The sequence below is a fragment of the Parasedimentitalea maritima genome (genome assembly GCF_005771405.1).
Lineage (GTDB): Bacteria > Pseudomonadota > Alphaproteobacteria > Rhodobacterales > Rhodobacteraceae > Parasedimentitalea > Parasedimentitalea maritima.
In genome coordinates this window covers 78,922-136,592 of sequence record NZ_VAUA01000006.1, presented here as the reverse complement: position 1 = coordinate 136,592, position 57,671 = coordinate 78,922, and the positions used below count along the sequence as shown (strand labels likewise).

The window sequence follows — 57,671 nt, the reverse complement described above, 5'->3', positions numbered from 1 at the left end:
CCATCAACGCTGCGCCCCGGGATCGAGCCAGATTGGCAATCCCAGCGGTTAGACCATGTTCGCGAAACGTGCCGTCTGGAGATTGGATCAGCAGGTTATTGGGATCGTTCATAGCCGCGCCGGGCATCTGTTCGACATTGCCTTTGGCCACAAAGATATCATCCAACCCATCGTTATTCACATCGCCAAATGCAGCGTGCCACCCAGTGGAGGGGCGGCCATCGCCGCCAGTGTAGGGGCGGTGCGCAGTTGTTCCGCGCTCATAGGTGGCATCTCGGTACGAAGGCCCACCCCTGTCCGGGTCGAAATACTGGAACTTTTGATCCCCCATCGAGGTCAGATAGACATCGGCAAAGCCATCGCCGGTTAGATCGCGAGAGGCGATGCCCATGCCCCAGAGAAAATAAGGCCGCCAGCCTTGGTCTTCTGCATACAGGCGTGGATTGCCTTCCATCGCCCACATCTGCTCTTGGCCGCCGCGCACATAATAATGCCGGTCATTGCTGACCCTCAGATCCGCACGACCCGTCCGGGACCAATCTGTAAACAGCATGGATAAGGCGCAAAAGCCGGGTTCCAGATGCTCGGCTGCCCCGTAAGATTGACCGTTGGGGCGGTATAGCAATGTCGCATCACATGTCTCAAACGGACCCTCGGGATGGCTACGGTCGACATAGGTGCCAAAGGCCAGTGTTGGCAGCGTATTCCCCGCCTCCCATGTTGCGGAAAACGCTGTGGTCCAATGGTCGCCGCTTTCGAAACCCAAATCAGAAAAGGGCGCAAATTGACAATTTCCCAAACCTTGCAACAGCATATCCGAACCGTTGCGAAGCACTGCCAAATCCAGGATCGCATCCCCATTGATATCCAGCGGATAGGCTCCGATGACACCAGTTATCGAAAGTGCATCGGGGGTACTTGCATTGAAGGACAGATCTTGACCCGCACCTGTTGTGGTGTTGAGCATGAGCTGCGCTGGGTTTTCACCGCCAGCAGCATAGAGTTCAGGAAACTGATCTCCGTTGCAATCAAAAGCCGCCACGCCACCGCCGACGAAATGCTCCCACCCACCTGAATAGATGTGATCGGGCAGGGGGTGTTGAGTATAGCTCACCTCAGCGGAAACCTGTGGTGCGATCAATGCGAGGGTTAGCGCCAGCTCACTTTTCACTGCTTGCCAACTCCCGAATGGCCAAGGCGGAAACTTCTTCAATTGCGTAGGCTGCCGCGCCTTTTGCCCACATCAAATCCCCCCAACTGTGCACGAGAACTTCGGGTGGCGGGGCATCGACCTGCACGACCCAACGCTGCATTTCCTGGATCACCTGCTCCGAATAGAGATAATCAAAGGATAGTCGTGCGCCGGACAATATGATCAGTTTTGGATCGAAAACATTCACAACGTTGGCCAGCCCCATCGCAAACATGCGACCGGCCCGATCAAAGATAGAACAGGCCATCTGGTCACCGGACTGCGCCGCCTCTACCAGTTGTCCCAAATCCCGATGCCCCACACCGCCATTGGTGATGTTTGCTTCGCGCAGTAGCGCATAGTCACCGACATAAGCCTCGAGGCAGCCGCGCTGCCCGCATTGGCACAACGCGCCTTCCAACTGGACTTTGGTGTGGCCAAACTCAGCGCCACATCCGCGCGAGCCACGATAGATCTCGTTATTGATGACGATACCCATGCCAACGCCATGCTCAATTGTGATAACGACAAAATCGCTGACATTTTGCCCTTTGCCAAAAAGATGTTCAGCCTTTGCAACCAAGTTGGCATCATTGTCTATAAAAATAGGGCAGGGGGTGTGTTGGGCGAGGTGGGCGCCAAAATCGACATTCCGTTCGTCCAGAGACGAGGACCAGTAGACAAAATTTCTTTTTGCATCCACCAGACCAGCAAGGCCGACGCCAATTCCGGAGATCGTGCTGATATCAAACCCGCCCTTGCTGCAGGCTTGCGCAAGCGCATCCATGATCGATGTGCACAGTTGTGAAACAGGCATGCATGCCTGTTGAAGTGGCATCTCGTGGTCGACGATGTCGTTGCCCTCAAAATCAAGAAGCACGACTGAAATCACCCGATGAGACACTTTGATCCCGGCAATTCTGTGCGCATCACCACGGATTTTGAGGGCAACCCGTGGGCGACCACGTTTGGCTTCCTGCCGGGGGACGTCCGGAATTATCTCTTCGATCAGCCCGACGTCTATCAGTTCAGCGGTAATTGCCGTCACCGTGGCCGGGCTGACCCGTGTTGCTGTTGAAATATCAATACGCGCAATACTGCCGGCCGCTCGAATCGTATCGATGACCTGTTGCTTGCCACTTTCGCGCTGTTCGCCCGAATGCGAGAGACGGTTTTCTTTCACCAAATTTTTCACCCCCTGCGAGACCAATAAACCATCGTTGCGGTCTTGGTAATAGGTACCTCCAAGGGCAGGGTACATGATTTAATTTGAATTTCAAAAAAAATGGTGCTAAGCCGGTTTTGTACGGAGAGCCCGGTTTTACGGGCCCTTTCAGAACGGGGAGGAATACAATGAAATTTTTGAGTGGAATCTCTCTGGCCGCAGCTGTGGCCATGACCGGTTCGGCAGCTTTTGCCGCTGATTTGACTGTTGGCGTAAGCTGGTCGAACTTTCAGGAAGAGCGCTGGAAAACTGACGAAGCCGCTATCAAGGACGCCTTGGAAGCCGGGGGCGCAGACTACATTTCAGCTGATGCGCAATCGTCGTCGTCCAAGCAGCTGTCAGATATCGAAAGCCTGATTGCTCAGGGCGTAGATGCACTGATCGTTCTAGCACAGGATACACAGGCCATTGGCCCGGCCATTCAGGCTGCGGCCGACGAAGGCATTCCGGTTATTGCCTATGACCGTTTGATCGAAGACAGCCGCGCGTTTTATCTGACCTTTGACAATGTCGAAGTTGGCCGCATGCAGGCCCGCGCAGTTCTGGAGGCTTTGCCTGCCGGTAACTACGTCATGATTAAGGGCTCTCCAACTGATCCCAACGCAGATTTCCTGCGCGGTGGACAGCAGGAAGTCATTCAGGCAGCGGTTGACAGTGGCAAAATCAAAATTGTTGCCGAAGCCTATACCGATGGTTGGCTGCCTGCGAATGCACAGCGCAACATGGAGCAGATCTTGACCGCCAACGACAACAAAGTTGACGCTGTAATTGCGTCCAACGATGGCACCGCTGGTGGTGTTGTTGCAGCTTTGACAGCTCAGGGCATGGAAGGACTTCCCGTGTCAGGCCAGGATGGTGATCACGCTGCGCTGAACCGCGTTGCACTGGGCACTCAGACTGTTTCTGTTTGGAAAGATGCCCGAGATCTGGGTAAGAATGCCGGTGAAATCGCTGTGGCACTGGCCGGCGGGGCTGCTTTGTCAGACGTAGCAGGATCTGCGGCTTGGACGTCGCCAGGTGGTACAGCCATGACATCCATGTTCCTGGCTCCGGTTCCTGTGACTGCTGGCAATCTAAGCGTCGTTGTCGACGCCGGTTGGATCAGTAAGGACAAATTGTGTCAGGGTGTGACCAACGGTCCTGCACCTTGTAACTAAACTCTAATCTTGAACATTGGCACGCCCCAATCTGATTGGGGCGTGCTGTTGAAAACCACCGCTGTATCTGGAGTTCGGACATGACCGAAACCACATCTCAGCCGATCCCGTCCCAGTCAAAACGCAACATGTTCCAGCAGCTGGAACTGGACGTACGGCTGTTGGGTATGATCGGTGCCTTTGTCATCCTGTGTATCGGATTCAACATTTTGACGGATGGCCGCTTCCTCAGCCCGCGTAACCTGTTCAACCTGACGATCCAGACAGTGTCGGTCGCGATCATGGCGACGGGAATGGTGTTTGTTATTGTGATGCGCCACATTGATCTGTCTGTTGGCGGAGTACTAGCTGTGAGTTCAGCCGTCATGGCGCTGGTACAAACAAAATTCCTGCCAACATATCTGGGCCTTGGGTTCGACCACCCACTGACCTGGATAATTGCCATCGCAATAGGTCTAAGCATCGGCACATTGATCGGTGCCTTTCAAGGATGGCTGGTCGGGTATCAAAGCGTTCCGGCCTTTATCGTGACACTTGGCGGGTTTCTGGTCTGGAGGAACTACGGCTGGTTGTTCACCTCCGGGCAGACAATTGGGCCGTTGGACAAGAACTTTTTGGTTCTGGGGGGCGTCAGTGGCACCATGGGAGAAGCAATGAGCTGGACCATTGGGGTGGTTGCGGTCGCAATTTCACTTTGGGCAATGGTCTCTTCCCGTCGTGGACGAATTCAACATGGATTTCCGGCGAAACCCGCTTGGGCCGAAGGTATTGTCATGGGCATCGTGACCTGTGCCATTCTGGGTTTTGTCTGGATCCTGAACTCTTATGATATTCCAAGTCGAAAACTGCAGCGCATGTTCGAGGCCAAAGGCGAGGTAATGCCAGAGGGGCTGGAAGTTGGTTATGGTCTGCCAATTTCCGTTTTAATCCTGATTGCTACCGCCATCGTCATGACAGTTGTCGCCCGCCGTACACGACTGGGGCGATACATTTTTGCAACCGGCGGAAACCCGGACGCGGCTGATCTATCGGGCATCAACACTCGTCTGCTGACCGTCAAAGTCTTTGCTATCATGGGGTTTCTCTGCGCCTTATCTGCTGTTGTGGCTTCGGCACGTTTACAAAACCACACCAACGACATCGGAACCCTTGATGAATTGCGTGTGATTGCTGCTGCGGTCATCGGTGGTACAGCCTTGGCTGGCGGTGCCGGGACGATTTATGGCGCCATCCTTGGGGCGCTTGTTATGCAAAGCCTGCAGTCCGGAATGGCGATGGTTGGCGTTGATGCACCGCTACAGAACATTGTTGTTGGATCGGTGCTGGTTTTTGCAGTTTGGCTCGATATTCAGTACCGCAAACGGTTGGGAGCAAAAATATGATGGCTTCAGAAATTAAAACAGCTCAGCAACGGCGTATCGATGGGGATACGCCACTGGTCGAGTTGAAAGACATTTGCGTATCATTTGGCGGCATTCACGCCGTCGACCATGTCAGTGTTGATCTGCATCCGGGCGAAGTTGTGGGCCTGCTGGGTCACAACGGTGCAGGCAAATCGACCCTGATCAAAGTATTGTCCGGCGCCTATCAGATGGACAGCGGCGAAATCCGCATCAATGGCAACAAAGCTGAAATTCACAATCCACGCGACGCGCGCAGTTACAATGTTGAGACCATCTACCAGACGCTTGCACTGGCTGATAATCTGGACGCTGCATCTAACCTGTTCCTGGGACGTGAGTTGATCACGCCGGTTGGTCTTGTCGATGACGCCGCAATGGAAGCAGAGTGCCGCAAGATCATGGGTGGACTGAACCCGAACTTTAGTAAATTCGCAGAGCCTGTTAGCGCCTTGTCAGGTGGTCAGCGTCAGTCAGTCGCCATCGCACGGGCGGTCTATTTCAACGCCAAAATTCTGATCATGGATGAACCGACCGCAGCACTGGGGCCGCAAGAAACTCAGATGGTGGCTGAGCTGATCCAAAAGCTGAAGGCGCAGGGTATTGGGATATTCCTGATTGACCACGATGTTCACGCCGTGATGGAACTTTGCGACAGGGCGAGTGTGATGAAAAACGGCCAGCTTGTTGGAACCGTGAATATTGATGAGGTCACCGATGATGATCTTTTGTCGATGATCATTCTGGGTAAGGTGCCGAACCAAGCCGTTGCATGATCATGTAAACTGATCTCCCTATTTCCCAGTAAGACAGAGGAGTAGTCATAACCCAATTTAGAACGTACCGGGTATAAACGGTTTCCATTCCGATTCCTCTTGTTAGATAAACTACTGTTCTCTAACAAGAGTCGCACTTGAGGGTAGCGCGACCGATCACGTCCAAATTCCCGATAAGGTTTGTTATGTTATATAATTTGAACTGAAACCTTTGTGCTTTGATATCGAACACAGCTTTCTCTATGCGATCGATGTCTTCCTCCTACATTTCAAACCCGTTTTCCCAGGGAGCACCGCCCATCATCCAGCGTTCATGACCGGGCACAACTCACCTGCCTATTGCGGCACAACCAAATGGCAACCCTCGATGCGTATACATTAGAAAGGCTATGTTCTTGTCGATGAACACTTTATCGGAGACTCCGTTGCTTTCGCAGTAGCATAACATCGGTCACCTGCTCTTTGAGAGCATATTGGTTCGGCCAGGTTGAAACAAGGTGCGGAAGATCACAGCGTGGCAACCAACTGACGTAGGGATGCCACGTTCATGCGTCTATATGCATTCTTGCGGTGTGTTATGATCGTTGTTTCTGCAAGGTTCAGTAAATCCGCCGTTTCAGCCGCAGTTCTGCCTTTAATTGCCATAGCTGCGACCTCCCGCTCGCGCGTCGTTAAGTCGGGATAAGTCAATGCCAACCGCGTTTGGATATCTTGCCCCTGCCAGACTGGCCCTTTCATAGAAAATGCGACGTGCCGTTCAGTGGCAGCTAACAGATACCCCAGAACGGCCTTTACATCCGAGTATGAGTGCTCGGGGAAAGGACCTGTTTCTAAGCTCGAATATAGACTTACAGATAGTCCATATGCTGGCGTGCGCCGCACCAATGAAACCCGACCACTTATCCCCGGCAGATCATAACAGTCGCGTCGATAGGTAAATAGCGGAATATTGTCGGCCTCTTGCACGGTCAAAAAATCACCAACCCCACGTGCGCTTTGCAACAATTGGGCGTTTCGGTCCTGTTCAACATGGCGAACATAGCCCTTGGCGGCACGGTCAGCCCGATTTTGCCCCAACCGGCAGGCCGTTCCCATCAAAAGCGGTTTGTCCCGATCCCCAAGACAGAAAACAGAAACAAAATCGGCACCTGCAGTTTCATAGGCAAAACGCATTGTCGTTTGCACAAAGGCGGTGGTGCCGATGCTCCGGGTAAGCTCTGCCGCTAGCGACATCGGCATCACTATTTCAGGCGCTGGCCACTCGAACTTGTGTTCCAAAGTCATGAATGCTTACTCGCGAAGCACGTTACTCCGCAAAAGCCTTTTCGATCACAAACTCCCCAGGCTTAGAGTTCGACCCCTCCTTAAACCCCAGTGCTTCACAGCAATCCTTGAGTGTTTTCAACATCGCCATGGATCCGCAGATCATTACTCGATCGGTCTGGGGCGTCAAAGTACCGCCTGCGAACTCTGCCAACCGCCCATCTTCGATCCAGGTGTTAATCCGCCCCATATGATCAGAGTTTTCGCGCGTAGTGGTCGGTAGGTGGAGTAGCTTGCCATCGGCAAGTTCACCCAAATATTCGTGCGTGAGAACGGACTGCACCAAGTCGCGCCCATAGGCCAGTTCACTCACCTCACGGCAGGTGTGCAGTAGATAAATTTCATCAAACTTTTCATATACTTCTGGATCCCGTATGACGCTGGCAAACGGTGCAACGCCAGTACCGGTGGAAAGCAAGAACAGCCGTTTTCCCGGTAGAAGCGCGTCAAACACCAGTGTTCCCACAGGTTTGGGCCGGATTAGAATATGATCTCCGACGCCTATGTTTTGCAGACGCGACGTCAACGGCCCGTCCGGCACCTTGATCGAATAAAACTCCAGATGTTCCTCCCAATTTGGCGAAGCAATGGAATAGGCCCGCACCAAGGGCTTGCCGTCCACTGGCAGCCCAATCATTGCAAACTCACCCGAGCGGAAACGGAATCCAGCGGGGCGCTCGGTTTTGAAAGCAAAAAGCCGATCACTATAGTGTTTGACGTCACTCACCCGTAACGCGGCAAAGCCTTTGGGAGCTGTGATTTCTCTTGCGATCTGATTCATCTCATGGGTCCTGTTTGTTTCGCGCAGCCCCAAACAAAAACATCGACCTCATTTCAACAATCCTCATCACTGAGGAATGCATCGCAAACCTTCGATGGCGTAAAATTTTCAAAATCGAGGAGAAAACCTATGTCCGATCCACTTTTTCAGGATGTCATACGCAAACGGCGGAGCGTGCGAAAATTCGAACCCGGTCGGTCTGTTGACCGGAAGGTGCTAGAGCGTATCGTTGATTGCGGACGGTGGGCACCTTCGGGCGCCAACGTGCAGTGCTTTGATTTCATCGTCGTTGATGACCCCATACTGCGTGACAAGGTCATGGAGGTGTTTTTACGGCAAGCCCAACGTCTGGTCGACCACGCCAAAGGGTTTCCGGCGGTCAAGAAAACTTATCTTGCAAACACTGTGGCAATTGTCATCGTTCTTGGTGATCCACGCTGGAAAGTCTGTTTCCCGCAGCCAACAACTGAAGGTTGGGAAAAAGAATACCTCGAAAACAACGAAGTCATTTATCAAAACTCAATTGGCGCTGCGATCCAGAATATCCAGTTGGGTGTCGCTGCTGAGAACCTCACCAGCGCCTGGTTGTCTGGCGGCGGCGAGGACATCACCAATAAGGAACTGTCAGATCTGTTAGGCTATCCCGACTGGATGAAAGCCTATGGCACCATTCCAATTGGATATCCGGCCGCGACCCAAAATAGGCGCTATCGCCGCCCTCTGGAACAGGCCCTACACTGGAACGGATTCCAACCCACGCAATATCGCACCCATGAACAAGTGGATTTCTATGAAAGCTCCTTGCGCCCATTTGCGATGTACCGGGACGAGGAAACCATGGAAACTTGGAGCGACCGTCAAGAGAAACTGGGGGACTGGGAAACTGCGTTTACAACAGGCACGCCTAATCCCAATGGCCAGTTAGAAAACAGCGCTGACTTCTCTGCTCCGCGTACCACTGGTCGGGCCACAAAACGACGTCTCAAAGACTAAGGGTGTTTCCCAAGTTGTTTGCCCGAGCACAGGTTGAGCCCGCGTTCTGTTTCGTCTGGTCCTAGAAAACCAGAGGGCGAAAGACTGCTCTTCTCCGAATAGCTGGCTTTCCAGGCTTGCCAATCACAACCCCACAGCGGGGTTCTGTCCGCTGTTTTAATAAGGAAGTAGCATGACTTATGTCGTGACTGAAAATTGTATTGCTTGCAAATACACCGATTGCGTCGAGGTCTGCCCAGTGGATTGCTTCTATGAGGGCGAAAATACACTGGTCATCCATCCGGACGAATGCATTGACTGCGGGGTATGTGAGCCGGAATGCCCTGCTGACGCCATCCGACCAGATACCGAAGCAGACAGTGATGCTTGGGTCGCCTTCAACCGAAAATATGCAGAACTTTGGCCGGTCATGGTCCAGCGCAAAGATCCCGCTCCAGAAGCAGAATCCCACGATGGGAAGTCAGGGAAATTGGCCGCGTTTTTTCCCGAAGATGCAAAAGCATTTTAACCCGTTACTGGGTGCACGCTGCCGGAAATGGAGACTTACTGTTCGGTGGGTATGACTACGATATGCGCCTCTGCCGCATTCCAGCGTGACTGTCGCAGGTCACGGTATTCTTCGGACTCATACCAGGCCATCGCACGTGTCCGGTCGGGAAACTCAACCACCACCATCCGATCATAATCGGCCACGCCTTCCAGAACTTCAATTTGCGGTGTGCGCGCTAGATAATTGCCGCCGTAGGCGGCCACCGTTTCCGGCGCCGCCTCCATATAAGACGCCATGGCTTCGGCATCTTTGATAGATACACGTGAGACAATCAAGACAGGCATTGCAGCTTACTCCTTGCGATTTTGCATGGGTAGGTTGAGGCCGTGTTCGGCCGCACATTCAATTGCACTTTCATAGCCAGCATCGGCATGGCGGATGACACCACTTGCGGGATCGTTCCACAGGGTCCGGGCGATCATCTCATCGGCCTCGTCACTGCCATCGGCCAACAGAGCAATGCCGGAATGCTGGGAATAGCCCATCCCCATGCCACCGCCATGGTGGAAAGACACCCAGGTGGCTCCGTTTGCTGAGTTCAATAATGCGTTCAGGATTGGCCAGTCGGAAATCGCGTCCGAACCATCCTTCATGCCTTCGGTTTCCCGATTGGGACTGGCGACCGAACCGCTATCCATGTGATCGCGGCCAATCACAACAGGCGCACTTAATTCACCGGTGCGCACCATTTCGTTAAAGGCGCGGCCCAACCGGTCACGATCCCCAAGACCAACCCAGCAAATCCGTGAAGGCAATCCCTGAAATTTGATGTGCTCACGCGCCTTATCAAGCCAGCGATGCAGGAACGTATCATCCGGCATCAACTCACGTACTTTGGCGTCGGTCTTGTAGATATCTTCGGGATCACCAGACAGCGCCACCCAGCGGAATGGACCTTTGCCCTGACAAAACAGCGGCCGCACGTAAGCCTCGACAAAACCTGGAAAACCAAAGGCATTCTCAGCACCTGCCTCTTCCGCCATGGCGCGCAGGTTATTGCCATACTCCATGACAACAGAGCCCTTGCCCTGAAAATCCAGCATCAATTTTACATGCTCGGCCATGCTCTTCTTGGCCTCTGCCGACACCAGAGTGGGATCAGCAACCTGATTGGTCTGCCACTGCGTTAGGGTCCAATTGCGTGGCAGATAGCCATAAACCGGGTCATGCGCCGAGGTTTGATCGGTCAAGACATCCGGAACAATGCCCTGGATTTGCATCTCTTCTAGAACATCAATGACATTCCCCAAAAGACCAACAGACAGCGGCATCCCTTTCGCATTTGCGTCAGCGATCATCGTGAGAGCTTCGTCGAGAGAAATGGCCTTTGCGTCGAGATAGCCCGAGCGGATACGGAAATCGATTTTGCTTGGCTGGCACTCAACTACGATGGCATTGAACCCGGCCATAGTCGCCGCCAGAGGCTGTGCCCCGCCCATACCACCAAGACCGCCGGTCACCACCAGACGTCCAGCAGGATCACCATCAAAATGGCGGCGACCAATTTCCGAAAAGGTTTCAAACGTGCCCTGCACAATGCCCTGACTGCCGATGTACAGCCAAGAGCCTGCGGTCATCTGGCCATACATGGTCAGGCCCAGCTTATCCAATTCATTGAACTTTTCCCAAGTCGCCCAACGAGGCACCAAATTTCCGTTAGCAATCAAAACTCTGGGGGCTTTGGAATGCGTTTTGAGCACGCCAACGGGTTTGCCAGATTGCACCAGCAAGGTCTCATCGGTTTCCAGTTCTTTGAGCTGACTAACGATTTCGTCAAAACATTCCCAGTTCCGCGCAGCGCGGCCAATGCCGCCATAAACCACCAGATCTTCGGGGCGCTCTGCTACGTCCGGATCAAGGTTGTTCATTAGCAGCCGCAGTGGTGCTTCGGTCTGCCAGCTTTTTGCGTTCAGCTCGTTGCCGGTTGGCGCGCGAATGACGCGGGTGTTTTTGGTGTCAGTGTTCATATCCATGTCCGTCAAATAACCTTGTTGGCGCGCAACGCGCCTATTTCAGTCTGATCAAGGTCGAGTAACTCACCCAAAACCTCATCTGTGTGTTCGCCAAGAGTGGGCACAAAGGCCTCACCCACATGCGCCGCGCCGTTGAACTTCACCGGCTGCGGGACAAGGGGGACCTTGCCAAATTTCTGGTGTGCGCCTTCTGTCACAAGACCGCGCTCCGCCACGTGATCCGACTGCGTAAGATCCTGCAGTGTCCAAACCGGACCAGCGGGAATTCCAGCGTTCTGAAGTGTCTCAACCAATGCATCCTGCGTTTGGGTTGCCGCCCAATTTGCTATGATTGCGCGCAGAGCATCCTCGTTCGTATTGCGGTTGTCGTTGCTTTTAAAGCGCGCGTCATCAGCAAGATCAGGCTGCCCCATCACCCCGCAAAGCGCGCGGAACGCCCCTTGTGAAAAGCAAACCATAACAATGTCACCGTCTTGAGTGGCGAAGCTGTCGACAGGGTAAGTAACTGGATGCCGGTTGCCGACGGGTTTGGGTGTGTCACCTGCGTAGAGTTGGCGCGATAACCCGGTTAACTGCATCGCCATGATCGAATCCAGCATGGCGACATCCACCGAATGACCCTTACCGCTGCGCTCGCGGTCAAACAGCGCTGAAACGATACCAAAGGCACCAAACATTCCGGTACAAACATCGGCCATCGACTCGCCCACGGCCGTTGCTGGACCACCCTTGGGACCGGTCAGGCTCATCAGGCCTCCCATGGCCTGAATAACAAGGTCAAATGCGGGCCAGTTTTTGAGCGGACTGTCCTGACCAAAGCCTGAGATGCTGGCGTAAATGATGGTTGGGTTCAGCGCGCGCACTGCATCCTCGCCCAATCCTAACCGTTGCATCACACCCGGTCGAAAATTCTCAACTATGACGTCGCACTGCGGAACCAGCGCTTTGACAATATCGCGCCCCTGCTGTTCCTTTATGTTCACCGTTACGCTCTTTTTGCGCCGGTTCAGCATCATGAAATAGGTACTTTCATCTTCCTGGTATGGGCCGAAATGGCGCGCCTCGTCGCCAAAGCCTGGCATTTCGATCTTGATGATTTCGGCCCCTAGATCGGCCAGCATCGAGGTGCAAAACGGCCCCGACATAACCCGGGTCAGGTCCAGCACGCGTATTCCCTTAAGCAGTCCAGAGTTGTTCATAACCATCCTATTCTCCACCGCCGACGGTGAGAACGACTTTACCCACTGTACCGCGGTTCCTGAGATCCTTCAGCGCCTTAGGCAAGTCAGAGAGAGTATAATTGTCGCTCACAACCGGATTGATCTGTCCAGCGTTGAGCAATTTGCCCAGTCTGTCCGTCATATGTGTCACTATCTCTGCGTCCTGATCATGACTCCAAAGCACACCCTGCGCGCGGGCACTTTTGAGCAACAGGTAATTAGATGGCAGTTTGGCAATTTCACCTGAGGCAAATCCGACAATCAACAACGTGCCATAGCGCGCAATGCAACGCAGACTTTGCAACGCAACATCACCACCGACAGGGTCGACAATAATCGTCGCCCCCTTTCCGCCCGTCAGCTCTTTGACCTGATCTTTCCAATTGGGTTCGCCATAATCAACGGTGTGATCCGCACCGTGGTGTTCGGCCAACGCTCGCTTTTCCGCGCTGCCTGCGGTAGCAATCACCTGCGCGCCAGCTGCATGGGCGATTTCCACTGCTGCCAGCCCAACGCCTCCTGCTGCAGCATGAACCAAAACCCTGTCCTGTGGACCGACAGAAACGCAATGATGCAGTGCGACCATGCCGGTCATGTAAGCAACTGGCAGAGCAACGGCCTGCGCAAACCCCATATTGTCCGGGACCGGAATAGCCATGTCCTCTCGGACTTCGACATATTCGGCAAACCCACCCCAAAACACTTTGCTTGCTATGCGGTCTCCAACCTTCCAGCGGCAGTCTTCACCGGTTGTAACAACAACACCGGCCACCTCTTGCCCGGGGACAAACGGCCGGGGTGGGCGCACCTGATAGGTGCCGTCAATCATCAACAAATCCGAAAAATTCAGCGCTGCCGCCTTGACCTGAATGACCACAGTACCGGACTTAGCCTCCGGCACTGACCGAGTGCAGAGTTCCAGGCTTTCAGATCCAGGAACATCCCCCGAGATCCAGCAATTCATATCTTTGGAAACTCCACTCATTCCACTGCCCCAGTGAGCGTTTCAGACACACTCCGTGCTTCGGAAAGCACTTGCTGCGCGATCGTCGTCAATGCCTCGGGGGTTGCGCGATGTACTGGCAGCGCCACCGCAAGACTGCCAATGGCGGTCCCTAAAGGTCCAAAAATCGGCGCAGCGAGTCCAACGGTGCCCTCATAGGTCTCCTCTCTGGACAGCGCGTAGCCGCGTAGACGCGTTTCCTCGATGTCCTGACGCATCTCTTTCTTCGATGTCAGCGTATTGGCGGTAAATCTCTTCAGCTGGTTTTGTAGAAACTCTTCTCTCGTATCCTCATTCAAAAACGCCAGAATCGCCTTGGGCGCAGCGCCGGCATGCAGGGGAAAACTAGAGCCAACCTTTTCAAAAACGCGCAGCCCTTCTTTGCGACTTTCGACCTGATCAATGCAGACTGCGACCATCTTAAACGGGTCAAAAGCACTGAGAACAACCGTCTCATTCACTTTTGCTGATAGCTCTTCCATCGCGGCTTGGCAGTTTGCACGCAAATCGAAACCGGCGTTTGCCCGATTGCCCAACTCAATAGCCGAGAGCCCCAGTGAATACCGCCCTGAATAAGCAATCTGAACCAGATACCCACGGCCAGCGAGGAAGCGGACAAGGCGGTTCACTGTTGATCTGTTGAGGTCCGTCTTTCGGATAATTTCAGCTTGAGACCATGTTGGGCTGCTCGCTTGAAACAGATCGAGAATCTGAAACGCCTTAGCAACCAACGCAACGCCGGCCTGTGATTCCATCTTGACTTCCATTTCGATTGACCCGTTATATGTGCTTGCTGCTCACAATATGAAACACCAAAAAACAGGGGCACGTCAACCGGCTCTTCGCCCTGGGACATCAAATCCTGGAAAAAAGAGCTTAGCCGGCACCTCATGCCGGCATCCTAAGGGAGGATCCGATGAACAATTCATTCAAAACCGCGCTGGTGTCATTCGCGTTTGCCGCCGCTGCGACTACAGCCGTAGCGCAAGACAGCAAATCAATCGCTATTGCGACTATTGTCGAAGTACCGGCACTGACCGAGACCCGTGACGGTATTCTCGCCGCACTTGCAGACCGGGGCTATGTCGAAGGTGAAAACCTGACCGTCGACTACCAAAATGCCAACGGGAACATGCCAACCCAACAGCAGATTGCTAAGAAATTCGTCGGCGATGCACCGGATGTGATCATTCCGATCACCACGCCAACCTCGCAGGCGATGGCAGCAGCAACCAAAGATATTCCAATTGTCTTTGCCACTGTGACAGACCCAATCAAAGCCAGCCTGATTACTCAATACGAAAAGCCCGGTGCAAATGTTACAGGTGTGTCAGACGCTGCACCGATTGCCGCTCAGCTGGACATGTTTGAAGAAATCGTTCCAGGCCTTAGCAAGATCGGTTTCATCTACAACCCCGGCCTGGACAACGCCTTGGCAACGCTCGGTTGGATCAAGGAAGAGGGCGAAAAGCGCGGCATCACCGTGGTCGAATCCCCTGCCCCAACAACCAATGAAGTCATTCTGGCAACCAAAAAGCTAATTGGCGAAGTGGATGCGATCTATGTGCCGAACGACACAACCATCGTGGCCGCACTCGAAGCTATCGTGAAAATTGGCCAAGACGTTGATATGCCGATCTTTACAGGTGAAACCGGTGGGGTAGAGCGTGGTGCATTGGCGTCAGTCGGGCTTGATTACGTTGCGGTTGGACGTGTGGCCGGCGACATGGCTGCCGACATTCTGGAAGGCAAATCAGTCAGCGAGATCGATGCCGTGATTGCTTACAATGTGGTCGACCACTTCAAAGTTGTCGTGAACTTGGGGGCTGCTGAACGCATGGCGGTGAAAATCCCTGAATCCGTAATGTCACGCGCGACCCAAATCATCGAATAATTCCCCAACTTGTGCGTCTTCGGGCGCACATTTTTTCTGCGCCTGAGAGTTCTCAGATCCCGCAGGAGGTTCACTCAAAAGGCAATACATATGTCCCTCTATGAAATTCTGGGAACACTCGAAACCGGGTTCATCTTTGGTATCGTCGCACTCGGCGCTTATCTCACTTTTCAAATTCTCGACTTCCCCGATCTGACAGTCGAAGGCAGCTTCCCCTTAGGCGCAGCCGTGGCAGCAACTTTGATCGTTGCGGCAGGTTGGAACCCCTGGTTGGCAACACTAACCGGCGGGGTTGCTGGCTTTGCTGCCGGTTTCGCCACCGCGATGCTAAATGTACGTTTCAAGATCCTGCACATTTTGGCCGGCATTCTGTTGTCGATCTCACTTTACTCCATCAATCTGCGGATCATGAGCGGACCAAACAAACCTTTGCTCATGGTGGACACTGTGTTCACCTCGTTCGAAGGGCTCGGATTGCCCGGCTATATCATCAACCCCATCTTTCTTGGCATCATGGTGCTGGTTATCAAACTGCTACTGGATGCTTTCCTTGCCACTGGCTGGGGCATTTCCATGCGTGCAGCTGGTGCCAACCCTGCAATGGCAGAGGCCAATGGCGTAAACGTTGGCAACATGAAGCTTTACGGGGTTGGAACAGCTAATGCCCTGACAGCCATCGCAGGCGCACTGTTTGCCCAGATATTTGGCGCGGCGGATGCTTACATGGGCATCGGCGTCATTATCGTTGGCCTGGCCTCGGTTATCGTCGGGATGTCGATCCTGCCTTCACGAACAATCTTTCTGGCGACCCTCGCTTGCCTGTTCGGTGCAGTCCTCTACCGCCTGGCAGTGGCGCTCGCCTTAAACGCTGATTTCCTGGGTTTTCAGGCTTCGGATGTCCAATTGGTGACTGCACTGTTGGTAGCCATTGCACTGATCGCCCAACAAACCGGATCATTCAGAACCATCCTTCGGAAAGGAGGCCGGAAATGATCGAACTTTCCGAAGTCCACGTCACTTTCAACAAAGACACTCCATTGGAAACACGCGCCTTGCGTGGCGTTGATCTCAACGTACCAAAAGGACAGTTCTTGACCATCATCGGCTCAAACGGAGCGGGTAAATCAACCAGCTTGAATGTGATTGCCGGGCACACAAAACTCGAGGTTGGACACGTTAAAATCGACGGTCAGGACGTGACCAACTGGCCCGTCTACAAGCGTTCAAAAATGCTGTCGCGCGTTTTTCAGGATCCAAAAATGGGCACCTGTGAAGACCTGTCCATCCTGGAAAACTTTGCCCTTGCCCATGGCCGAACAAGACCGCGTGGGTTTCGTTATGCTGTTGGCGCCTCGATGCGCGACGAAGCAGCCGAGCAACTTAAAATTTTGGGACTGGGGCTTGAGGATCGTCTGAACGACAAGGTTGGGCTGCTTTCAGGCGGTCAGCGCCAGGCAGTATCGTTGCTGATGGCGGCAACCGGTGACACCAAGGTGCTACTGCTTGATGAACATACTGCAGCACTAGACCCAAAGACGGCTGATTTCGTTTTGGAACTGACCAAGAAAATTGTGGATGATCTGAAACTTACGGCTGTGATGGTGACGCACTCTATGGCCCAAGCACTGCACACCGGAGAACGGACCATTATGTTCCACCGTGGCAAGATCGTCTTTGATGCAGGCGGTGCCGAACGCGACAACATGGAAGTCGCTGACCTGCTGGAATTGTTCAAACGCGAGCAAGGGGAAGAGCTGACTGATGATGCTCTTCTCCTGGGCTAACGGAAGCAAATGGAAAATAGAAAATGACCAAGACACAATTTCAGCCTGGAGAAATCTCTCTAGGGGACTGGCGCCGTATCTTCGAGAACAAAATATCGATCGGGTTTGGCCCTGAAACCATCGAAACCGTTAAGGCCTGCCAGGCCGCTGTGATGGAGATCTTGAACAAGGGACGTCCGGTCTATGGCGTCAACACTGGTTTTGGAAAACTGGCTCACGTCAAGATCGAGAGAGACCAAATTGTCGAGTTGCAGCACCGACTGATCATGTCACATTGTGTCGGCACTGGCGCCCTACTGGACGACGATGTCGTGCGCTTAGTGATATACCTTAAGGCCAATGCCTTGAGCCAGGGCCATTCCGGTATCCGCTGGGAAGTCATCGAGATGCTGCTGGACATGGCCGAGAACGATGTGCTGCCCTGTATCCCTTCCAAGGGATCTGTCGGCGCTTCGGGCGATTTGGCACCGTTATCGCATATGGTCGCCGCAATGATGGGCGAAGGTGAAATGAGGGTGCGTGGTGAAAAGATGCCTGCGTCCCACGCACTGGCGGTGATTGGTCGCCAACCGATCGAATTGGGCCCAAAGGAAGGCGTGGCGCTGATCAATGGCACCCAAGTCTCAACCGCACTGGCTATGAAGGGACTGTTTGCCGCCGAAGACCTGCTACGTAGTGGTTTGGTAACTGGTGCTCTCAGCGTTGACGCCTGCAAAGGCTCCACCACTCCGTTTGATGCCCGCATTCATGCGGTCCGTCGGCAAAATGGTCAGCAGCAGGTTGCCGGAGCCTACCGGAGATTGCTGGATAGCAGCCAAGTGCGGCACTCCCACATCGATTGCGAAAAGGTACAGGACCCTTACTGCCTGCGCTGCCAGCCGCAGGTGATGGGCGCTTGCCTGGATCAGTTGGAGTTCGCTGCCGGTGTGATCAAAAACGAGGCCAATTCAATCAGCGATAACCCCTTGGTGTTCCCTGAGACCGGAGAAATTCTGTCGGGTGGGAACTTCCATGCTGAACCCATCGCAATGGCAGCCGACAATATTGCGCTGGCGATTGCCGAAATCGGATCAATTTCAGAACGACGTCAAGCGATGATGGTGGATGCTTCGGTTTCCGGCCTGCCTGCCTTTCTGGCACCTGAGAGCGGACTAAATTCAGGCTTCATGATGGTGCAGGTTACCTCGGCGGCGCTGGTTTCAGAGAACAAGGCACTGGCGCATCCATCATCAGTTGACAGTATCCCGACCTCGGCCAATCAAGAAGACCATGTGTCGATGGCGACCTATGCGGCGCGAAGGCTGGGTGATATGGCCGACAATTGCCGGGCGGTGCTGGCAGTAGAATGGATGGCAGCAGCTCAAGGGTTGGAGTTTCACCTGCCGCTGGAAACCTCCCCACCGCTGCAAGCCGCAGTCACCGCGTTACGAGAACAGGTTCCGTCTTTCAAGCGGGACAGATTTATGGCCCCTGATCTGGAAAAAGCCATTGAAATGTTGAAAACAAACACTCTGAGCGCGATGGTTTCTGAACCTATCGGCGCAAGCCTCAAGAACTAAGAAAGAACAAAAAATGCCCTGGATTGATACCGTTGAATACGAAGATGCCGATGGCAAACTGAAGATGTTGTACGACCGAGTCAAAGGCCCGGACAACAATGTCGACAACATCATGATGATGCATTCGTTGCGCCCCCATACGATGGAGGGGCATATGGCGATTTACAAATACGTCTTGCACCACACCGGCAACACCATCCCCAAATGGTTCCTGGAAACTCTGGGTGTTTGGGTCAGCTCGCTGAATGAATGCAACTACTGTGTTGATCATCATTTCTCGGGTTTAAAGCGGCTGCTGAAAGACGACACGAAATCAGATGCTATCCGTCTGGCCATCGAAACGCGTAACATTGCGGCTGCACCGTTGGACGCACAGCAGAAACTGGCGATGGAATACGCCCGTCAACTGACCCGCGATGCAGCGGGCATGACGGAGACAATAGTCGTTCAGCTACGCGATGCTGGGTTTACCGACGGAGAAATCCTCGAAATCAATCAGGTCTCGGCCTATTTCGGCTATGCCAACCGTACGGTGCTGGGGTTGGGCTGCTCGACCAAGGGAGATATTCTTGGTCTATCGCCCAACAAGTCTCAAAACCCGGACGACTGGAGCCATACCTGAATGAAACAGCCTGTGGCCCTGCCGATTGAGAAAATCCGGGGGATCACCTATCCCCCGCCACCCTCGATCACCGAAGAGGCCACAGGCGTGGCCGCAGATGTTCTGCGGTTAAACTTGAACGAGTCGCACCTGCCTCCCTCCCCCAACGCATTGGCCGCGGCGGCGCAGGCATTGACGCAAACCAACCGCTACCCTGATCATGGTTGCAGCACGTTGACAGCGGTGATCAGCAAGCGCACCGGGATTCCAGCCAGCCGGATTAGCTTTGGAAATGGCAGCGGCGAGATCCTGGTGGCGCTCGCGATGCTCTCGATAAACGAGGGCGACGAGGCGGTGATGCCCACGCCAACTTTTCCAACTTGCGGCAAGGGGGTGCAAATCGCGGGGGGCAAAGTGGTCAGCGTTCCGGTGCTGCCCGATGGCAGCAATGACGTTGTAACAATGCTGGCAGCGGTGACGCCGGACACACGGTTGTTCTACCTATGTACCCCCAATAACCCCACCGGAGCGATACTCACGGCGTCAGATCTGGAACTGGCAGCGCGCCAAGTGCCGGACACGGTGCTGTTGGTTGTCGACGAAGCCTATTTTGAGTTTGCCCAGGCTGAGGGCGGTCCGGATGTACTCAAGATCCTCGCGAACCGAGCAGGCCCATGGGTGGTGACACGCTCATTTTCCAAGGCCTATTGCATGGCTGGAATGCGCGTCGGATATGCACTGGCAAGCGATGAGGACATCCATAAAGCCCTGTGGCAGCTACGGCCCAACTTCAACGTCAATCGGGTGGCGATAGCAGCCGCGACTGCTGCGATGAACGATGACCGCTATTTACAGACCTGCCTGACCCATACCATTTCCGAACGCAAGCGACTGGAGATTGCGCTAACACTTCTCGGGTTTTCAGCCCTGCCAAGCTTTGCCAATTTCTTGACAGTTGTCCCACCTGTCAGCGCGGACATTATCAGCTCATCACTGGCGGCGGAGAACATTCTGGTCCAGGCAATGCCCTGGCCCGGCGGCAACGGAGCTCTGCGGATCACCATAGGGTCACAATCCAATACCGACAGATTGATCCTGGCAATCAGCAAAATCCTGGAACACTGACATGCAGGAGGCGCTGGACCAGATCATTGCAACATTGGGCCATAAGGCAGTTCTGACCGCCCCACGCGATATGGAAAAATATCTGGACGATCTGCAAGGCGTAACCGTCACGCAGCCCATGGCAATTTTGCGCCCTGCCAACACAGACCAAGTGGCCGCAGCAGTAAAGTGGTGCCGGGCCAATAACCTGAGCATTGTCCCGCAAGGTGGATTGACTGGCTTAACGGGCGCAGCAGTGCCCACTGCCCCCTCCCCTTCAGCGATCATTGCGCTGGAGCGGATGAACGCAATCCGAGAGGTGGATCTGGACAACAACAGCATGACTGTGGACGCCGGTGTTGTGTTGAGCAAGGTACAGTCTTCTGCAAAACAAGCCGGGCGGTACTTCCCGCTGCACCATGGAGGTCAGGATTCCAGCCAGATCGGCGGTAACCTTGCCACAAACGCAGGCGGTAACAACGCGCTTCGCTACGGCACCGCCCGCGATCAGGTGCTGGGACTTGAGGTTGTCTTGCCCGATGGGACTATCTGGAACGGCTTGCGAAAGCTGCGAAAAAATACCGCCGGATATGATCTGAAGCATCTGTTTATCGGTTCAGAAGGCACGTTAGGATTGATCACTGGTGCAGTACTGAAACTGGGCGCCTACCCATAAAACCGCACCACTGCTTTTGTGGCCATAGCTTCCGTCGAGGCAGCCCTGCATTTACTGCGCTTTTTGGAGGACCAGCTGGGCCAAGTCATCTCGGCATTTGAATTGATGTCGAAAGCCGCGCTGGAATTTGGCGAAGCCGTGGGAAAGAACCGACAGCCACTTGAACAGCAAAGCGATTGGTATCTTCTAATCGAAGCTGAAACCTCTGCAAAAGCCTTTGACCTGGAAGATGCGTTGATGGCTGCGCTTTTTGAAGCTAATGAAAATGGGCTGGTACAAGATGCGGCGATTGCACAGTCGGTAGGCCAGCGTCAGGGTTTTTGGATGTTACGCGAGGCTTTCGCAGCAGGTTTTGTTGATGATAAATCCGCCATCAAATGCGACACAGCAGTGCCGGTCGCCGCGCTACCAGAATACCTTCGCGCAACCGCAGATGCTCTGACCAGATACCTACCAAATGTGAGGCCTGTACCATTCGGGCATCTTGGAGATGGCAACATCCATTTCAACATTGCCCGACCAAAGGACATGGACGCAGAAACCTTCATGCAGTATCGCCTGCAGCTGTCCAAAATTGTTGATCAGGAAGCGCTGAAGCTCAATGGAACGATCAGCGCAGAGCATGGTATCGGATCTCTGAAGAAACACCGCTTTGAAAACGGGACCGACCCAATTGAGCTGAGCCTTCTGAAACGCATTCGGCGGGCCTTCGATCCTGACGGTCATATAAACCCGAATGTATCTATAAACTAAGCTTGACGACCGACTAACCCCGGAACGCGCCTGCGATTTGATGCTCCTGAATTTGCCCCTCTCGGACAACCCACGGTCATGCTGGCCAATCTGGGTACCGGTGCAACGAGCGGTAAGACCAGCGCAATAAACCGCTGAGTCCTGCACCGGCGCAAAAGCAAAAAGCGGCCAGATGGTCTGCATTGGCTCGATCCAAGCGGCTGATCTACAGCTAAATGTGGTGGGTGTTTCACCTGACGACGCGTGGTGTTTTCCCAAAATGGGCGTCTTCAGCCGCAAAAATGCCGCCAAAGACTTTGTTTGTTCTACTTACCCATCAAACCAAGCTCCAACTTGCTCCGCCAGCCTATGGGATCAGCCTGCACAGCTTATGCCTCAACTGGGGCCACGACTTCTGCAAACTTCTTAAAGAACTTTGCTGCCAGCTTTTTAGCCGTGCTCTGGATCAACCGTCCACCAAGTTGCGCCAGTTTGCCACCAATCTCTGCTTTGGCGGTGTATCTCAGCACTGTCTTTCCAGCGACCTCTTCCAGGGTCACATCTGCGCCGCCCTTGGCATGACCTGCCGCCCCGCCATTGCCCTGCCCCGTCAATGAAAACGCGCTGGGTGCACCCGAAGTGTCCAACACTACGTTGCCGCCAAAACGCGCCTTTACGGGGCCGATTTTCAAGACAACCTTGGCTTCCAACTCAGTATCGGAATGTTTGATCAATTCTTCACAGCCGGGAATGCACTGCTGAAGGATGTCTGGATCGTTCAACGCCTCGTAAACGCGGGTCATTGGGGCATCGATGATAATTTCGTCGTTCAGTTCCATGGTCTTGTCTTTCTTAACAACAGGGGAATTTGATTGTGGCAAGGGTTTCGGCCTGTTCCGGCGTCAGTTTTGCCCGGCCAAACAGGGATCGCAGGCGCATCATGATGACTTGCAGGGCGCCTGATTTTGCGAGGGGATGAGCGGCGGTTTCACTCATTCGAAGCCTCATCAGATCGATGGTTCTTGCGGCGGACCTGTGTCAACTGCGCCAGAATCGAAAGCGCAATTTCCTCTGGCGTGACCGCATCAATGGCCAATCCAGCCGGTGCCTGGACCTGAGCCAGCTTTTGCGGATCAGCTCCTGCCGCAATCAATCGCTCTGACAGGGCCGCAAACTTGCGGCGACTGCCAACAAAGGCCACAAACTCCGCGCCCGAATTCAAAGCCGTACTAAGACAGGCTGCATCATCCTTGCCTTGGCTGGCCACAACAACCATCCGCCGGGCCCCAGTTGGCAGCGGGATAGCAGGGGCAGTAGGCTCTGCATCCTGAACGGACCAACGAAACGGGATCGCCATGGCCGCCAAGGATTGCGCAACCGGCGACGCCCCAAAGATCAGTAATTCCGGCGCGGGTAATACGGGTTCAATAAAAACATCCATTGACCCCTTGGACGGGCAGCCATTGCGGGCAAAATGCACACCGTCAATATCGTCTCCTGCCTTTACACCCTTCTCAGCCAAGACATCCTGTGGATGCAGCGAGATTAATTGAGGGCCACCTTTGGCAAGGCACCGTTTGGCGGCCTTGGTCAGCGCCGAGCGCACACAGCCGCCCCCAATCCAACCCTTTTGGATGGTACCATCTGCGGTCAGCAATGCCTTGGCACCCGGTTTCGCCGCGGTTGCACCAATGGTGCGCACCACAGTTGCGATCGCAAACGGGGCCCCTTTGGCGCGCAGCTCATCAGCCAGCGCAGACATGTCACGATCTATCAATTCAGCTTGGGTCATAGGCGTGACAACTCCGGTTCTAGGGCCGCCAAGTCAGCAAGCCGGTTGGCAGCGCGAAATAAATCAAGATGGGGAAGAGCGGCGGCCATGCCCTTGGCGACAGGTTCGTATCCGTTCCAGCCTTTCAGCGGGTTCAGCCAGATGACCTTGCAACCGCGCTTTTTCAACGCCGCAAGCGCATCACCAATTCGGTGCGCAGGGCCTGTGTCATAGCCATCGGACAGGATCATCACGACACTGCGCCCATCCACAAAGCGTCGCGCATAGGTTTGGGAAAACTGAGTTAGAGAGGAGCCTATGTTAGATCCCCCGCCAAACCCATCAGCCAGCACAGACATCCGCCCAAGTGCACGCAGTGCATCCTTGTCCCGCAATGCATCTGTTATGCGTACAAGGCGCGTATGGAATAGATACGCATCTGTCGCGTCATCCGCCCGCATCAGCCCCGCCAAAAACGCTAAGAACACTTGCGCATAAAGAGCCATCGACCCGGACACGTCACAGATAGCAACGATTTTTTGCGGCCTGTCGGGGCGTTGTTTCTTGGGCAGGCAAAGTGGTTCTCCACCCGTAGATAAGCTTTGCCGGATCAGCTTGCGAAAGTGGATCTGATCACCCTTGCGTGCGGCCTTGCGGCGACGCGAACGACGATCCCGCAGCGCAGCACCCAACCGTCGCGCGATCGCTTCGGCCTCGGCAATATCTTCGGGTTGGACCAGATCACGCAGATCTTTCTTCATCAGGTTCTGCACAGAGGAGGCAATCAGCTTGCCTTCTCCATCCGCCGCAGCCTCACCATCCCCACCGTCCGGAGTGGTCGCAGTTTCGGTACCGGAGCCGATCTGATCGGTCTTTGCAGGTCGCGACGAATGCACATCATCTGTGTTGGGTGACGCCAAAACCGGCATAACTTTCTGCCGGACCCGACCACCGTTTAGCCAGAAACTATCGAACAGATCATCAAACCGCTCAACCTCTTCGCCGCATCCGCTACAAACACTTTTTAGCGCCCGGCGGGCTTCCTCAGGGTTGCCCGCTTGTATTTGGGTCAGGGCCCTCAGCGCAGTTTCGGCCTCCCCCACTCCAACACGCAATCCATGTGCGCGCAGATGCGCCATGAACCCGGCCATCCGGGCAGCAGGGCCCGGATCACGGGCAGCAAATTTAGTAACCCGGCTCATGCTGCCTGCCCCGCCAAGCGTTGGGCTATCTCAGTAGAAATGTTGCCGCGGTCCGTTTCGGTTTTCAGCAAGGTGACCAGACTGGCCTGCAACAGCACGGGATCCTGGGTCAGATCAGCAATCCCCAGCCCCATCAGCGCCGCCGAAAAATCCAGCATTTCAGCAATGCCGGGCTTTTTCTCCAAATCTTCTTTGCGCAGCGATTGCACAAATCCAATGATCTGCCCGGCCAAAGCCGCCTCGATCTCTGGGCAGCGCGCCTTCAGGATCGCCAGTTCCGTCTCACGGTCCGGATACTCCACATGCGCATAAAGACAACGCCTGCGCAGCGCGTCACTCAAATCGCGGGTCCCGTTTGCGGTCAGGATCACCATCGGGCGTGAGGTCGCTGTGAGGGTACCCAACTCGGGAATCGAAATTTGAAATTCCGACAGGACTTCCAGCAAATAGGCCTCAAACTCCTCATCCGCACGATCAATTTCGTCAATCAGCAACACCGGCGCCTTTGGCTGGCGGATTGCTTTGAGCAGTGGGCGTTCCAGCAGGAATTCTTCGGAAAAGATGCGCTGCTCAACACTGCGGCCGGTTTCCCCATCCTCAGCAGCCGCCCGGATCGTCAGCAACTGGCGCTGATAGTTCCATTCATAAATCGCCTGTGCCGCATCCAGCCCTTCATAACATTGCAACCGGATCAATTGGGTCTCACAGATCGCAGCCAGAACACGCGCAATTTCGGTTTTACCTACCCCTGCGGCCCCTTCCAGCAGCAACGGACGGCCGAGCGACAAGGCCAGATGAACAGCCATCGCCAAATCATCCGAGGCAATATATCCCTGTTCCGCCATGGCGGTTTGACGTGATGTCCACTGCATTTCAAATTCCAGATTTTGGGATGCGCTGCCCTGATTAGGGCAGCGCGTTTGTCAGTTACTCGTGCAGACCCAGATCATTGGCGGTCTGCCAGATCCGCCAGTGGTCATGTGGCATATTGGTGTGACGCAGGCCAAAGGCCCGGAACGCATCCTGCACCGCATTCGAGAAACACGGCACGCCCCCCACATGCGGGCTTTCACCAACGCCTTTGGCCCCAATCGGGTGATGCGGGCTGGGGGTAACCGTATAGTCGGTCTCATAGTTGGGGACCTCCCAGGCTGTTGGCAGGAAGAAATCCATCAGCGTGCCGGTTTTGACGTTGCCCATCTTATCGTAGGAGATCTCCTGCCCCAGTGCGACGGCCAGTGCCTCGGTCAGGCCACCATGCACCTGTCCTTCGATGATCATCGGGTTTATCCGAGTGCCACAGTCGTCCAGCGCGTAAAAGCGGCGGATTTCCGGAACACCAGTATCAACGTCAATGTCCATCACACAGACATAAGCACCAAAGGGATAGGTCATGTTGGGTGGGTCATAGTAGCTGACCGCCTCTAGCCCCGGCTCCAAACCTGGAATGGCCTGGTTGTAGGCGGCATAAGCGATGTCTTTCATCGTCTTGAACCGCTCGGGCGCACCTTTGACGGCAAATCGATCTACATCGAATTCAACGTCATCATCATGCACTTCCAACAAGTAGGCCGCGATCATCTGCGCCTTAGCACGGATTTTACGCCCCGCCATCGCCGCCGCAGCACCAGCTACTGGGGTAGACCGTGACCCATAAGTACCAAGCCCATAGGGCGCTGTATCAGTATCACCTTCTTCTATGGTGATACTGTCAGCCGACAGCCCAATTTCACTAGCGAGGATCTGTGCAAAGGTGGTCGCATGCCCCTGCCCCTGACTGATAGTCCCCAATCGAGCAACCGCTGATCCGGTTGGGTGGATGCGTATCTCGCAGCTGTCAAACATCCCCATGCCCAGGATATCACAATTCTTGACCGGGCCTGCACCGACGATTTCGGTGAAGAAGCTAAGCCCAACACCCATCAACTTGCGGGTTTCGCCGCGCTTGAACGCTTCGACCCGGTCTGCCTGTTCCTTGCGTAGACCTTCATAATCGACGGTCTTCAACGCCTTATCCCAAGCCGTGTGATAGTCGCCACTGTCGTATTCCCAGCCCAAAGCCGACTGATACGGGAACTGCTCTTTCTTGATAAAGTTGATCCGGCGCAGCTCAGCTGCATCCATGTTTAGTTCAATCGCCAGAACCTCGATCATTCGTTCGATGAAATAGACCGCCTCGGTCACCCGGAAGGAACAGCGATAGCTGACGCCACCCGGAGCCTTATTGGTGTAGACGCCATCAACACCCAGATAGGCCACTGGGATGTCATACGATCCGGTGCAGATGTTCATGAACCCAGCCGGAAACTTGGTCGGATCGGCGCAAGCATCAAAGCCGCCGTGATCCGCTGTCACATGACAATGCAACCCTGTGATCTTGCCCTCTTTGGTGGCCGCGATTTTGCCAGTCATCCAATAGTCACGGGCAAAGGCGGTGGACATCAGGTTCTCCATCCGGTCCTCGACCCATTTCACCGGTTGACCAGTGACAATCGACGCCACAATCGAACAGACATAGCCGGGATAGACACCCACCTTGTTACCAAAGCCACCGCCGATATCAGGCGAGATCACCCGGATATTGTGCTCTTCGATGCCAGACAGCAATGACGCCACCGTGCGCACCACATGCGGTGCCTGAAAGGTGCCCCAAAGCGTCAGCTTGCCATTGACCTTATCCATCGACGCAACCGATCCGCAGGTTTCCAGCGGACAGGGATGGGTGCGATGGTAATACATACTTTCTGTCGCCACGACCTCGGCACCGTCAAGCACCTGATTGGTCGCGGTTTCGTCCCCTTGCTCCCAGGTGAAGATGTGGTTGTGATGCTTGCGCGGACCATGCGGGCCTTCGGTTTGCCCGGCCAGATCCTCGCGCAGAACAACGTCAGACTTCAGTGATTCAAACGGGTCCGTGATAACTGGAAGTTCTTCGTATTCGACCTCAACCAGTTCCACTGCATCCGCAGCGACATAACGGTCGCGGGCCACAACAAAAGCAACCTCTTGGCCTTGAAACAGCACCTTACCATCGGCAAGCACCATCTGTTTGTCACCGGCAAGGGTTGGCATCCAGTGCAGGTTCAGCGGAGCCAGATCTTCAGCGGTCAGAACGGCAACAACGCCATCCAGCGCCAGTGCAGCGTCCTTGTTTACCGAAACAACCCGCGCATGGGCATAAGGCGAGCGAACAAAATCACCGTGCAGCATACCCGGCAGTTTCACGTCATCCACATAATTGCCTTTGCCCTGGGTAAACCGGGCGTCTTCAACGCGTTTGCGCGAACAGCCCAGCCCCTTAAGGCCAGCAGAACGCTCTTCGCGATCAGGAGTCAGGTCGTTCATTGTGCAGCCTCCTTTGCGGAATTCAGTTCACTTGCTACCGCAAGGATGGATTTCACAATGTTCTGATATCCGGTGCAGCGGCAAATATTGCCAGCCATGCCAAAGCGAACCTCTTCTTCGGTTGGGTTTGCGTTTTCCTCAAGCAGTTTGGTTGCGCGGGTGATCATTCCCGGCGTGCAAAACCCACATTGCAACCCGTGATGTTCACGAAAGCTTTCTTGCAGGACATGCAGGGCGTCGGGCTGGCCGATGCCTTCGATAGTGGTGATTTCTGCCCCATTGGCCTGCGCCACAAACATGGTGCAGGATTTCACCGATTTACCATCCACGGTCACAGTGCAGGCACCGCAATGAGAGGTGTCACAACCAACGTGCGGGCCAGTGATGTTCAGTTTTTCACGCAGCGCGTAAATCAACAAATCGCGGGGTTCGGCCAGGAACTCGTGGTCCTCACCGTTTACATTCAACTTGATATGCATCTTGTCAGACATTTGATGGTTTCCTTACGCGCGGTCCCAGGCGCGCGTGATCGCGCGGGTCAGGATGATACCGGCCACATGGCGTTTGAACGCCACCGGACCGCGGTTGTCTTCGGTTGGATCGATGTCGCCCAGCATCGCTGCAACGGCGGCCTTCATTGCCTCCGTGTCACAGGTCGTGCCTACCAATGCGTCACCCGCATCTTCGGACCAGACCGGCACATCGCTCAGATTGGTCATCGCAATTGAAGCTGTGGCAACTTTGCCCTCTGCCTTGGTGATTTGGACCGCCGCCGCAGCCGTGGCGTAGTCGCCAATCTTGCGCTTTTGCTTTTCATAGGAATAACCGCCGGTGGGGGCTGCAAAGCGAACTGAAATCAGAACCTCATCATCCTCGCGGTCGGTCATATAGGCCGCTTCGTAATACTCACGGGCCGCAACCTTACGAGTGCCCTCGGGCCCCAACAGTTCAATCTGTGCGTCCAGACATTGCATCAGACCCGGCATATCGTTGCCCGGATCCCCATTAGCAATATTGCCACCCACAGTCCCCATGTACCGCACCTGAGGATCAGCAATCTGCAAGGCAGCTTCACTCAGGATAGGCGCTGCGGCTGACAACCCATCGTGGTTGATCAACTCATGCTGAGTAACCATCGCCCCAATGGTGATTGTGTCACCATCAATGGCGATGCCTTTAAGGGCTGCAATGTCCTGAAGATCGATAAGATGCGGCACCTCGGCCATGCGCAGTTTCATCATCGGGATCAGGCTGTGCCCGCCCGCCATGACGCGCGCGTCATCGCCGTGTTCTTGCAAAAGGGCTATCACCCCTTCGACATCTTTTGGGCGATAATAGTCAAACGCCGCTGGTATCATTGCTGGTCCTCCCTGACGTGCAGTTGATCTGGCTAAGGGAAGACCTGCATGCTTTCGCATACGGAACCTGCTGTTTTGTATCGAAATTCGCGATCTGCTGCACGAAATGCGAATTACCCGCACGAAATGCGACGACATTCCAACGTGTCCTGTAGGCGGGTGCGCCCCAACGGCCACTAAACAAATGGCTGGGTTGCTTTACTTGCAAGCATTTCATCCGCCAACGCACCGAGCCACATGGTTAGCGATACAGGCGGAATGAATAGGGCATTAAAGAGAAGAAGGAGAACGCTTCAGGAACTGACGCCGCTCAGCGCCAAGATTGCAAATGAAACCTTAGACACCCAGTGTCGCGCGCACTTGTTTCAGCCGCGACCGGCTAACGGGCACTTTGGCCAGACCGGGAAGATCAAAGTGGCAAATACCGTTGTCTTTCAGGCGTTCGAAACTGATGACATGGGCAGGATTGATCAGATAGCTACGATGCGTTTTTAGAAAGGGATTAGGTGCAACACGTTTTTCTGCCTCGGTGATGGACCAGGCACAAAAGAACACGCCATGCGCTGTATAGATGTGGGTGTAATGCCCTTCGGCCCGGATCGCGGCCACAGAATCCAAATCCGCAAAAAGTGTCTGGCCCTTCAGCTCGTAAGGGATCTGTTTTCCGCGCGGTTCGATTTCGATTGGCCCGCTCTCGACTTCCGCTATGGCCCCCTCCCCGCCTGTTTCTGCAAAGACTGCCGGGACCACCTGCTGCGATGGCTCCAGAAATGTCACCCCTGTCAACAGGAAGGCACCGCATAGCACAAAACTGCTGATCACAACGCCCATGGCCATGATCTCTTTTCCAATCGAAGGTCCAACTTCGTTAACCGAAGAATCGGCTACAAACCCGGTTCCGGCAATTGCAATAAAGTGCACGGCAACCACCGCTACCCCAAAACAAACTGTCCCCAGCAGGATATTTCGATGACTGCGCTGACCATAGGCTATCCAGAACGCCGCAATATTCAGCAGGCAGGACGCCAACACGGCCAGAGTAATGCCCAAAGGGGTATAAAGTGCCCGGCACATTTCCAATCCAGCCATACCGATATAGTGCATGGCAATTATACCCAGCCCCACAATGGAACCCGCGCTGACTAACACCAGAGGCGTTCGTTCACGAAAGTGCAGCAACAGCAAAGCAACACCAACAACTAGTATCGCAACCAATGCGGAAGACAGGGTGACTGCCGCATCATAATAAAACAGGATCGGCAGCTGCAGGCCTAACATGGCCACGAAATGCATCGACCAGATCCCACCGCCCAAAGAAATGGCCGCCAATGCAATCGACAGCTTTTTCTGTAAGGTGCTGCGTTGCGCCAACCCCTGGGTCAAACTCAGACCAGTAAACCCCGCCATCAGCGCCACCAATAGGGAGGCGCCAATCAGTGCTGGGTTGTGGGAGTAATCCAAAAATTGCATTACGCCTTATATCGCCGCCCGCTTTTTGCTGCAATCGACTTGTCGAGATCCCTACACTTTGAAGGAGACTGTTCTCAGGTTTATAACCTTAGTGACAGGCAGGACATGCCGCCATCTAGCTTGGCACATTCAGAGTTGCTGATTTCAACAACCTGATAACCTGCCTTATCCAGCATCTCAGCCGTACGTGGGAACCCAGACGCCATCAGCACCAAATTATTGAACCGGATCGCATTGGCGGCGGCCTCTTCACCCTCGGCGACATGCAGAACGCGGTAGCCGTCAAAGCAGCCCGAAGCATCCAGACGTTTTGTTGACAGGATGGTCTCTGCATCCATCAAGGAACAGTCGGTTTTGAAGTGCAGCACGCCCGGCGGGGTAAAGACCTCACGCAGTTGGTGGCCCCATTCAGCGGCAATTTCAGCCAGTTCAGCCACACCCTTGGCATCAGTACGATCTGATCGACCCACTAAAATCTCATGCCCGGTGACTAGTATGTCACCGCCCTCGACATGGCCGGGGCCTTTGATTTCGCGCACTTCATCGTAACAGGCGCGAATGGTGGGCAACATTTCAGCCACTTCCCCCATCCGCGATGGCGCGCCGGGGCGCATCATGATTGCACCCTGAGGCAAACAGAGGGTGGTATCTTCAACAAACACCGCATCCGGGTGCGCCTCGATAGCGTTTAGTTCGATCACTTTGGCACCGGTGCTTTTTAGCGCAGCAACGTAATCCGCATGGGCCGATAGCATTTTATCCAGATCCGGGGTGCCAATATCTTCGGCGCGCAACCCGTCAACAATACTGGCAGAGGGACGCCGGGTGATGGCGCGGGTGAATTCATAGGTAGGATTGCTCATGTCAGTCTCATCAATTCAGGAGGGGGTAAATACCGGGGCCTCGATTTCAATCATGCAGGGGCCGGTAATGCCGTCACAGGCCGTCACCGCAGCAGCCACAGCTTGTGGGTCGGTCCCGCATTTCTGGTGAGGAATGCCAAAAGACAGCGCAGCTGCCTCAAAATTCGGCGGGGTCGGGTCGCAGCCCACCACAGTGACGCCAACGTCTTGCATCGACGTCGCGATCTCGCGGTAGCCGTGATTGTTCCACACTACAAAGATGATGGGCAGCTTTTCGTCCACGGCCGCCATGATCTCTGGCAGACTGAACTGTGCCCCGCCATCGCCAATAATGCAGATGACCCGCGCGCCCGGATCGGCGATGGCCGCGCCAATTGCAGCCGGGATGGCATACCCCAATGCACCGTATCCGGTGGCCGCATTGAACCAGCCCCCTGCCCTGTCATGGTCGTAATACAGATTGCCAGCATAGATCGGTTGGGTTGAATCGCCGACCATAACCGAACCAGGGGCAGCGACACGCATTGCATCAAGGATCTGGACTTGAGATTGGTATTCCTGGCCGAGCTCTTCAAAAGCCGCTGTTCGCGTCTGCGCGGCACGGTCGGCCCCAGCCCCAGTTGAGGCGTTCTTGCGACGCAGGTCAGCAATCAGAACATCAAGTACAACTCCCGCATCACCTTGCAAACCAATCTCCGCCGGATGGCGGCCAATCTGCTCGTTACAACAATCAATCCGAATAAGCCCCTGCATCCGGGCCATACTGCCGGTGGCATACATGTCATAATCTGTCGGCCCCAGTTCGGTACCTACGGCCAAAACCACATCTGCGCCTTCAATCAGGTCGCGAACGGCCCGCAAACTAGGACTGGCAGGAACACCCAGCGGGTGGTCATACATGACACCTCGGGCATTTACAGTTTGCACCACCGGGGCATCCAGACGCTCGGCCAGATCGCGAACCAAATCTGCCGCAGCAACAGACCCGCCACCAGCCAGAATGACCGGGGCTTTGGCCGCCTCTAACGCGTTCTGTGCCCGAGAAACCTGATCCGGCTCCAATTGAGTTTGACTACCAGTTTCTGTCACAACAGAGTTTTCAACGTAGTCCCCTCCGGCCACATCCAGCGGAATTTCGACATGGGTTGGGCCCGGCCTGCCACTGGAAAAAGGCAAAAAGGCTTTGGTTAGAGCCGAAGACAGATCGTCCGACTGACGCACCTGCGCAGACACAAGCGCAACGGTGGACACCATCGCGTGCTGGTTGGGCAATTCATGCAGACAGCCCAATCCTTTGCCCAATGACGACAGACGATTAACGCCAGAGACCACTAACATCGGGATACTATCCGCTCGGGCCTGCGCCATTGGGGTCAGCGTGTTGGTCAGCCCCGGTCCGGTGATGACAAAGGCTACGCCGGGCTTGCCGGATACACGGGCATAGCCATCCGCCATAAATCCAGCGCCCTGTTCGTGGCGCGGCGTTACATGACGAATACCCGAAGCCGCAAGGCCCCGGTAAAGTTCCACAGTGTGCACACCCGGAATGCCAAAGACAGTTTCAACGCCACGTTCGGCCAGTTGCGTGACCAGCGCTTCTCCGATGCTGGTCATGCAACGTCCTTTTGCAGGCTGTTGGCATGTGAAACAATACGCTCGATTGCCGTTTCGAATGACGCGTCGTCGATGGTCAGAGCCACCCTCACCCAATCGGCCATGGTGGTCCCAAAGGATGTGCCTGGCATTACCGCAACTCCGCCATTTTCCAGCAGATGTTCGGCATAGGCCTGCCCGTCCAAACCGGTACAGGCCACATTGATCATCGCAAACATGCCAGCCTGGGGCTGATGCACCGTCAAATCCGTTTCCTGCGTCAACCGGTCATAGAGTTTTGCAGCCCGCGCGGCATACCGGTTACGCATACCTTCAGCGACCGGAGAGCCTTCGCGTACGGCCATTTCAGTCATGTCGGCGATAAAGGGTTGATTGCCAAACAACATGGTTTCAGACAGCGGCAACAAGGCTTCGGTGAAGGCAGCCGGACCAACGCACCAACCACTGCGGAATCCCGGTGCCGCATGCGACTTGGAGATCGAAGACACCGCGATCACCCGGTCCGCATAGGCACTGCGCGACAAGGGCGACACAAATTCAGCCCCATCAAAGACCAACTGGTCATAGACCTCGTCCGAAATGATCCACAGATCATGTTTCAACGCCAGCTCACCAATGGCGTCGATATCTTCAACCGTCAGGATTGATCCAGTTGGATTATGCGGCGTGGTAAGCAGGATCGCACGGGTTTTGTCCGTAATTCGGGCGGCGATATCTGCTGCCTGAATGCGAAACCCATGTTCAGGCCGCAGCGGCACCGGGACCATCTCAGCGCCCGAGGCCCGCACAACCCCTTCGTAAGTGGCATACATCGGGTCTCCGATCAGCACCTCATCCCCGGCCTCGGCGACTCCCATCATCACGGCGTAAAGTGATGTTTGAGTACCGGGAAAACATAAGAACTGATTGATTTCAAAAACGCGGCCAGTGGACGCGGAATAGTGTTCGGCCAGCGCAGCCAGCAACCCGGCCTCACCCCGGCCATCGGAATAGGTCGTCCGCCCCGCCTTCATCGCCGCGATAGCCGTGTCAGCCATAATGTCCGGCGTCGGCACGTCCGGCTCTCCAATGGTCATCTCAACGATATCGGCGCCTTGCCGAACCATTTCCTTGGCGCGCAGGTGCACTTCCCATTTGGCGCCACCTAGGCCTGCAAGGCGCTGTGTAACCGCAGTCGTTTTCATGGCTGGTTTGCCCTCTGTTCCAAGTCTAATCCAATAATTGCGCCGACCGATTCGACGCCAATGCCCGGCAACTCCCCCGGAGCAAAAGCATCTGGCAGCGCACCTCCCTCGAGCCAAAGCCCGTCAATCACGCCGTTGCAGGCGGTTGCCAGATGATGCAGGCGTGTATCTGAAACAGATTGTCCGGCCTCGTCCAAAGCCGCCCGGATCAAGTCCTGCAACCGGTCCCGAAAGTCGGCATATGTGCGCTCGTGAGTGGCCTTCATCTGCGCATCCTGCTGCACCTTGTTAAGGAAACTGGCCCAAAGAGCCACCGCCCGAGGATCAGCCACTGGTGGTTCCAGCGAAGTCCTGACCAAAGCGGCCAAATGGTCCCGTGCTGTCCCCTGCACCTTTGCCGCCATGGTAAAGGTCAGGTCGGTCATTTCGGTCATGTGAGTTTCATAAGCCGCCGTCACCAATTCTTCCTTGGTCGAGAAGTAATGCCGGATCAGGCCCTGGGTCACATCTGCCCGTTCGGCAATCGCCCGCACTGTTGCTCCCCGCACGCCCTTTTCAGCTACCAGGGACAAAGTGGCCTGTATTAGAGCCTCTTTTCGCTGATCCGCTGTTTCGCGTTTGAACTTGCGGCGCGCATCGCTCACGGGGCTTCCTTTCACAGACTTCGTATTTATACACTTGCATAATTACGAAGCTTGCGCCTTACTACAAGCACAAATGTGAGGAAGCCGGAAAATGCCGACAGCTGCATCTGCAGAACCATCACCCGAGCCTGACACGCTTGGCGAAGCCATTCAGGTCGAGGATCTGCACAAGTCCTTTGGTTCGCTCGAAGTCCTGAAAGGCGTGTCACTAAACGCGCGTAAGGGTGACGTGGTGGCGATCATTGGTGGCTCCGGTTCCGGCAAATCAACGATGCTGCGCTGCATCAATTTTCTAGAGACACCAACCTCGGGCAAAATCACAATCGATGGTGAGCAGATCGAAATGAATGCCGATGGCAGCCCAGCCAATCGGCGTCAGATCGAACGCATTCGCACCCGACTGGCGATGGTGTTTCAGCAATTCAACCTTTGGACACACCGGACCCTGCTGGAAAACGTGATCGAGGTGCCCGTTCATGTACTGAAAGTGTCGCGAGCTGAAGCCATCGCACAAGCTAGAGTTCTGCTGGACCGTGTGGGCTTGGGCGATAAGGCCGATACCTTCCCGGCCTACCTGTCCGGGGGTCAGCAACAACGCGCCGCAATTGCCCGCGCGCTGGCGGTGGACCCCAATGTGATGCTGTTTGATGAACCTACATCGGCGCTGGACCCGGAACTGGTAGGTGAGGTGCTGACGGTCATCCGCGATCTGGCCGCCGAAGGCCGCACCATGTTGTTGGTCACCCATGAAATGAAGTTCGCACGCGAGGTGGCCAACCACGTCGTTTACCTGTTCGAAGGCCGTATCGAAGAGCAGGGCCCACCTGCCGAGGTCTTTGGAAACCCACAGTCGGCCCGACTGAAACAGTTTCTCAGTTCGGTCGCCTAACCACCAAAACAGACTCTAAATATGACAACTCAGGGAGAAACGTCATGAAAGTGAAAACCATTCTTGCCGCCACAGTTGCTGCAATCACCCTTGCTGCAGGTGCTGCCAGTGCTGAACAGGTCAAAATAGGCATCGCCGCCGAAGCCTATCCTCCGTTTGCGTCGGTTGATTCATCCGGCACATGGGTTGGCTGGGAAATCGAAGTCATCGACGCAGTCTGCGCTGCTGCCGAACTGGACTGCGTGATCACCCCAGTTGCATGGGACGGCATCATTCCCTCGCTGACCGGCCAGCAGATCGACGCCATCATGGCCTCGATGTCGATCACAGAAGAGCGGTCCAAAACCATCGACTTTTCGAACGCCTACTATAATACACCTGCCGTGATCGTGGCTGACAAATCGATGGACATCGAGCCAACACCGGAATCACTTGCAGGCAAGATCATCGGTATTCAGGCCTCGACCATCCACCAGGCCTATGCGCAGGCCTATTTCAAAGACTCCGAAATCCGCGTGTATCAAACACAGGACGAAGCCAACCAGGATCTGTTCGCTGGCCGCATCGATGCGACCCAGGCCGACAGCATCGCCATGGCTGATTTCGTTGGCTCCGACGCTGGTGGGTGCTGCGAAATCAAAGGCCCGGTTGCAAATGACGAAGCCATCCTCGGCAAAGGCGTAGGTGCAGGCACCCGCAAAGGCGACGACGCGCTGCAAACGGCCTTGAACGCCGGCATCGCGGCTATCTTGGCCGATGGCACGCATGAAAAGATCACCGCGCGCTACTTCAACGCCAGCATCTACAGCGAATAAGATCTCGCTTTGGAACTGATCCTCGAAACGCTTGGTCTGGCCGAGAGCGCACAGCTGCTGTCGCTCTCGCCGCCGGGCTGGGGCGCCAATCTGCTGCGCGGCTTGGTGAACTCGCTGAAAATTGCGTTCGGAGCCTTTGGCTTTGGGTTGCTGATCGGGCTTTTCGGGGCCTATGGAAAACTGTATGGCGGGCCGGTCCTGCGCGATCTGCTTGCCATATATACCACTGTGATCAGGGCGGTGCCGGAATTGGTGCTGATCCTGATCCTCTATTACGTCGGCACAGACTTGATCAACAAAGCGTCCTCAGCCCTAGGTTACGGCCGGATTGAGATCAGCGGTGTTGTGGCCGGCATCTGGGTTTTGGGCATTGTTCAGGGCGCCTATTCGATCGAGGTCCTGCGCGGTGCGATCCAAGCTGTGCCCCCCGGCCAAATCGAAGCCGCCCGCGCCTTTGGTATGCCACCGATCATGACCATGTGGCGCGTCACCATTCCCGCGATGATGTCGTTTGCCACGCCCGGGTTGGCCAATCTATGGCTGATCGCCACCAAGGACACCGCCTTATTGGCAATCGTTGGCTTTTCAGAACTCACCTTGGAAACCCGTCAGGCCGCGAGCAGCACACGTGCTTACTTCACCTTTTTCCTTGCCGCCGGCGCGTTGTATCTGATCGTGACCTTATGTTCCGGCGTGGTCTTTGCCTGGATTGAAAAATGGGCCCGTCGTGGTCAGCCATCCCTGCGCGAGGACCGGACATGACCACTCTAAAATCTCTGATGGTGCCGCATCGTATCGTAATGATGCTGCTTTTCGCAGCGCTGGTCCTGTGGTGTGCACTATCGCTGCGCTGGGATTGGATCCCGAAATATGCACCGCTTGCACTGGAAGGGTTGTGGACCACCATCTGGATTCTGGCCCTCACCACGGTTCTGGGTTTCTTGCTGGCGGTGCCTCTGGGCCTGGCACAGGCGATTGGACCTTGGTACCTGTCAATCCCCGCCCGCACCTTCTGCACTATCATTCGCGGCACGCCGCTACTGCTACAAATATGGCTGCTCTACTACGGTTTGGGATCGCTTTTTCCGCAATTCCCGTGGATTCGCAGCAGCGAGCTGTGGCCCTACCTGCGCCAAGCCTGGCCCTATGCGGTACTGGCCCTGACGCTGTCATATGCCGGATATGAAGGTGAAGTGATGCGCGGTGCCTTTTCGGGTGTGGCCAAAGGCCAACTAGAGGCCGCCAAGAGCTTTGGTATGCGCCGTTTTACCATGTTCCGCCGCATCTGGTTGCCACAAGCGGTCCGCAACGTGCTACCTACTTTGGGGGGGGAAACCATCCTGCAGCTGAAAGCCACACCGCTAGTGGCGACGATTACTGTGATAGATATCTACGCGGTGTCGTCGCGGGTGCGGTCAGACACCTTCATCGTCTACGAACCGCTGCTGCTGCTAGCCTTGGTCTATATGGTGATCGCGGGGCTGATCACACTTGCCTTCAAACGGTTCGAAAACCAAGTCGCCAGATAAGCTGAAGTGGCCCTATATCTACTATATCAATGTTCGGATGTGAGGGTCGCGTCTGACCTTGGGGAGGTGCAAAGCGCCTTCCCGGGGGGAAGGTCAGGCGCGACCCGGCGTTGCCGGGTCAAATGAGCTCTAACTCAGCAATTTAGATTACTTTCCGGACCAAACAGGATCGCGTTTTTCGGCAAAGGCGCGCGCGCCTTCCAATTGATCGTCTGAGCGATACAGCACATCCACCGAGGCCAACTGGCTTTTGGTGATCCGGTTCATCGCATCCTGAAACTTGCTGTCTTCGGCGTCTCGAACGATTTCCTTGATCGCGGCATAGACAAGCGGCGGGCCACTGGCCAATAGGCGCGCCAGCTCCCATGCGCGGTCCATCAACTGATCCCCCGCAACAATCTCGTTCACCAATCCCCAGCGATGCGCCTCCTCCGCATCAAACCAACGCCCGGTCAGCAGCAGCTCCATGGCGATGTGATAGGGGATGCGCTTGGGCAGTTTAATGCTGGCCGCATCTGCCACGGTGCCCGAGCGGATTTCCGGCAGCGCAAAGGACGCGTGATCCGCAGCCAAGATCATATCTGCCGACAGCGCCAGTTCTAGCCCGCCACCGCAGGCAATACCATTCACCGCGGCGATCACCGGCTTGTTCATGTCGCGCAACTCCTGCAGCCCGCCAAAGCCGCCAACGCCATAGTCACCGTCGACGGCATCACCGTCAGCCGCAGCTTTCAGATCCCAGCCGGGGCAAAAGAACTTCTCCCCGCCACCCGTTATGATGGCCACCCGCAGTTCGGGATCATCGCGAAAGTCGCGGAACACTTCGCCCATGACATGGCTGGTGGCCAGATCAATGGCGTTGGCCTTGGGCCGGTCCAGCGTGACCTCAAGAATGGCACCGTCGCGTTTGGTTTTAATAGGAGACATCAGAGTCAGGCCTTTCGGATGAGTGCATCAACTGCAACAGCCCGGTCAGGCGTGCAGAGCAAGGGGTTAATTTCAACTTCGCTGAGTGTTTCAGCGTTGGCAAGAACGTAAGCCTGCACCGCTAATACGGCCTCAACAATCGAAGCGGTATTGGCAGCAGGCTTACCGCGATAACCCGACAGTAACGGGGCGCAGTTCAGTGTGGTCAGGGCAGTTTCAATGTCTGCGGTCTGAACTGGCAGCAGCATGGAAACCGTATCACGCAGGATTTCGGTCAACACGCCCCCTGCCCCCAGTGTCAGAACAAACCCGTGAGCGGGGTCTCGCATGACACCAACCAGCAGCTCGGCCACTGTGTCGGTGATCATCTCTTCGATCAGCACCTCTGCGGTGCCGATATTGGCAGCAACGGTTGCGGCATCCTCGGCTTGGACTTCCAACCGCACGGCGGCATGTTCTGATTTATGGGCCAGCCCCACGCCCTTGATCGCAAAGGGAGGGCGCAGCTGAACGGCAGCGGCTGCAACTGCGTCCATACCACGGGCAGTCCGGTTCTGCGGGGTGAGCACACCATGCGCCGCCAGCGCCAATTTAGACACAGCTTCACTCAAGGTGACTGTCGCTTCTGCTGTGCCCGGCAAGCAGACAGGCTGCTGTTTGGGCGGATGCAGATTTGCTGCGGCTTCAGTTGCGGCCAATGCCTCGCGCAGACCCAGAAACGGCACCACGCCCCCCGCCATCAGCTCTGTCGCAACCTCTGGTGACATCAGCTCTGGCAGGGTCGCAACAACTGCAAATCGCGCGCTGGTATCTGCGCGCACCTTCAGTGCCGCCCCGGTGGCACAGGCCCAATCCGCCGCATCAGTGGTTGGGTAATCAACAATCGAAAAGGTCATGGCGATGCTATCGCCGGTCATGCCCGACCAGGCCCGCGCCATCGCATCCTCATCGCGCCAAATATAGGTGTGGTAATCCAACGGATTGTTCAGCGCCACCATTGGCCCCAGCGCATCCCGCAGTTGTGCCTGTTGGTGATTGGACAGCGGTGGAAAACTCAGCGTGGTTTCGACTGACATATCGGCGATCAGGCTGGCCTCGCCGCCGGAACAGCTGATGGACGCGATATCACCGCTGGGCAACGGCCCATAACAATGTAGCAATTTCAGCGTTTCCAACAAGTCGGGCAAGGCAGACAGGCGCGGAATGCCCAGACGATCCAGAAAGGCCTGAGCCCCGGCATCACTACCCGCCAGCGACGCGGTATGGGAAACGGTCGCCTGTTGCGCCTGTTCAGAGGCACCAACTTTAAGCGCCACCAGCGGCACGCCCTGTTTGTAAGCCTTTGCTGCCAAAGCCTCCCAATCGCGCAGATCCGAAAAACCTTCAATATGCAGGCCCACGGCCGTCACACGCGGATCATCAATCAGCGCTGAAGCAATCTGCGCCTGCGAGGTCTGGGCCATGTTGCCACAGGTCACCACATAGGCAATCGGCAGTCCGCGCTGCTGCATGGTCAGGTTGATGGCAATGTTCGAGCTTTGCGTCAGGATCGCAACGCCACGGTCCACCCGCTGGCAACCATGCTGATCCGGCCACAACAACGCCCCGTCCAGTGCATTGACAAAGCCATAGCAATTGGGCCCAAGGATTGGCATCTCCCCCGCCGCCGCAACCAGTTGTGCTTGCAGGTCATCGCCTGTTTCATCCTCGGCAACGGCCTCGGCAAAGCCGGAAGCAAAGCAAACGGCCCCCCCTGCCCCCATTTCTGACAACCTAGCGACCAGCCCAACAGTTGCGTGGCGATTGACGCCAATGAACACCGCATCAGGCGCTGCTGGCAGGTCCGCGAGTGATGCATAGGCCTGATGCCCAGAAATTTCTGCAGCTTTGGGATGAACCGGCCAGATTTCTCCGGAAAACCCCATGCCCACGGATTGTTTAATGACCTGTTCACACCATGCCCCACCGCCAATGATGGCGATAGATTTAGGCTGAAACAGGCGGCGGAGAGATTTGGTCATCGGCAGATCCCTTAAGCGCCAAGAGGTCGCAAGAGATCACGGGATATGATGTGACGCTGAATTTCTGAGGTGCCGTCCCAAATCCGTTCCACCCGTGCATCACGCCAAAACCGTTCAATCGGGAAATCATCCATCAATCCCATGCCGCCAAATATCTGCAGCGTGGCATCAGTGACCCGCGCCAGAGCTTCAGATGCGTATAGCTTCGCCGAGGCGATCTCGCGGTTGGCTGGCAGTTGTTGATCCAGACGCCAGGCGGCTGCAAGCGTTAGCCAATCGGCGGCGTCAATCTCGGTGATCATGTCTGCGATCTGAAAACTTACACCCTGGAATTTTCCAATCGGCTGGCCAAACTGCTTACGCTCGGCAGAATAATTCAAAGCATAGTCAAAACAACGCCGTGCACGTCCGACAGAAAAGGCCGCGACGGTCAGGCGGGTAGCATAGAGCCACTCATTCATCACCGCGAATCCACCGTCCACCTCACCCAGCACCTGTGCATCCGGCAGGCGGCAGTCATCAAATGTCAGGATATAGTTCTTGTAACCCTTGTGACTGACGGAGTTGTAACCGTCGCGCACCTCAAACCCCGGCGTACCGCGATCCACCAGAAACGTGGTAATGCGGCACTTGGGGCCCTTTGGGGTTTCGTCCACACCAGTGGCAATAAAAACGATAAAGAAATCGGCGTGTTCTGCACCCGAAATGAAGTGCTTGGACCCATTCACGACCCAGTCCCCACCATCACGCACTGCCTGACATTTCATGCCGCGCACATCGGATCCCGCATCCGGTTCCGTCATCGCCAGCGCATCCATACGCTCACCACGTACGGCGGGCAGCAGATAGCGTTCGCGCTGATCGTCATTGCAGGCCATCAGGATGTTCTGTGGGCGACCAAAGAAATGCGTCAGTGCCATAGAACCGCGACCCAACTCACGTTCTACAAGGGTAAAGTCTGTGTGGCTCAACCCCGCACCGCCCACTTCCTCGGGGAAGTTACAGGCATAAAACCCCAGATCGATACATTTCTGTTTGATCGCTTGACCAAGCTCGCGTGGGACCTGCCCTGTGCGTTCGACCTCGGCCTCGTGTGGGTAGATCTCCTTTTCCACAAAACTGCGGACAGTCGAGACGATCATCTCTTGTTCTTCAGACAGGCCAAAATGCATTTTGCGGTTCCCCCAACACTGTGTTTGCAGAAATAAGATCGCGCCTTGCGTTAGAATGACGTGCAGGGTTAGGTGTTGATCATGCAGAGTTCGACAAAAAGCACAGATCAGGCCCAAAGTTTTGACATCTTGCTGTTTGATCACTTCTCAAACCACTGTCTGGCCAACACCGTCGAACCCCTGCGCGCCGCGAATACCCTGTCGCGCAAATCGCTGTACCGCTGGCAGTTTCTGACTCTGAGTGGGGACCCCGTTTTTAGCTCCAGTGGTATGCAAGTCGCCCCACATGGCGCGCTCAGGGATGGAGCAGGCACAACCCTGATGGTTATGCCCTCCTACGAATTTCGTAACCTGGATCGGTGGGAGACCACCAGAGGGCTAAGAGATGCGGCGACGCGTTACACGCGTTTGGCTGGGCTGGATACTGGCAGCTGGCTACTGGCCAGCGCGGGTTTGCTGGATGGGTATCGCGCCACCATACATTGGGAGGAACTGACTGGGTTTGCAGAACGGTTCCCGGAGGTGAACGCCGTACGCAAGCGGTTTGTGATTGATGGTGACCGGATAACCTGTTCCGGCGCGATGGCGGCCTTTGATCTGACCATGCACCTAATTGGTGAGGACAATGGGCAGTTGCTAGCGATGGACGTCGCACAGCTGTTCATGACCCAGGATTCCGCGCGGTCCCATTCATCGCGATCTCATACCAGCAAAACAGTCGACCGTGCCTCGTCAATCATGCTGGCACATCTTGAGCGCCCCTTGACCATCAGCGAAGTTGCACAGCGGGTGGGTTGCACACAAAGGACTCTGGAACACCGTATGCAGGCCGAGCTAAAAACCACCCCGCAGGCTGTCTATCGCAGATTACGTCTTAACCTGGCGCGCAAGCTGGTTAGTGACACTGATCAGCCGGTGTCTGAAATTGCCGGACGCTGCGGATATGAAAACGCTAGCGCCATGACCCGCGCGTTTAAGGCTGAATTCAACATTACTCCCCGCCAGTTGCGCAGCTAGCTTTTAAGGGCAGTCAAGGGAATCGCTGCCTCAGAGAACATCACAGCGACCACTGTCGCCAGAGGTTTCGCGGCGAAACCTCTTTATCCAATTTGACGGGCAATAAGCTGCAAAATCCGCTCGGCTGTGTCGGCATTCAGCGCCCTCCCCTTCAACTCAATCCGCACCCCATCCGGCACCACTTCTGCGCTCAACTCGCCACCCTTGGGCAATGTACGGGCGCCAATGCGGACAATCTGCCGGGGACGGCCACCGCGCGACGCATCTCGAGCTGGCGGCGTAGCGCCCGCCAGCGCCTGCTGGAGCACCCCCCACTCCCCTTTGGCATCAACGACCTCTGCACCATCCAAGGCCGCACGTAGCTGCGCCTGTGCACCACCTCGCAAAGCGTTGGCCAGGCGTAATCCAGCCTTTTCGGTCAATGCCGTGGGAAACCGGAGCAAATCACCCAATGCTTCGTGCACCGAGGCGAAGCTTCGCACCTTGGATCTCTTAGCCTTGGACGCAACTGAAAACAATTTGTCTACGGCCTCTTCGACCGACGGAAACACCCCCTGCCCCGCCGCCAGCACCGCAATTCGCCCGCGTTCATAGTGGCTGAGGTTTGCGCGAATTTCGTTTTCTTCGACCATAGAGACATAAGCCGTCTCACTCTCGGCTGCGTCGCGCACAAATGCCGGGATCTCTTCAAAATCAGGGTCCGAAGCTGAGAGCTGGCGAAAGGCCAACAATCGCCTGAACCCAGAAATCAACCCATACCCATCTTCGGTCACAGCAACTTCGATTGGGGCTTTCAATCCATTTGCCCGGATCGAGGCGACCAGTTCAAGCATCGCTTCAGGGTCTTCGTTTAACCGGTCGCGCCGAATAAAGTCCTGATCAATTGCGTCAAGAGAGAGCCTTTGAACCAATAACCCTGCTTGCTCAGCCTTGCGCCAGCGATCGGCGTCCCCTTTGTCACGGGCCAGTTCCACCCGGTCCGTCACCGCTGACATGCCTGCCAGTGCAGCCGCCTCGCCTGCGACCTGGGCTATTGGTGGTGTTGCAGATTTGGTTTCCAGCGGCCCGAGCGAAGGTTTCGCGGCGAAACCCTCTTCCAACTCCTGCAGCGTACCAGCATCCGGAGCCGTCAATCGTCTGCGTTTAGCCATCTTGCTCATCTCCCATATGGGCATCGCGCCACCAGCAGCCGATCAATAGCTCTTTGAACTCGGCATAAGTCCGGTCAAATGTTTCGCGGCCACGAACATAAGTGTCACGGTTAAAGTCTCGGTAATCAGCTTCATAGATGCCATTCACCTGCTCACCCGCTTGCCCAACCAAAGCTGTGTAGTCTTGCCGGTAGGCATTCATGAAGTCGCCAAAATACGCCTGGATAACATTGGCCATATCGGTCTGCTGGCTGGCGTCAAATCGGGTGACAATGGCCCGTACTACATCCCATTCGAACTTTATTTCGGGTAAACCGGCCGCCCGTTGCGCGGCATTTTCACCGTCTTCGATACTGGCAAATGTTGTGTACAGCATATCAAAGAAGCGACCGGTCGAGTCGAATTCGAGAAAAGAAGCGCCCAGTGGGACAAGCAGAATGTCGGCTGCGGCCAGTGCATTAATGGTTAGATAGCCCAAGGCCGGCGGAGTATCCAGGAACACCACATCATATTGATCCAGAATACCTTCATCCTGTAAAAAGTTGGTCAGCCCATCCCAGAGTGGCCAGCTGCGCAGCCCCATACGCCAGACAGGAATTTGAAACTCAGCCCAGTACAGGTTCAGCTGGGCGCCGATCAGATCGATATTGGGCCAATGGGTGTTTTGAATCACATCCTGAGGCGTGGTTTTCAACGCCTCTTGCAGGGTTTCGTCCAATGGGATTTCAGGCTGTTCCGCCGCAACGCGGACCTCATTCTCAGCAACCACAGCCTTGGCATAGTCCTTGGCCATCAAGGGGAACACTGTTTGCCACTCATCCGCGACTTTTCCGCCCAGAATGGAGGTCATCGAGCCTTGGCTGTCGAGATCAATGACCAAAACCTTATACCCATCCAAGGCCGCTGACATCGCCAGATGCGCGGCCGTGCTTGTCTTGCCAACCCCACCTTTGAAATTTGCCACTGCCACGACTTTTGCGGGTAACCCTTTTGGCCGGTAGGGCAGGTATTCTTTTGTGCTGACACCTTCACTGGCAAAATGCTGTCGTAGAACCAGGACCTCCTCAAGTGTGAACCACTTGGAACCCCCTTCTCCTTCGCCTTGGGGCAGGTCGGGGTTTGCCTTTAGCACCCGACGCAGATGGGCTGGGGCAATCGGAATGAGGTATTTGGTGATCTCCCAGGTTGAGAATTTCCGCAGACGTTTTTCACCATCTGGGGCATAGCCACGCTGGGCAAGATCTTCACGGCCTTTAGCACAGAATGCTGCGGCTTTTGCGAATCGGCTGGTGCCAATAGGGTCCGGTAAACGCTTGGCTGCTGCCTCCGGATCAAGATTCAGGTAGGGCGGAAGGGTAGGGGGGGTCGGTCTGCTCACTTGCTATGCCTAAAGTTATGTTCGCCTTTTTAGCGTATATAGGGGATCATAACGGACATTTTGTGATCAATCCAGCATCGTTCCCAATATTCCGCTGTTTTGCGTCTATTAGCGACCGGTTTCGCCACGAAACCCTATGGATAAAGTCAAATTGAGACACAACAAAGAGTTTATTATCTTTAGGAGTTTTAGATTCTTTAGGCTATAACTGCGGTTCATTTTCAATGAGTTAACTATGTTTGGGTGCCCGTATACAGGCTGAAGGGTGCCCGAGTCCGGTCCCAAGGGTACCCATCTACAGGGCCAAAGGTACCCACTTGCAGGAAGAGGAGTACCGATTCTCAGGGCGGGAAAGTAGAGTCCATTTAGGCTCTAGAAAGCGAGATTAGAGCCCTATTTCCGCAGTTGTCGCTCAAATTAGCGGCCCGGTTTGGAGATATCCACAGGTAAAAATTCAAGAAAGCCTTTATAGGTACCTGTCTACGGGATCTTTCTTTCGTGCGCTTTGGGAACCAAATTGATTTGATGTCTGGGTACCTTTTGTGGCAGAACAAAGAAAAGAGCAGATACCCCGCCATGCCGGATACCCAGATTGACATAGACCAGCTAACCGGTGCGCTTCGGCGCGAGACGGTCAAGAAGAATGTCGCCGCGATTCATATCAGTGGAAAGCTAAGTTTGCTGCAGCGCAAGTTATCGAACGTCTTGCTGCTCAACGCCTATGATGCGCTCACCACGGCCCAAACCCATTCCATTGATGCCCGAACACTGGCCGCTATAGTTGGCTATAACTCCAATGATTTTGACACTCTGCGGGCCAGCCTGCGGGCATTGGCAGAAACGGTGGCAGAGTGGGATATGCTGGATGAGCAAGGTCGCCAAGAATGGGGTGTGTCGTCACTTCTGTCCTTTGCCAAGCTAAAGAACGGGGTTTGCGAATACGCCTATTCGCCCGCGTTGGCGCAGAAACTACATGATCCCAAAATTTATGCTCTGATCAATGTGCATATTCAGCGTAATTTCAGCTCGGGTCACGGTTTGGCGCTGTATGAAAACTGCTATCGGTTTGTACGCACTGGATCGACAGGCTGGTGGAGCCTGGAAACGTTTAGAAAACTGATGGGGGTGCAAGGGTCGAGCTACTACGAGAGCTTTAAGCACCTGAATGCCAAGATCATCAAACCAGCTGTGGGGGAGGTCAACAAAAGCTCGGATATCGTCATCACACCCGAATTTCGTAAAAAGGGCAGGGCGGTTACAGATATCCGCTTTCTGATCCGCGAGAACCCCCAGATGGCAATGTTCCAAATTGACGATGGCGACGGCGCGCGCGGCATGGATGTCTACAAGGCGCTAAGAGGGCAGGGCGTTTCTGACCGCTTGGCGCGTCAATGGATTGCCGAACATGGCGAAGAGTATGTGCTGCAGAAGTTGGACTATATGATTGGGCAAGGAGAGGTTAAGTCCTCTGTTGGGTACCTGTCTGCAGCTCTGAGAGATGACTATCAGCCCAAGACAGAGCCGATAGCAAAAGAGCTAAGCCCCGAGGCCGCTGAAGCGGTGCGCTTGCAACAGACTGTACGGGATCAAGAAGACGCTGCCTATCACCAGCGCAAGGCTGAACGGGCCGAAAGGGCGCGTAAGTTAGAAATTGTGGCGGATCTGGTTTCGCGGCGAAACCCAACTCAACGCAATGCCGACAAGCAACTGTTCATTGCCAGCCTTGATGGGGATTTAGAGCGCGAGAACTTTCGCACCCATGGCTGGCATTCGGGTCTGAATGCCAGTGCCATCATTGCCTTCTGGAGCGAGTTGGAACCCACTGCCTTTGATGAATAAGATTGATGTTGCAGCAAGGCGGATAAATGCCAGAGCGCAAAGTGCCGTTCGAAGGCGTCAGGAAAATTGCAGCGATAGTTCCTTGTTCACGCTTTCCAGAAATCTTGCCGCCGCAACGGGCAGGGCGCGCCCCCGCAGGTAGCCCGAAATCAAGGCATTCGCAGAGATACCTTTTAGATCAACAGGCACCGCAACCAGATGATCCTCTGCAAGCTGTGGTCTCAGGTTGATTGCAAGGCAAAAACTCAGCGCTTCACTGTCCTGTGACATCAGGCGCAACAGATCAAGACTGTTGGATTCAACTGCGGGTTCCAGAGTAATCCCAACCTTAGAGGCTGCAGCGTCGAGTATCCGCCGGATACCTTCCGGGCGTTTTGGCAGTAGCAGTGGATACTCCGTACATTCGTAAATCTTAAGTGCCTTTTGACCGGCCAGTGGATGTTCGGAGGACATGATACAATACAGTGTTTGGGGGACCGAATTGACGATTTGAAGTTCTGCCAGTCGGATCGGTTCAAACACAATGGCAATGTCGTTGGTATTGTCGATCAGCGAGGCTTCTGCTTCGCCACGTTCATAGAGATTGACGCCAAAGGTTACTGCTGGAAATTCCATCAAATGACGCTTGATCAGGGCAGGGAGGAAAAACGGCACCACTTCGCGGGTGGTCGCGATGTTGATGTGACCCGCCCGCATCCCGGACAGATCCGCAATCCGCGATTTTACCCGATCCATGTCGGCGATCTGGTCGCGAATATGCTTTAACAGGATCTCGCCAGCAATGTTGGGACGTAGCCCGGACGGGTGGCGTTCAAAGATCTCGACGCCCAATTCTTCCTCAATCCCTAAGATCCGTCGGTTAAGCGCTGACGGTGTGATGTTCAGCTCGTCAGCTGCGCTACGCAGCGACCCGGTCCGAGCGATTTTTTCGATATATTTCAGGACCAAAAGATGGCGCATTTTGGAAACCTTTTGCGGGAATGCACGCGGTGTTGCAAGTAATGCAACGGATGTCTGAATTCTTAGCAACATACATCAACACGTTCAAGCGGTAGGCAAAAGGCGAACCCGTCTTACGCTGGTTAGGAAACTGGCAATTCGTCCGCAGCTGCGCGCCAATGGAATTTGGCCCCGCTCCCGCACAGGAGATCGCAACATGACTCAGAAACTTGTCATCATTGGCGCAGGCATGGCCTCGGGGCGGATGTTAGAGGAGCTGTTTGAACTTGCTCCTGACACTTATGACGTCACCCTGTTTGGGGCCGAACCGCGGGGAAACTATAACCGTATCATGCTGTCGCCGGTTCTGGCCGGTGAGAAATGTTATGATGACATCGTTACCCATGACGCCAAGTGGTATCGCGGCCACAACGTCAATTGTCGTTTTGGCGAGGCGGTGGTCAAAATTGACCGGGCTCGAAAACAAGTGTTCAGCGCCAACGGTGTTACGTCTTACGATAAACTGGTGATTGCGACCGGATCAGCGTCTTTCTTTATTCCGGTGGCTGGGAATGATCTGCCGGGGGTGGTGGGGTTTCGCGATCTGGACGACGTCACTGCAATGCTAACAGCGGCGCAAACACCCGCTGGAAAGGCGGTAGTGATTGGCGGTGGGCTGCTGGGTCTGGAAGCGGCAGCGGCTCTGAATGAACGGGGCATGCAGGTCACAGTGCTACATCTGATGGGTCACTTGATGGATCGTCAATTGGATCCGGCAGCTGGGTACTTACTGCAGCAGGAATTGCAAAGCCGCGGAATTCAGGTGGTCTGCAAGGCCCACACCAAAGCCATTCTGGGTACAGATCAGGTTGAGGCTGTGCTGATGGAAGATGGTACAGTGCATGGTGCAGATCTGGTGGTGATGGCGGCTGGCATCCGCCCCGAAGTTCGGTTGGCCAATGACGCTGGTTTGCATGTCGAGCGCGGCATTGTTGTGGATGACACTTTGCTGACTTCGGACCCGGATGTATTTGCGCTCGGTGAATGCGTCGAACATGATCGTACGGTTTATGGCTTGGTTGCGCCGTTGTTTGATATGGCCAAGGTGCTGGCGCAGACATTGATGGGCCGGCCTGCTGGATTTATCGCTCCGGCGGTATCGACCAAGCTTAAGGTCACTGGCGTAGATCTGTTTTCAGTTGGTGATTTTGCCGAGGGGCCAGAGCGCGAAGAAATTGTGTTCCGTGATCCGGGGCGCGGCATCTACAAACGCATTATTCTGCGCGACAATCAGATCATCGGCACAGTGATGTATGGCGACACCGCCGACAGCAGCTGGTTATTTTCCAAGTTGAAAAGCGGAGAGGACATCAGCGACATTCGCGACACGCTGATTTTTGGCCCGGCTTTTCCGGTGGGGGCGCCAACGGACCCTTTGGCAACCATCGCAGCGCTGCCTGATGACGCTGAAATCTGTGGCTGCAACGGCGTTTGCAAGGGTGCAATTGTTACGGCCATTGGAAAAGGTGCAACCGATCTCGCCGCGCTCAAGGCGACTACTAAGGCTTCTGCCTCTTGTGGCAGTTGCACCGGGTTGGTCGAGAAGGTTTTGGCCAGCACGTTGGGCGATACATTTGTCATCCCAACTGCACAGCCTATCTGCGGCTGCACCGATATGACCCATGAAGACCTGCGCCGCATGATCAAAAGCCAGAGGCTGAAAACCATGCCAGCGGTAATGCAGGAATGCGGTTGGAAGACCTCGTGTGGCTGCCATAGCTGCCGTCCGGCGCTGAATTTTTATCTGCTGGCCGAATGGCCGCTGGATTATGCCGATGACGCGCAAAGCCGCTTTGTGAATGAACGCAACCACGCCAACATCCAGAAAGATGGCACCTATTCGGTGTTGCCTAGGATGTGGGGAGGTATGACCACCCCGGATGAGCTGCGCGCAATTGCTGATGCGGCCGACAAATATGATGTTCCTGCCGTTAAAGTGACCGGCGGTCAGCGGATCGACCTGCTTGGGGTAAAAAAGGAGGACCTGCCGCATATGTGGGCAGACCTCAATGAGGCCGGGATGGTCTCTGGCCACGCGTATTCCAAGGGTCTGCGCACGGTCAAAACCTGCGTGGGCACTGATTTTTGTCGCTTTGGAACCCAGGACAGCACCGGGTTGGGGATCAAATTGGAAAAGCTGCTTTGGGGCAGCTGGACACCGCATAAGGTCAAACTGGCGGTGTCTGGCTGCCCACGCAACTGCGCCGAGGCGACGTGTAAGGATCTTGGAATCATCTGTGTCGAAAGCGGCTTTGAGATCAGTGTCGGTGGCGCCGCTGGAATGGAGCTGAAACAGACTGAGGCGCTGGCTAAGGTTGCCACCGAGCAAGAGGCAATTGAGCTGACAGCGGCCTTTATCCAGCTGTACCGCGAACATGCGCGCTATCTGGACCGGGCTTACAAATGGGTCGCCAAGGTTGGGCTCGACTGGGTCAAGGAGCGGGTGGTGGAGGATCTGGCCGAGCGCGCCGCCCTGTGTGATCGGTTCGAGCTTTCCCAGTCGGTTTATCGCAAAGACCCCTGGGCCGAACAGGCAACCCCAGCTTTTCAGCGCGACAAATGGTCGGCGCTGGCTGATCTGACTTTGGAGGCCGCAGAATGAGAACCTGGATTGATATTGCCGATTTGAGCGACATCCCCAAACGCGGGGCGCGCGTGGTCAAAACTGCCCTAGGCTGTGTTGCGATTTTCCGCACTGACGATGACCGCGTTTATGCCATCGACGATACATGTCCGCATAAACAAGGGCCGTTGTCAGAGGGCATTGTCCATGGTGCATCCGTCACTTGCCCGCTGCACAACTGGGTGTTTGACTTGGAAACGGGGATGGCACAGGGCGAGGATGTTGGCCAAGTCGCAACCTTTGACATTCAAGTTTTGAACGGGCGGATCATGCTGGATGCGAGCCGTCTGGCTGCGCGGTCGGCCGCATGAAACCTGTGTGCACCACATGTCCCTATTGCGGTGTTGGCTGCGGGTTGCTGGCGTCAGGTGACGGTAGCATAAAGGGTGATCCGGATCATCCGTCAAATTTTGGCCGCCTTTGTTCCAAGGGTGCGGCGTTGGGGGAAACGCTGGGGCTAGAAGGGCGGCTTTTGTCGCCTCAGGTGAATGGTGCTCCCACGGATTGGGACAGTGCATTGGATCTGGTGGCCGGTAAATTCAGCGCGGCCATCCGCGATCATGGGCCTGACAGTGTGGCCTTTTATGTGTCTGGGCAGCTGCTAAGCGAAGACTATTACGTTGCCAATAAGCTGATGAAGGGCTTCATCGGGTCGGCCAATATCGACACCAATTCAAGGCTTTGCATGGCGTCAACCGTCGCCGGGCATAAACGCGCCTTTGGCAACGATACGGTGCCGGGCAACTATGAAGACCTTGATCTGGCGGATGTGATTGTGCTGGTAGGATCCAACCTGGCCTGGTGTCATCCGGTATTATTCCAGCGCATTCAGGCTGCCAAGGCCGAACGCCCGGAGATGAAAATCATCACTATTGACCCGCGTCGCACCGCCACAACGGATGGTTCTGATCTGCATCTGTCCATCAGTCCCGATGGCGACGCTGCGTTGTTTAACAGCCTGTTGGCGGAAATCGCTCGGCAGGGCAGGGTGGATCAAAACTATGTCGACTTTCATGTCAATGGCTTCGAACAAACCCTAAGTGCCGCACAGGCAACAGACCCTGAGGATACAGGGCTGAGTGCAGATGAGCTGCAACTGTTCCAGGATCTGTGGATCGGTTCGGAAAAGGTGGTGACTGTCTTTTCCCAAGGGGTAAACCAATCTGTCGGGGGTACCGACAAGGTAAACGCCATTCTCAATTGTCATCTGGCAACGGGCCGTATTGGCCGCACTGGCATGGGACCGCTCTCGGTGACGGGGCAACCCAATGCGATGGGAGGGCGTGAGGTCGGAGGGTTGGCAAACATGCTGGCCTGCCATTTGGATATAGAAAATGCCGACCACCGCAAGGCCGTACAAGAGGCGTGGCGGTCACCGACGATCTGCACCAAGCCCGGTTTGAAAGCAGTGGATCTGTTTCGTGCCTGTGCCTCCGGCCAGATCAAGGCGCTCTGGATCATGGGCACAAACCCGGCGGTGTCTATGCCGGATGCGGATGCCGTTAGCCAAGCCATCAAGACCGTCGATTTCAGTGTCATATCCGAAGTTGTGGAACACACCGACACCAGCGTGATGACAGATGTTCAGTTGCCCGCCACGGCATGGGGCGAAAAGACCGGAACCGTCACCAATTCGGAACGCCGCATTAGTCAACAACGTGCATTTCTGCCCGCACCTGGAGAGACCCGGCCAGATTGGCAAATCATCTGTGGTGTGGCGCGGCGTATGGGATGGGCGGAGGCGTTTTCGTACCACTCGCCAGCCGAGATTTTCAGGGAGTACGCAGCTCTGTCGTGGCAGGCCGCTGCCTTGGGGTGTGATTTTGACATCAGCGGGCTGTCAGGGATCAGTGATGCCAACTATGCCGATTTCCAGCCCGTTCAGTGGCCGATACCCAGTGAAAGCCCGGGTGCTGATCGTTTCTTTGGGGCAGGTGGCTTTTTTCATTCGGATAAACGGGCGCGCATGGTGCCAATCAAAGCTACCCCTGACATTCTACAGCACGGCAATACCTTTCGCTTGAATACCGGACGTATCCGGGACCAGTGGCACATGATGACCCGTAGTGGGAAGTCACCACGTCTAAGCCAACATCAGAGCGAACCCTTTGCCGAAATTCATCCCAAAGACGCGGATGAACTAGGTCTGCGTTCGGATGAATTGCTCGAGATCAAGTCAGCAACAGGACGGGCAGTGGTACGGGCAAGGATCACAGATCGAACTGCACGAAATACAGTTTTTACCCCGATGCACTGGAGCGGTGCCAACTCTGCTTTTGGACGAGTAAATGTTGCTATTACGTCTGTGTTAGACCCGTTTTCTGGCCAACCAGCCCTAAAGGGAGGCCAGGTTAAGTTGCGCCGGTTTGATGCGCTTTGGTACGGGTTTGCCGTTTCAGTTGCGCAGATATTGCCTCAATCCGCTTACAGTGCCGTGGCCCGTACAGAAAGTGGCTGGAGTTGCGAGATTGCAGGGATAGATGTCCCAACCAGTTGGGAGCAACTGGCCCGTAAGGTTCTAAACCTAAAAACTGGCAGCATCAGCCAAGTGCGCGACAGTGCAAAAGGCATCATACGCGTTGCCATCCACGAGGGGGCGAGATTGACGGGCCTGTTTTTCGTCGCACGCACACCTATAACCATAGATCGCCAGCGAGCGGCTTCACAGGTCGGCAGCAATGCGCAAGCGTTGACGGCATTGGCAGGGCTGCCGCCCATAGGCCAACCCGATCCTGGGCATTTGGTCTGCGCCTGTTTCAACGTTGGCTCCAACACCATCCGTGCGGCAATTCATCAAGGGGCAGCGACCCTGGTTGACGTAGGAAATTGTACCGCTGCGGGCACAAATTGCGGCTCTTGCAAGTCGGAATTGCAGATGATGATCAACGCCGCGCCAGTTTTAGCAGCAGCAGAATAAGGGCAGAACCGATGCAACACACAGATAGCTTTGTACGCGCAGATCAGCACCGGGCTTTGGGGTTGAGCACCTTTGCCTTTACCGTGTGTTTTGCGGTTTGGACTATTTTTTCGATCATCGGCATCCAGATCAAACAGGATCTGGGCCTGACGGACACCCAATTTGGCCTACTTGTTGCAACGCCGGTTTTAACGGGGTCGATCAGCCGGATTTTTCTGGGTATTTGGACAGAACGATTTGGTGGCCGAATCGTGTTTCCGCTGCAAATGATGATCACTGCGGCAGCGGTTTGGATGATGACATTTGTCGAGACTTACGAAATGTTCCTGGTGGTTGCGCTTGGGTTAGGTCTGGCTGGCGGATCGTTTATTATTGGCGTCGCCTATGTGTCGCGCTGGTTTGAGAACAAAAACCAGGGCACCGCACTGGGGGTTTTTGGAGTTGGCAATGTGGGCGCCGCGGTCACCAATTTTGCTGCGCCGTTTTTGGTTGTAGCTTTAGGGTGGGAGGCCACTGCGGAGGTCTATGCGGTGGTCTTGGCGATCACGGCCGTGGTGTTCTATATCCTCGCCAAACCGGACCCTGAGCACCAGCGACGTCAGGCGTCGGGTGAGGTCCACGTTTCGGTCGCTGCGCAACTTGCGCCGCTGAAGAATCTGCAAGTCTGGCGGTTTTCAATCTACTATTTCTTTGTTTTTGGTGCATTTGTGGCGCTCGCGTCTTTCCTGCCGCGCTACTATGTCGGCGCTTATGGGCTGGAGCTAACCACGGCTGGGATTCTGGCCGGACTTTATTCGTTGCCCGGATCAATTTTTCGCGCTGTCGGCGGTTGGATGTCGGACAAGTGGGGCGCGCGCTTTGTCATCTACATGACCTTTATTGTGTCGCTTCTGGTGTTGTTTCTAATGTCCTATCCCGACAGTCACTACATCGTGCAGGGTATCGATGGTGTGATCGAATTTGACATCAGCGTGTCGCTCAGCTTGTTTGTCACGCTCAGCATCGTTCTGGGTTTTGTGATGAGCCTTGGCAAAGCGGCAGTTTACAAGCACATTCCGCATTATTACCCAAATCATGTTGGATCGGTTGGCGGTTTGGTGGGGATGATTGGGGGGCTTGGCGGCTTCATCCTGCCCATCGCATTTGGTATATTGCTGGACGTTACCGGGATCTGGACCGCCCCCTTTATGTTGTTGTTTGTATTGGTAGCAGTTTCCACATTGTGGATGCACTTCGCGATCCGCAATATCGAGCGCAAACAGAATCCGGATCTTACAATTGAGACCTATACCTGAGGTTATGGGACTGAACGATCATAGATGGCTAGGTTAGGGGCGGCCAATGCGCCAAGATTGGCCACCTGATCGGTACTTTCACAACGGTTTCAACGACCGAATGGGCTGAAAGATCGAAAACATCCTGTCGTCTGGTCAGTATACGGCCTCATAAGCCGCGCAGCGCTCAGCCTCATCCATATTTGCAACTACGCTCAATTCACCCTTTTTGTGGGCCACATAAACTGGCGCAAACTCCGTGGGGAACCAGCCGCAGACCGTTTCGTTGCCTTCAAAACGTTCCAGCGCCTCTTCCAACGATTGCGGCAGGCGAACGTATCCTTTGGTCGCGAGCGTACTGGCGGACAGCAGAGATAGATCCTCCTGGGTAACAGAAGGGGCGGGCAGGTTGTCTTCGATCCCTTGGCAGCCGGCATGAATAATTGCGGCAAGAGCCAGATAAGGTGAGGCTGCTGCATCTGCTGCGCGATATTCAAAGTTATACTGACGTGCAATTTTTTCCGGATCATCAGAGGTGACCGGGCAAATGCGAACCGAGGCTTCGCGATCGCGAAACCCGAGGTTGTTGTAGGCTGCGCTCCAGCGATGCGGCGTCAGGCGCAGGTAAGACACAGCTGAAGGTGCGGTTAGCGCAATGATACTGTCGAGATATTTCAAGATCCCTGCAACAAAAGAGGCTGACACCGCAGACATGCCTGACGGACCGTCGGCGTCCCATGTGGCGGGCGCACCGTTGCCATCAAGAAAGCTCATGTGAATATGTACACCGTTGCCCACACCGGCTGGATCACGGATGGGCGTGAAGGTGACGCTTTCGTTATGGTGGCGAGCGGTCATCCGGGTTACTTCGCGCAGGATGACTGCATCATCCGCAACACGCACCCCTTTAGATGGCCCGTTGGTGACTTCGTACTGGTTGGCGCCGTATTCCTTCATGAAAGTATCATTCTCCAAGCCACCCTGATCAAGACCGGACATCAGTGTCTCACCAAAGGCCCGACGTTGGGAAAACCCGTTGAGGGAATATCCTTGCGGACCGGGTGGCACATCGCCGTGGAATTGAAACTCATGTTCAAAGGCGCCAAGCAGGCTGACGCCGCCAACCTGTTGCAACCGGTCCAGTGCCGCCTTGAGCAGTGAGCGCGTACAGAGATCCCAAGGGGCGCCAGCCAGATCGGTGATGTCCCCCAGAACAAAACGCTCAACCGGCGCGTTATCGTCAAATTCCAGATCCACGGCGGTAGTGGCGTCGGGGACTAACAGCAGATCCCCTAATGAGCCAAACGGACTGGGAGCGATGTGATCGAAGCAGGTGATCATGACGTTTGTTGGGGTCCAACCAACGCCCTTTTTCATGCGGCTGTCCAGCTTGGACAGGGGAAAGGCCTTGCCTCGGGTGATGCCAGCAAGGTCAGATGTCGCAGCGAATACAAGCGGGTCAGTTTTCTTCATTGGTCTCTCCAAACTCAATTCGAGAGGCGTCCCATGCTTCGATGCGCCCCTTTGTTTGATCCCAGTTGTTTTCAGCGACCCGCGTGACAATCGCCTCCATCAACGCCAACGCACCAGTGTAACTGTCCCAGAGCGTTCCGCTATCAATGGGCACAGTCAAAACTTCGCTGGCATTTTTTGCAACTGGCGACATCCATGGGTCAGTCATCAACACGATTTGCGCATGTCGCTCACGATGGGCTTTGTTTGCAAG

General features: G+C 55.2%; 52 protein-coding genes and 1 pseudogene (2 of these 53 only partly in view). 23 read left to right on the top strand and 30 right to left on the bottom strand.

From position 1 onward, the window contains the following. Both FEE96_RS13105 and FEE96_RS13100 read right to left on the bottom strand, forming a co-directional pair. A protein-coding gene (locus tag FEE96_RS13105) for a CRTAC1 family protein (RefSeq protein WP_138163546.1) crosses the window boundary here: on the bottom strand, window positions 1-1,171 show its 5' portion. It extends 344 nt beyond the left edge of the window; only the first 1,171 of its 1,515 coding nucleotides appear in the window; it begins with the start codon at window positions 1,169-1,171; the stop codon falls past the left edge of the window. Then, entirely contained in the window at window positions 1,161-2,375 is a 1,215-nt protein-coding gene (locus FEE96_RS13100) for an ROK family protein (protein ID WP_342770969.1), read from the bottom strand. Before FEE96_RS13100 ends, FEE96_RS13105 begins: the two co-directional genes overlap by 11 nt. Window positions 2,376-2,545: 170 nt before the next feature. On the opposite strand from FEE96_RS13100, the gene xylF reads away from it, so the two are divergent. From xylF to FEE96_RS13085, 3 genes are all read left to right on the top strand, one after another. After that, window positions 2,546-3,574 (top strand): D-xylose ABC transporter substrate-binding protein, encoded by a 1,029-nt coding sequence (gene xylF, locus FEE96_RS13095; protein ID WP_138163544.1) that lies wholly within the window; start codon window positions 2,546-2,548, stop codon window positions 3,572-3,574. A gap of 80 nt (window positions 3,575-3,654) precedes the next feature. Further along, the gene (locus tag FEE96_RS13090) at window positions 3,655-4,956 is read left to right on the top strand and encodes a sugar ABC transporter permease (RefSeq protein ID WP_138163543.1); all 1,302 of its coding nucleotides are present in this window, start codon (window positions 3,655-3,657) and stop codon (window positions 4,954-4,956) included. Then, window positions 4,956-5,750, top strand: coding sequence for an ATP-binding cassette domain-containing protein (locus tag FEE96_RS13085; RefSeq protein ID WP_246079449.1), 795 nt, complete (start codon window positions 4,956-4,958; stop codon window positions 5,748-5,750). The genes FEE96_RS13090 and FEE96_RS13085 overlap by 1 nt, the downstream gene beginning before the upstream one ends. A gap of 507 nt (window positions 5,751-6,257) precedes the next feature. On the opposite strand, the gene FEE96_RS13080 is transcribed toward FEE96_RS13085, so the two are convergent. Together FEE96_RS13080 and FEE96_RS13075 are read right to left on the bottom strand one after the other, a co-directional pair. Then, the gene (locus tag FEE96_RS13080; protein ID WP_138163542.1) at window positions 6,258-7,034 is read right to left on the bottom strand and encodes a response regulator transcription factor; all 777 of its coding nucleotides are present in this window, start codon (window positions 7,032-7,034) and stop codon (window positions 6,258-6,260) included. Between the two features lie 22 nt (window positions 7,035-7,056). Beyond that, complete coding sequence (locus FEE96_RS13075; RefSeq protein ID WP_138163541.1) at window positions 7,057-7,854, bottom strand: ferredoxin--NADP reductase; 798 nt, start codon at window positions 7,852-7,854, stop codon at window positions 7,057-7,059. Between the two features lie 129 nt (window positions 7,855-7,983). Between FEE96_RS13075 and FEE96_RS13070 the strand changes: the two genes are divergently transcribed. Then, window positions 7,984-8,847 (top strand): nitroreductase family protein, encoded by an 864-nt coding sequence (locus tag FEE96_RS13070; protein ID WP_171021701.1) that lies wholly within the window; start codon window positions 7,984-7,986, stop codon window positions 8,845-8,847. Between the two features lie 172 nt (window positions 8,848-9,019). Beyond that, on the top strand, window positions 9,020-9,355 hold the full coding sequence (gene fdxA, locus FEE96_RS13065; protein WP_138163539.1) for a ferredoxin FdxA: 336 nt from the start codon (window positions 9,020-9,022) through the stop codon (window positions 9,353-9,355). Window positions 9,356-9,390: 35 nt separating this feature from the next. Here fdxA and FEE96_RS13060 read toward each other — a convergent pair whose 3' ends face one another. From FEE96_RS13060 to FEE96_RS13040, 5 genes are read right to left on the bottom strand one after another with little or no spacing between them, the layout of a single operon-like run. Then, on the bottom strand, window positions 9,391-9,681 hold the full coding sequence (locus tag FEE96_RS13060) for a DUF1330 domain-containing protein (RefSeq protein ID WP_138163538.1): 291 nt from the start codon (window positions 9,679-9,681) through the stop codon (window positions 9,391-9,393). A gap of 6 nt (window positions 9,682-9,687) precedes the next feature. Next, window positions 9,688-11,364 (bottom strand): urocanate hydratase, encoded by a 1,677-nt coding sequence (gene hutU, locus FEE96_RS13055; RefSeq protein WP_138163537.1) that lies wholly within the window; start codon window positions 11,362-11,364, stop codon window positions 9,688-9,690. Window positions 11,365-11,375: 11 nt separating this feature from the next. Beyond that, on the bottom strand, window positions 11,376-12,575 hold the full coding sequence (locus tag FEE96_RS13050) for a CaiB/BaiF CoA transferase family protein (RefSeq protein ID WP_138163536.1): 1,200 nt from the start codon (window positions 12,573-12,575) through the stop codon (window positions 11,376-11,378). A gap of 1 nt (window position 12,576) precedes the next feature. Next, window positions 12,577-13,575, bottom strand: a complete 999-nt coding sequence (locus FEE96_RS13045) for an NADPH:quinone oxidoreductase family protein (protein WP_138163535.1) — start codon at window positions 13,573-13,575, stop codon at window positions 12,577-12,579. Continuing rightward, a complete protein-coding gene (locus FEE96_RS13040; RefSeq protein WP_171021700.1) occupies window positions 13,572-14,348 on the bottom strand; it encodes an IclR family transcriptional regulator in 777 nt (258 codons plus the stop codon). The genes FEE96_RS13045 and FEE96_RS13040 overlap by 4 nt, the downstream gene beginning before the upstream one ends. A 161-nt stretch (window positions 14,349-14,509) precedes the next feature. On the opposite strand from FEE96_RS13040, the gene FEE96_RS13035 reads away from it, so the two are divergent. From FEE96_RS13035 to FEE96_RS13000, 8 genes and pseudogenes are all read left to right on the top strand, one after another. Beyond that, window positions 14,510-15,487, top strand: coding sequence for an ABC transporter substrate-binding protein (locus FEE96_RS13035; protein WP_138163533.1), 978 nt, complete (start codon window positions 14,510-14,512; stop codon window positions 15,485-15,487). Between the two features lie 90 nt (window positions 15,488-15,577). After that, window positions 15,578-16,480, top strand: coding sequence for an ABC transporter permease (locus tag FEE96_RS13030; protein WP_138163532.1), 903 nt, complete (start codon window positions 15,578-15,580; stop codon window positions 16,478-16,480). Further along, window positions 16,477-17,271, top strand: a complete 795-nt coding sequence (locus FEE96_RS13025) for an ABC transporter ATP-binding protein (RefSeq protein WP_138163531.1) — start codon at window positions 16,477-16,479, stop codon at window positions 17,269-17,271. Before FEE96_RS13030 ends, FEE96_RS13025 begins: the two co-directional genes overlap by 4 nt. A 23-nt stretch (window positions 17,272-17,294) precedes the next feature. Beyond that, window positions 17,295-18,830, top strand: a complete 1,536-nt coding sequence (gene hutH / locus FEE96_RS13020; RefSeq protein ID WP_138163530.1) for a histidine ammonia-lyase — start codon at window positions 17,295-17,297, stop codon at window positions 18,828-18,830. A 13-nt stretch (window positions 18,831-18,843) separates the two neighbouring features. Then, window positions 18,844-19,452 (top strand): carboxymuconolactone decarboxylase family protein, encoded by a 609-nt coding sequence (locus FEE96_RS13015; RefSeq protein WP_138163529.1) that lies wholly within the window; start codon window positions 18,844-18,846, stop codon window positions 19,450-19,452. Continuing rightward, window positions 19,453-20,556, top strand: a complete 1,104-nt coding sequence (locus tag FEE96_RS13010) for a pyridoxal phosphate-dependent aminotransferase (RefSeq protein WP_138163528.1) — start codon at window positions 19,453-19,455, stop codon at window positions 20,554-20,556. Window position 20,557: 1 nt separating this feature from the next. After that, the gene (locus FEE96_RS13005) at window positions 20,558-21,211 is read left to right on the top strand and encodes an FAD-binding oxidoreductase (protein ID WP_138163527.1); all 654 of its coding nucleotides are present in this window, start codon (window positions 20,558-20,560) and stop codon (window positions 21,209-21,211) included. Between the two features lie 15 nt (window positions 21,212-21,226). Further along, window positions 21,227-21,964 (top strand): annotated as a pseudogene (locus tag FEE96_RS13000) (FAD-binding oxidoreductase); the annotation flags it as partial. Between the two features lie 368 nt (window positions 21,965-22,332). Here the strand turns inward: FEE96_RS13000 and FEE96_RS12995 are convergent. The 13 genes from FEE96_RS12995 to FEE96_RS12940 all read right to left on the bottom strand — a co-directional run bounded on the left by FEE96_RS12995 (window position 22,333) and on the right by FEE96_RS12940 (window position 35,394). Continuing rightward, entirely contained in the window at window positions 22,333-22,782 is a 450-nt protein-coding gene (locus FEE96_RS12995; protein ID WP_138163525.1) for an SRPBCC family protein, read from the bottom strand. Between the two features lie 13 nt (window positions 22,783-22,795). After that, window positions 22,796-22,939 carry a hypothetical protein gene (locus FEE96_RS23495; protein ID WP_158979884.1) on the bottom strand — a complete coding sequence of 48 codons (144 nt, stop codon included), beginning with the start codon at window positions 22,937-22,939 and terminating at the stop codon, window positions 22,796-22,798. Beyond that, the gene (locus FEE96_RS12990; RefSeq protein ID WP_138163524.1) at window positions 22,932-23,735 is read right to left on the bottom strand and encodes an XdhC family protein; all 804 of its coding nucleotides are present in this window, start codon (window positions 23,733-23,735) and stop codon (window positions 22,932-22,934) included. The genes FEE96_RS23495 and FEE96_RS12990 overlap by 8 nt, the downstream gene beginning before the upstream one ends. After that, window positions 23,732-24,916 carry a vWA domain-containing protein gene (locus FEE96_RS12985; RefSeq protein WP_138163523.1) on the bottom strand — a complete coding sequence of 395 codons (1,185 nt, stop codon included), beginning with the start codon at window positions 24,914-24,916 and terminating at the stop codon, window positions 23,732-23,734. Before FEE96_RS12985 ends, FEE96_RS12990 begins: the two co-directional genes overlap by 4 nt. After that, window positions 24,913-25,788: an AAA family ATPase gene (locus FEE96_RS12980; RefSeq protein ID WP_138163522.1), complete on the bottom strand. Its 876-nt coding sequence runs from the start codon at window positions 25,786-25,788 to the stop codon at window positions 24,913-24,915. The genes FEE96_RS12985 and FEE96_RS12980 overlap by 4 nt, the downstream gene beginning before the upstream one ends. 55 nt (window positions 25,789-25,843) lie before the next feature. Beyond that, complete coding sequence (locus FEE96_RS12975; RefSeq protein ID WP_138163521.1) at window positions 25,844-28,261, bottom strand: aerobic carbon-monoxide dehydrogenase large subunit; 2,418 nt, start codon at window positions 28,259-28,261, stop codon at window positions 25,844-25,846. Further along, the gene (locus FEE96_RS12970) at window positions 28,258-28,752 is read right to left on the bottom strand and encodes a (2Fe-2S)-binding protein (RefSeq protein ID WP_138163520.1); all 495 of its coding nucleotides are present in this window, start codon (window positions 28,750-28,752) and stop codon (window positions 28,258-28,260) included. The genes FEE96_RS12975 and FEE96_RS12970 overlap by 4 nt, the downstream gene beginning before the upstream one ends. Window positions 28,753-28,764: 12 nt before the next feature. Then, window positions 28,765-29,619 (bottom strand): FAD binding domain-containing protein, encoded by an 855-nt coding sequence (locus FEE96_RS12965; protein WP_138163519.1) that lies wholly within the window; start codon window positions 29,617-29,619, stop codon window positions 28,765-28,767. Window positions 29,620-29,955: 336 nt separating this feature from the next. Continuing rightward, window positions 29,956-31,089: an MHYT domain-containing protein gene (locus FEE96_RS12960; protein ID WP_138163518.1), complete on the bottom strand. Its 1,134-nt coding sequence runs from the start codon at window positions 31,087-31,089 to the stop codon at window positions 29,956-29,958. Window positions 31,090-31,169: 80 nt separating this feature from the next. Continuing rightward, a complete protein-coding gene (locus tag FEE96_RS12955; RefSeq protein ID WP_138163517.1) occupies window positions 31,170-31,952 on the bottom strand; it encodes an arginine deiminase family protein in 783 nt (260 codons plus the stop codon). A gap of 15 nt (window positions 31,953-31,967) precedes the next feature. Next, window positions 31,968-33,566 carry a 5-guanidino-2-oxopentanoate decarboxylase gene (locus FEE96_RS12950; RefSeq protein ID WP_138163516.1) on the bottom strand — a complete coding sequence of 533 codons (1,599 nt, stop codon included), beginning with the start codon at window positions 33,564-33,566 and terminating at the stop codon, window positions 31,968-31,970. Continuing rightward, a complete protein-coding gene (locus FEE96_RS12945) occupies window positions 33,563-34,750 on the bottom strand; it encodes a pyridoxal phosphate-dependent aminotransferase (protein ID WP_138163515.1) in 1,188 nt (395 codons plus the stop codon). Before FEE96_RS12945 ends, FEE96_RS12950 begins: the two co-directional genes overlap by 4 nt. Then, on the bottom strand, window positions 34,747-35,394 hold the full coding sequence (locus FEE96_RS12940) for a TetR/AcrR family transcriptional regulator (protein ID WP_138163514.1): 648 nt from the start codon (window positions 35,392-35,394) through the stop codon (window positions 34,747-34,749). The genes FEE96_RS12945 and FEE96_RS12940 overlap by 4 nt, the downstream gene beginning before the upstream one ends. Window positions 35,395-35,485: 91 nt before the next feature. On the opposite strand from FEE96_RS12940, the gene FEE96_RS12935 reads away from it, so the two are divergent. The 4 genes from FEE96_RS12935 to FEE96_RS12920 are packed head-to-tail and all read left to right on the top strand — an operon-like array spanning window position 35,486 to window position 38,627. After that, complete coding sequence (locus tag FEE96_RS12935) at window positions 35,486-36,283, top strand: ABC transporter ATP-binding protein (RefSeq protein ID WP_138163513.1); 798 nt, start codon at window positions 35,486-35,488, stop codon at window positions 36,281-36,283. A 44-nt stretch (window positions 36,284-36,327) separates the two neighbouring features. Next, window positions 36,328-37,098 carry a transporter substrate-binding domain-containing protein gene (locus tag FEE96_RS12930; protein ID WP_138163512.1) on the top strand — a complete coding sequence of 257 codons (771 nt, stop codon included), beginning with the start codon at window positions 36,328-36,330 and terminating at the stop codon, window positions 37,096-37,098. Between the two features lie 9 nt (window positions 37,099-37,107). Then, window positions 37,108-37,860, top strand: a complete 753-nt coding sequence (locus FEE96_RS12925) for an ABC transporter permease (protein WP_138163511.1) — start codon at window positions 37,108-37,110, stop codon at window positions 37,858-37,860. Continuing rightward, the gene (locus FEE96_RS12920) at window positions 37,857-38,627 is read left to right on the top strand and encodes an ABC transporter permease (RefSeq protein WP_138163510.1); all 771 of its coding nucleotides are present in this window, start codon (window positions 37,857-37,859) and stop codon (window positions 38,625-38,627) included. The genes FEE96_RS12925 and FEE96_RS12920 overlap by 4 nt, the downstream gene beginning before the upstream one ends. A 147-nt stretch (window positions 38,628-38,774) precedes the next feature. Here the strand turns inward: FEE96_RS12920 and FEE96_RS12915 are convergent, their stop codons facing one another. From FEE96_RS12915 to FEE96_RS12905, 3 genes are read right to left on the bottom strand one after another with little or no spacing between them, the layout of a single operon-like run. Then, window positions 38,775-39,554 (bottom strand): carnitinyl-CoA dehydratase, encoded by a 780-nt coding sequence (locus tag FEE96_RS12915; protein WP_138163509.1) that lies wholly within the window; start codon window positions 39,552-39,554, stop codon window positions 38,775-38,777. 5 nt (window positions 39,555-39,559) lie between these two features. Then, complete coding sequence (locus FEE96_RS12910; RefSeq protein WP_138163508.1) at window positions 39,560-41,575, bottom strand: acetate--CoA ligase family protein; 2,016 nt, start codon at window positions 41,573-41,575, stop codon at window positions 39,560-39,562. Window positions 41,576-41,586: 11 nt separating this feature from the next. Continuing rightward, entirely contained in the window at window positions 41,587-42,747 is a 1,161-nt protein-coding gene (locus tag FEE96_RS12905; RefSeq protein ID WP_138163507.1) for an acyl-CoA dehydrogenase family protein, read from the bottom strand. A gap of 81 nt (window positions 42,748-42,828) precedes the next feature. Between FEE96_RS12905 and FEE96_RS12900 the strand changes: the two genes are divergently transcribed. Further along, window positions 42,829-43,764, top strand: coding sequence for a GlxA family transcriptional regulator (locus FEE96_RS12900; protein ID WP_138163506.1), 936 nt, complete (start codon window positions 42,829-42,831; stop codon window positions 43,762-43,764). A gap of 83 nt (window positions 43,765-43,847) precedes the next feature. Here the strand turns inward: FEE96_RS12900 and FEE96_RS12895 are convergent, their stop codons facing one another. After that, on the bottom strand, window positions 43,848-44,915 hold the full coding sequence (locus tag FEE96_RS12895) for a ParB/RepB/Spo0J family partition protein (RefSeq protein WP_138163505.1): 1,068 nt from the start codon (window positions 44,913-44,915) through the stop codon (window positions 43,848-43,850). Continuing rightward, window positions 44,908-46,293, bottom strand: a complete 1,386-nt coding sequence (locus FEE96_RS12890; RefSeq protein ID WP_138163504.1) for an AAA family ATPase — start codon at window positions 46,291-46,293, stop codon at window positions 44,908-44,910. Before FEE96_RS12890 ends, FEE96_RS12895 begins: the two co-directional genes overlap by 8 nt. 576 nt (window positions 46,294-46,869) lie before the next feature. Between FEE96_RS12890 and FEE96_RS12885 the strand changes: the two genes are divergently transcribed. Beyond that, the gene (locus FEE96_RS12885) at window positions 46,870-48,132 is read left to right on the top strand and encodes a replication initiation protein (RefSeq protein ID WP_138163503.1); all 1,263 of its coding nucleotides are present in this window, start codon (window positions 46,870-46,872) and stop codon (window positions 48,130-48,132) included. Window positions 48,133-48,189: 57 nt separating this feature from the next. Here the strand turns inward: FEE96_RS12885 and FEE96_RS12880 are convergent, their stop codons facing one another. After that, window positions 48,190-49,092, bottom strand: coding sequence for a LysR family transcriptional regulator (locus tag FEE96_RS12880; RefSeq protein ID WP_171021699.1), 903 nt, complete (start codon window positions 49,090-49,092; stop codon window positions 48,190-48,192). A 196-nt stretch (window positions 49,093-49,288) separates the two neighbouring features. On the opposite strand from FEE96_RS12880, the gene nirB reads away from it, so the two are divergent. Genes nirB through FEE96_RS12860 form a run of 4 tightly spaced genes read left to right on the top strand, consistent with a single transcriptional unit; the run spans window position 49,289 to window position 55,966 of the window. Next, complete coding sequence (gene nirB, locus FEE96_RS12875; RefSeq protein ID WP_138163501.1) at window positions 49,289-51,733, top strand: nitrite reductase large subunit NirB; 2,445 nt, start codon at window positions 49,289-49,291, stop codon at window positions 51,731-51,733. Next, window positions 51,730-52,065: a nitrite reductase small subunit NirD gene (nirD, locus tag FEE96_RS12870; RefSeq protein WP_138163500.1), complete on the top strand. Its 336-nt coding sequence runs from the start codon at window positions 51,730-51,732 to the stop codon at window positions 52,063-52,065. Before nirB ends, nirD begins: the two co-directional genes overlap by 4 nt. Continuing rightward, on the top strand, window positions 52,062-54,671 hold the full coding sequence (locus FEE96_RS12865; protein WP_138163499.1) for a nitrate reductase: 2,610 nt from the start codon (window positions 52,062-52,064) through the stop codon (window positions 54,669-54,671). The genes nirD and FEE96_RS12865 overlap by 4 nt, the downstream gene beginning before the upstream one ends. 11 nt (window positions 54,672-54,682) lie before the next feature. Next, window positions 54,683-55,966: an MFS transporter gene (locus FEE96_RS12860; RefSeq protein WP_138163498.1), complete on the top strand. Its 1,284-nt coding sequence runs from the start codon at window positions 54,683-54,685 to the stop codon at window positions 55,964-55,966. 135 nt (window positions 55,967-56,101) lie between these two features. Here FEE96_RS12860 and FEE96_RS12855 read toward each other — a convergent pair whose 3' ends face one another. Continuing rightward, entirely contained in the window at window positions 56,102-57,418 is a 1,317-nt protein-coding gene (locus FEE96_RS12855) for a type I glutamate--ammonia ligase (RefSeq protein ID WP_138163497.1), read from the bottom strand. Beyond that, window positions 57,405-57,671, bottom strand: partial view of a MurR/RpiR family transcriptional regulator gene (locus tag FEE96_RS12850; RefSeq protein WP_138163496.1) — the end only. The gene runs 588 nt beyond the window's last position; only the last 267 of its 855 coding nucleotides appear in the window; its start codon lies off the right edge, out of view; its stop codon occupies window positions 57,405-57,407. Before FEE96_RS12850 ends, FEE96_RS12855 begins: the two co-directional genes overlap by 14 nt.

Coding starts and splice junctions, on each gene's coding strand:
- xylF (WP_138163544.1), top strand. CDS start 2,546: ATGAAATTTTTGAGTGGAATCTCTCTGGCCGCAGCTGTGGCCATGACC.
- FEE96_RS13090 (WP_138163543.1), top strand. CDS start 3,655: ATGACCGAAACCACATCTCAGCCGATCCCGTCCCAGTCAAAACGCAAC.
- FEE96_RS13085 (WP_246079449.1), top strand. CDS start 4,956: ATGGCTTCAGAAATTAAAACAGCTCAGCAACGGCGTATCGATGGGGAT.
- FEE96_RS13080 (WP_138163542.1), bottom strand. CDS start 7,034: ATGACTTTGGAACACAAGTTCGAGTGGCCAGCGCCTGAAATAGTGATG.
- FEE96_RS13075 (WP_138163541.1), bottom strand. CDS start 7,854: ATGAATCAGATCGCAAGAGAAATCACAGCTCCCAAAGGCTTTGCCGCG.
- FEE96_RS13070 (WP_171021701.1), top strand. CDS start 7,984: ATGTCCGATCCACTTTTTCAGGATGTCATACGCAAACGGCGGAGCGTG.
- fdxA (WP_138163539.1), top strand. CDS start 9,020: ATGACTTATGTCGTGACTGAAAATTGTATTGCTTGCAAATACACCGAT.
- FEE96_RS13060 (WP_138163538.1), bottom strand. CDS start 9,681: ATGCCTGTCTTGATTGTCTCACGTGTATCTATCAAAGATGCCGAAGCC.
- hutU (WP_138163537.1), bottom strand. CDS start 11,364: ATGAACACTGACACCAAAAACACCCGCGTCATTCGCGCGCCAACCGGC.
- FEE96_RS13050 (WP_138163536.1), bottom strand. CDS start 12,575: ATGGTTATGAACAACTCTGGACTGCTTAAGGGAATACGCGTGCTGGAC.
- FEE96_RS13045 (WP_138163535.1), bottom strand. CDS start 13,575: ATGAGTGGAGTTTCCAAAGATATGAATTGCTGGATCTCGGGGGATGTT.
- FEE96_RS13040 (WP_171021700.1), bottom strand. CDS start 14,348: ATGGAATCACAGGCCGGCGTTGCGTTGGTTGCTAAGGCGTTTCAGATT.
- FEE96_RS13035 (WP_138163533.1), top strand. CDS start 14,510: ATGAACAATTCATTCAAAACCGCGCTGGTGTCATTCGCGTTTGCCGCC.
- FEE96_RS13030 (WP_138163532.1), top strand. CDS start 15,578: ATGTCCCTCTATGAAATTCTGGGAACACTCGAAACCGGGTTCATCTTT.
- FEE96_RS13025 (WP_138163531.1), top strand. CDS start 16,477: ATGATCGAACTTTCCGAAGTCCACGTCACTTTCAACAAAGACACTCCA.
- hutH (WP_138163530.1), top strand. CDS start 17,295: ATGACCAAGACACAATTTCAGCCTGGAGAAATCTCTCTAGGGGACTGG.
- FEE96_RS13015 (WP_138163529.1), top strand. CDS start 18,844: ATGCCCTGGATTGATACCGTTGAATACGAAGATGCCGATGGCAAACTG.
- FEE96_RS13010 (WP_138163528.1), top strand. CDS start 19,453: ATGAAACAGCCTGTGGCCCTGCCGATTGAGAAAATCCGGGGGATCACC.
- FEE96_RS13005 (WP_138163527.1), top strand. CDS start 20,558: ATGCAGGAGGCGCTGGACCAGATCATTGCAACATTGGGCCATAAGGCA.
- FEE96_RS12995 (WP_138163525.1), bottom strand. CDS start 22,782: ATGGAACTGAACGACGAAATTATCATCGATGCCCCAATGACCCGCGTT.
- FEE96_RS23495 (WP_158979884.1), bottom strand. CDS start 22,939: ATGAGTGAAACCGCCGCTCATCCCCTCGCAAAATCAGGCGCCCTGCAA.
- FEE96_RS12990 (WP_138163524.1), bottom strand. CDS start 23,735: ATGACCCAAGCTGAATTGATAGATCGTGACATGTCTGCGCTGGCTGAT.
- FEE96_RS12985 (WP_138163523.1), bottom strand. CDS start 24,916: ATGAGCCGGGTTACTAAATTTGCTGCCCGTGATCCGGGCCCTGCTGCC.
- FEE96_RS12980 (WP_138163522.1), bottom strand. CDS start 25,788: ATGCAGTGGACATCACGTCAAACCGCCATGGCGGAACAGGGATATATT.
- FEE96_RS12975 (WP_138163521.1), bottom strand. CDS start 28,261: ATGAACGACCTGACTCCTGATCGCGAAGAGCGTTCTGCTGGCCTTAAG.
- FEE96_RS12970 (WP_138163520.1), bottom strand. CDS start 28,752: ATGTCTGACAAGATGCATATCAAGTTGAATGTAAACGGTGAGGACCAC.
- FEE96_RS12965 (WP_138163519.1), bottom strand. CDS start 29,619: ATGATACCAGCGGCGTTTGACTATTATCGCCCAAAAGATGTCGAAGGG.
- FEE96_RS12960 (WP_138163518.1), bottom strand. CDS start 31,089: ATGCAATTTTTGGATTACTCCCACAACCCAGCACTGATTGGCGCCTCC.
- FEE96_RS12955 (WP_138163517.1), bottom strand. CDS start 31,952: ATGAGCAATCCTACCTATGAATTCACCCGCGCCATCACCCGGCGTCCC.
- FEE96_RS12950 (WP_138163516.1), bottom strand. CDS start 33,566: ATGACCAGCATCGGAGAAGCGCTGGTCACGCAACTGGCCGAACGTGGC.
- FEE96_RS12945 (WP_138163515.1), bottom strand. CDS start 34,750: ATGAAAACGACTGCGGTTACACAGCGCCTTGCAGGCCTAGGTGGCGCC.
- FEE96_RS12935 (WP_138163513.1), top strand. CDS start 35,486: ATGCCGACAGCTGCATCTGCAGAACCATCACCCGAGCCTGACACGCTT.
- FEE96_RS12930 (WP_138163512.1), top strand. CDS start 36,328: ATGAAAGTGAAAACCATTCTTGCCGCCACAGTTGCTGCAATCACCCTT.
- FEE96_RS12920 (WP_138163510.1), top strand. CDS start 37,857: ATGACCACTCTAAAATCTCTGATGGTGCCGCATCGTATCGTAATGATG.
- FEE96_RS12915 (WP_138163509.1), bottom strand. CDS start 39,554: ATGTCTCCTATTAAAACCAAACGCGACGGTGCCATTCTTGAGGTCACG.
- FEE96_RS12910 (WP_138163508.1), bottom strand. CDS start 41,575: ATGACCAAATCTCTCCGCCGCCTGTTTCAGCCTAAATCTATCGCCATC.
- FEE96_RS12905 (WP_138163507.1), bottom strand. CDS start 42,747: ATGCATTTTGGCCTGTCTGAAGAACAAGAGATGATCGTCTCGACTGTC.
- FEE96_RS12900 (WP_138163506.1), top strand. CDS start 42,829: ATGCAGAGTTCGACAAAAAGCACAGATCAGGCCCAAAGTTTTGACATC.
- FEE96_RS12895 (WP_138163505.1), bottom strand. CDS start 44,915: ATGGCTAAACGCAGACGATTGACGGCTCCGGATGCTGGTACGCTGCAG.
- FEE96_RS12885 (WP_138163503.1), top strand. CDS start 46,870: ATGCCGGATACCCAGATTGACATAGACCAGCTAACCGGTGCGCTTCGG.
- FEE96_RS12880 (WP_171021699.1), bottom strand. CDS start 49,092: ATGCGCCATCTTTTGGTCCTGAAATATATCGAAAAAATCGCTCGGACC.
- nirB (WP_138163501.1), top strand. CDS start 49,289: ATGACTCAGAAACTTGTCATCATTGGCGCAGGCATGGCCTCGGGGCGG.
- nirD (WP_138163500.1), top strand. CDS start 51,730: ATGAGAACCTGGATTGATATTGCCGATTTGAGCGACATCCCCAAACGC.
- FEE96_RS12865 (WP_138163499.1), top strand. CDS start 52,062: ATGAAACCTGTGTGCACCACATGTCCCTATTGCGGTGTTGGCTGCGGG.
- FEE96_RS12860 (WP_138163498.1), top strand. CDS start 54,683: ATGCAACACACAGATAGCTTTGTACGCGCAGATCAGCACCGGGCTTTG.
- FEE96_RS12855 (WP_138163497.1), bottom strand. CDS start 57,418: ATGAAGAAAACTGACCCGCTTGTATTCGCTGCGACATCTGACCTTGCT.